Raw genomic sequence first — 57,671 nt, forward strand, 5'->3', positions numbered from 1 at the left:
GCCGCCAGCGTTCGTCCTGAGCCAGGATCAAACTCTCCATAAAAGTTGGAAAACTTGGTCTCTAGCTAAATAATAAAAAATCGAAATTGACATTACTGGTCGTTTTGTTCAGTTTTCAAGGTTCGAATGTTTTAGGGCATGATAATAATCATGGTGGGCCTGAGTGGACTTGAAGCACCGACCTCACGCTTATCAGGCGTGCGCTCTAACCAGCTGAGCTACAGGCCCCTAAATGGAGCGGGTGATGGGAATCGAACCCACGACATCAGCTTGGAAGGCTGAGGTTTTACCACTAAACTACACCCGCATATTATATCAATGGTCGGGAAGACAGGATTTGAACCTGCGACCCCTTGGTCCCAAACCAAGTGCTCTGCCAAGCTGAGCTACTTCCCGTTTTCTAGATAACCATTAGGTTTTCTAGTAAACAGATGGCGCGCCCGAGAGGAGTCGAACCCCTAACCTTTTGATCCGTAGTCAAACGCTCTATCCAATTGAGCTACGGGCGCTTTTCTTTGATGTCTTGTTTTTTAGCGACAAGATATATCATATCATGGCCAACATTTCATGTCAACACTTTTTTAGAAGTTTTTCATGCGGTCGAGAGGATTTGAACCTCCACGGGGTAAACCCCCACTAGGCCCTCAACCTAGCGCGTCTGCCATTCCGCCACGACCGCATTTAATAGAAGAAACAGCATTTTGAAAAAAATAAATTGCCGTGTATTCACAGCAATCTTAATGCGGGTGGAGGGAGTCGAACCCCCACGTCGAAAGACACTAGATCCTAAGTCTAGCGCGTCTGCCAATTCCGCCACACCCGCTAAAGTGTGATGAGCCATGGAGGATTCGAACCTCCGACCCTCTGATTAAAAGTCAGATGCTCTACCGACTGAGCTAATGGCTCATATAAAATGGCTGGGCCAGCTGGATTCGAACCAGCGCATCACGGGACCAAAACCCGTTGCCTTACCGCTTGGCTATGGCCCAACAATAAAATGGCGGTCCGGACGGGACTCGAACCCGCGACCTCCTGCGTGACAGGCAGGCATTCTAACCAACTGAACTACCGGACCTAAAAAGGGACTTTCTATTATTTAATTAAATAGTAGAAAACATAAAAAATGACCCGTACGGGATTCGAACCCGTGTTACCGCCGTGAAAGGGCGGTGTCTTAACCACTTGACCAACGGGCCATTGTAAAAATGGCGGAGAAGGAGGGATTTGAACCCTCGCGCCGCTCACGCGACCTACACCCTTAGCAGGGGCGCCCCTTCAGCCACTTGGGTACTTCTCCATATGGCTCCACCGGCAGGATTCGAACCTGCGACCAATCGGTTAACAGCCGATTGCTCTACCACTGAGCTACGGTGGAATATTGTTTAATCAAAACTGCGACGCTAAACATAATACAACATTGTGAAGCTGATGTCAAATCTTTTTTTGAAAGTTTTTGTTGATATGTTTATTTCGTCATCGGCTTATATAATTTAACATGATAGTACATTTTCGTCAACATTTTTTTATACCTTTTTTAATCTTCCTTTACATTTCCCGCATCCATACCTTCTTGTATTTACTTGACGCTTCCTACTATATATATGGCCACAAGAGATACATTGGTATCGAAGAGTATCGTTTTTCTTCATGGATGGTAGTGGACGACAAAATCTTGGTGAGTTCGTTTTCCGTAAGAGCTCCTTAAATTCCGGATCGCGGTGCTGATATCCTTTACCTTCCACGTGCAAGTGGTAGTGACAAAGTTCATGCTTGATGATCCCAATTACTTCGTCCATTCCGATTTCCTCTAAATATTTCGGGTTAATTTCTATTGTTCTTTCCTTCGGTATATAGCGCCCACCAGTCGTCCTCAATCGGCCATTAAAACGCGCATTGTCTGGAAATGGCTTCTCAAAATCTTGCAGGGAAACTGTTTTGACGAGCTGTAACAATTGTTCATTAGTCATATTTTTCTCCATCATAAAATACGTTATTTATTAACCATTTTATAAATCAATCCTGTTAAAAACAAGTATTTTATGTATGGACGCACTATTTTATCCTTTCCAAATGATGTGCTATTTAAAAGGTTAAATACAGGTAAACATATAAAAAACTCCCCAACTAAGGGGAGTAAAAGAACCTTTTTCATTTCCCGACATAAAATTAAAGTAAGTCAGAGAAAGATCTGGAGGGATTTTATGCCTCGTTGGTTAAAACGGCAAATTCAAATGGCTTTTCGATCCAAAAACTTATATCAAATTAGATTATTAAATCAATGTTGGTTCTTTTATCAAGAGCGGATCCCTAAAAATTCATCATGATGAACTACCTGGTTGAATCATCGTCAGTGCGATTCGCTCTCTTTTCACATCAACATCATCGACCCAGACTGTCACAATATCACCTACAGCAACTATGTCCAGCGGATGTTTTACATATTGATTAGACAACTTGGAAATATGGACAAGGCCATCTTGTTTTACGCCAATATCTACGAAGGCACCAAAGTCTACAACATTTCTCACAGTTCCTTGTAATTCCATTCCCTGCTGTAAATCTTCCATTGTTAAAACATCTTGCTTTAATAATGGTTTTGCTAATTCATCACGTGGATCCCGTTCTGGCTTTTCTAATGCTTCGACAATGTCTTTTAATGTAGGAATACCTACTTCAAATTCGTTCGCCAATTGTTCGACATTAATCCCTTTGAGCGCTTGAGTTAACGTACTTTCACCTAATTGTTTTGTCGTAAATCCTAATGCTTTCAGAAGGGCTTTCGTCTGTTTATAGCTTTCCGGATGGATTGGAGTTCGGTCTAACGGTTCTTTTCCATCTAAAATGCGAAGAAAACCAATAGCTTGTTCGTAAGTTTTTGCACCCAATCTCGGGACGTCCTTCAATTGAGATCGATTTTCAAATTTCCCGTTCTCATTTCGATACTTTACGATGTTTTGCGCAACTGTTTTATTAAGTCCTGATACGTATTGAAGCAAAGAAGTGGAGGCGGTGTTTACATTTACACCTACTTGGTTAACGGCTGTTTCTACAACAAACGTTAATGATTCACTTAACCTCTTCTGACTAACATCGTGCTGGTATTGTCCTACCCCTATAGACTTTGGGTCTATTTTTACTAATTCACTTAAAGGGTCTTGGACTCTTCTCGCAATGGAAACAGCGCTTCTTTCTTCTACTTGTAAATCCGGAAATTCTTCCCGGGCTAGTTTCGAAGCAGAATACACACTGGCTCCTGCCTCATTAACAATTAAATAAGCTACATCTAATTTGTGATTCTGAATTAACTCGGCGATAAATTGCTCTGTTTCCCTTGATGCTGTCCCATTTCCAATAGCTATAAGTTCAACGGAATATCGCTGAATGTATTCTAGCACCTGCTTCTCAGCTGCAGCTTTGTCATTCTTTGGCGGCGTTGGATAAATTACGTTTATAGCTTGTACTTTCCCTGTTTCGTCAACAACCGCTAATTTACAACCTGTTCGGTATGCCGGATCGACACCAAGTAACATCTTCCCTTTCAACGGTGGCTGTAACAGCAAATTGCGTAAGTTTTTTGAAAAGACATTTATGGCTTGTTCCTCAGCGCTCTCTGTTAATACATTTCGAATTTCTCGTTCTATTGACGGTTCGATTAAACGTTTATAACCGTCCTCAATAGCTTGTATGAGTATGTTTTCCTCTTCAGTTGAAGGGCTTTTTATAATTTCTCGTTTTAAATAGTTCGTTACGTCATCAGACGGAGGATTTACCGAAACCTTTAAGACATCATCTTTTTCGCCCCGATTCAAGGCTAAAACACGGTGAGCAACAACTTTTTTAACAGGCTCTTCATAGTCATAATACATTTCGTAAATGCCTTTTTCATCCTGCTCAACGTCCTTACCTTTCGACTGTATCGTTCCATTATTAAAGGTCATATCTCGGATGTTTTCCCGATATGTCGGATCATCAGAAACCCACTCGGCAATAATGTCATTTACACCTGTCAATACCTCTTCAATTGTTGTCAGTTCATGTTCCTCAGATAAAAACTCTTCTGCTTTACGGGAAATATCCTGTTGACTTTGTTCCCAAACAAGTTGAGCCAATGGTTCCAAACCTTTTTCCTTAGCAATCGTAGCTCTTGTCCTTCTTTTTTGTTTATAAGGACGATATAAGTCTTCAACTCTTTGCAGCTTTTCCGCCTTTACAATTTCCCCCTGCAATTCGTCGGTAAGCTTTCCCTGTTCATCTATTAAGCGAATTACTTCTTCTTTTCTTTTGCTTAGTTGCACGCCGTATTCATATGTATCTTCAATTTGCTTTATTTGCACTTCATCTAAACCACCCGTTTGTTCTTTTCGGTAGCGGGCGATGAAAGGGACTGTATTCCCTTCCTGCAACAAATGAATTACTTGTTTCACTATGTTCGGCTTCATGTTTGTTTCTTTACTTACAGATTGGATGATTTGTTGTTCGAAATTTGATTCAGCCAAATCTACTCCTCCTCATTCTTTCAATCAGTTAACGTAACCTTTATTTTAACATAACGGCAAAAAGAGCACGCCATTCGCAATAAAAAAGGACTCCTTTTATCCAGAAGCCCTCACATGTTACGCCCTATAATATTTCATCCCAATTAACGTAGCATCGTCTTGTATATCAGATTCTCCCCGATGTGCATATCGTTTTACAACCGATGAAATCGTATCATTTTCATCAACATTGTTTAACAAATGTCTCTCATTTACTCCATCTGAAAACATAAAAATTTTATCTTCTTCAGTAAGTGATTCTTTTACGACATTACATTTCCGGTTATTACCTGATAAATACCCTGCTGTCGGAATATGCTTTCTTCTCTTTCCGTTGGGCCCCATTACTACAATGCCCACGTTTCCAACTGACGTGAAAGCATAAGTACTATCTTCATAATCAACCTTTAAGAGCCCCAATACAACTCCTCTTTTATCGGTTAACGCCTCATTACATTTTTCGACTATTGTATTTATTGAGTGATGATAACAACGCTCTACTACTTCTATGACGGCTTGTGAGGATTCCTTAGCTAAACGACCACTTCCTAGACCATCTGCGAGGACACATACAAACTCACTATCTTGCTCCTTGTAATAGTAACTATCTCCACAACAAGCGTTTCCCGCTTTTGGTTTCTGAAAAACCGATACTTCCATATAGCCTTCCATTGTCCTCAAAATAAAACCTCCGTGTTATCTGTTTGAAGTGCTTCTCGAAGCTTGCGTAAGGCTCTACGTTGTAAACGTGATACATGCATCTGTGAAATACCGAGCTGCTCCCCTGTATCTTTTTGGCTTTTATTATCATAATAAATGCAGCGTAAAATTTGTTGCTCTCTTTCCGATAACATTGGCAAAAGTTTATCTAACATTAATTTATAATCCACTTGCTCATAACCGTTCTCCAATGACCCGACAAGGTCAAGTAACGTCACTGTACTTCCATCTGAATCCGCTTCAATACTGCGGTCAACAGAAAGAGCTTGATAACTTTTGCCCATTTCCATTGTCTCCAATATTTCCTCTTCTGAAACACATAAATATTCCGCAATTTCTTTGACAGATGGGGAATGTTGTAAAGATGAAGTTAATTCTTCAACAGCCTTTTTAATTTTAGGTCCGAGTTCTTTAATACGACGGGGGACATGAACACTCCATGTTTTATCTCGAATAAATCGTTTCATTTCACCAATAATTGTGGGGACAGCAAAAGATTCAAAGGATTTATCGAATGAAGCATCGTAACGCTTTACTGCAGCAATTAAACCAAGCATGCCGACTTGAATTAAATCTTCTAAAATCGCCGTGTTTTTCGCATATTTACTTGCGATAGATTTAACTAAATCTTCATACTTGGAAACAATTTTCTCTTGAATCCTTTCATCATATGGATGTTTTTGTAAGTGCTTAATCCACTTATAAACTTCATCCTCATAATTACTGTTACTGGGTGGTCGAGATTTGGTCGCCATTTTGCCCCACCTCGTTTTTATGCAGGTATTTTGTCATAACAACAATGACACCGTTACTATTATTAATCTCTACTTTATCCATGAGGGCATCAATTAAAAAAAGACCAAAACCACCTTCGCGTAGTTCTTCAACCGCCTCACCATTGGAGTAAGGTCCAATCTCTTCCTTGATCTTCTTAAGGTTAAAGCTATCTCCGCGATCAGCAACCATTACCTCTAGCCTGTTTACATATAAGCCGTAGCCAATTGTAATTTCGCCTTGCTCTCCTTCATCATAGGCATGTTGTACAGCATTGGTGATTGCCTCTGAAACGGCAACTTTTAAGTCTTCGATGTCATCGTAGGAGAATCCTACTCGATGCGCTATACCTGAAGTAGTCAAACGAGCCACACCTACATACTCTGGCTTAGCAGGTATTTTCATTTCCACAAAATCAAACGGCTCCTTCATTACTTTCCACCTCGGTTAAAATTTTCAATGCGTATAACCTCTTTCAAGCCCGTAATATCAAACAATCTATAAACTCGTTCTTGTAAATTTGTTAAAGCTAAATGTGAATCATGTTCTTTTGTGGATTTTAAAGCACTAATAAACACACCCAGGCCCGTACTATCCATATAAGTGACTTTAGCTAAATCAACTTTAATATTAGCTCCTTCTTTTCTTGTTAGTGGAATAATGGCCTCTTTCAATTTCGGTGCAGTGTAAGCATCAACTTCTCCTGACAAATAAATAGTTGATACCTGTTCACTGTTTTCTATATCAATATGTAAATTCATGACCGAAACTCCCCCTCGACAGTGATATATGTACTAAATATCTCTTTACCCTAAAATCCACTCTAGTAAACATTGTTTTTTAATGTTTTCGCCTTACAAGAATGAGCGTAAAATCATCCTTAAGATCAAAATCTTGAATTTGCTCAAAATGCTTATAAACTTTTTGCACGATTTCTTGTGCAGGAAGGTGTTTAAACTCCTGGATTTTATTTAGTACTTCTTTCCGGTCAATAAACTGATCACCACAACGACATTCAGTTACCCCATCTGTTAATAAAATTGCCATATCCCCTTTTTCAAGCTTTACAGAGTTACTTTCATATTTTGCAGGGGATTTAATCCCTAAGGCAATTCCCTTGGCATTGATTTCTGTAAATTGATTGGTCTCCTGAGAATATAAAAAACCAGGTTCATGTCCCGCCGAAGAATAATGAAACTTATTGTGATTCGTATCATAAAAGCCGTAAAACATTGTAATAAACATCTCTGAGCTGACATTTTGTTCTACAATACGGTTCAAAACGTCCAGAATTTCGCTAGGTTGACTTCTTTGGTCATGTAAGCTGTTTAGTGCATATTTAATCATCGACATACTCAGGGCAGCCGGCATACCTTTTCCTATTATGTCTGCAATCGTAACACTTAAGTTACCATTCCTATCCTTGAGAAATTGATAATAATCACCGTTCATCTGTCTGGAGGGAACAGAAATTGCCCCCACTTCTATCCCTTCTACTTCAGGTACTTTTGTATCCATTAATGATTTTTGTAAATTGGCCGCTACTTCGATTTCGGACTTAAGTTCCATTTGCTTTTCTCTTAGCGCCTGGAATTCTTTATGTGCTACTCCATAGGCAATCATTGTCTCTAATAAGAAATTAAAGGAGAGCATCACATGTTCAGGTAAATTTGGATATAAACTAGTTAGTGATTCTATATGTATCTGCACAATTTCATCCGGGGAAATGTTGTTTTGCAATGAATCTTTACTAAACCTATCAGCTTTATATAGTGCTGATTCATCCTTCGTCGTAATGTATTGTTTTAACAATCTTTTATATTTCTCCAAGTTAAAAGCCAACCTCCCTTATCGAAGCCACTTCATGACGACAATCTCTGTACCTTTTCCCTCTTCAGAATTAATGTGAAAGTCATCCATTAACCTTTTGATTCCAGGAAGACCTGCACCTAACCCACCCGAAGTTGAGTAACCATCTTCCATGGCTTTACCAATTTCCTTAATACCTGGCCCATCGTCTATCGCCGAAATTTTCAATCCAACTGTCCCTTCATTTTCGATTACTTCAAGATTGATTTGACCGCTATTTGCATACAAATATATGTTTCTGGCCATTTCCGATATGGCTGTAGCAATCCTCGCCTGGTCAACGGACCCGAAACCGATATCATTGGCAAGGTCCCGGCCACTTTGCCTAGCACCAACTATATCCCATTCCTTTTTAATTGTTATACAGGATTTAGAGTTCATTATTATTCCTCCAATTCCTGTCTAAGTTTAATCAATCCTTGTTCTAAATCTAAGGCAGTATGTACTCCTTGTAAGTGTATGCCTAAATCAATTAAAGTAATCGACACAGCTGGCTGTATACCCGTAAGGACCACTTTCGCCCCCATTAAATCTGACATAGACACTACATCCCCCAGGACTTTCGCAATAAAAGAATCAATAATTTCAACCGACGTTAAGTCGATCACGACTCCAGTGGCACCGGTCTCATGTATTTTCTTTAGCAGGTCTTCCTGAAACTGTATAGCTGTTTGATCATCAAGTTCAACTTGAATGGATATAAGCAGATAGTTTTGAAGTTTTAAGATAGGTATTCTCACACCGGTTTCACTCCTTCCCTAAGGAATCGATAATTTGTTCTACATCTAAGCTATCTCCTTGTGTATGTATAATTTTCCGGTTAGTAAATTCTAATGCTGACTGGAACCCTTTGCTTAACGAACTTTTTGTTGGGAACTTGCTTAAATCAATTCCTAAATTCACAATCGTTTGTGCGATTTCCGGTCTAATCCCTACTAGAATACATTTCGCACCAATTAATCTTACTGCTTCTGCAGCTTGGATGATGTGATGCGCAACCATAGTGTCTACTACAGGTACTCCAGTAATATCTATTAATACAACTTCAGCGCGATTTTCGATAACTCCATCCAATAAGTTTTCCATAATAAGCTTAGCACGGTCCGTGTCAATCGTTCCAATTAGGGGCATAACCGTAATCCCTTCCATGACAGGAATTAAGGGGGCTGACAATTCCTTTAAAGCTAATTTCTGCAGTGAAAATGTGTTTTCCCAACTACCCGAATATTCATTTACAAGGTAATTAATAATTGGGTCTATCCAGAGATCGACTTCTTGAACTATCTGCACAAAGTAACTTTTTTCCACCTGTTTATCTACATCTTTTAATAAAAAATTGACTGTAACGCGTCGGAATGACTGAATGCCTATGGTCAAATAACTTAACGGCCATCCTAATTTTATTAATCTCTCTGAAAACTCTTGCAACTCTTGGGTTGACCCTCTATTTTGTACACATAAAAAAATAACATCTACAAAATCTTTATTTGTACTATTGTATAGCTCAGTTGATATATTCGGAAGATCATCCGTTCTATGGGTTTTTTCAACTTCATTTAACCACTCAGACTTTATTTCATCGCTATTTTCTAGAACGATGTCTTGAATCCGTGTATCCATAATAATTCGCCCTCCTCTTACGAAAGTTCAAATAGACAAGTTAATTTTTCATAATAATGTTAACATTCTTATATTAATAGTTCTATAATATTGTACTATAAAAAAAGCCGCTCCTTTGAGCAGCTTTTAAAAATCAATTAGTCCGAGGCTTATTTGTAAAGCCTTATCGACACGCTTCATCAATTTTTCATCTAGATGTGTAATCTTGTCTGTTAATCGCTGCTTATCTATCGTCCGAATTTGCTCTAGCAAAATAACAGAGTCCCGCTCAAAGCCATACATTTCAGCGTCTATTTCTACGTGGGTAGGCAGTTTTGCTTTTTGTATTTGGGCGGTAATAGCAGCTATTATAACCGTTGGACTGAAGCGATTACCAATGTCGTTCTGTATTACTAATACAGGGCGAACGCCACCTTGCTCTGAACCAACAACTGGTGATAAGTCCGCAAAAAAGACGTCGCCTCTTTTAACAATCAAATCATTTACCCCCCGCTCACAAGGCGCTCTAGGGTGTTTTCTGCCTCCTCTTCAGCTTGAAAGGCTTCAGATGCGATGTCTAAATTGATGTTTGCCATTTCTACATAACCACGGCGCATCGATTCTCGAATATCACGTTTCTTCTTCTCACGTAAATACGATTGTACAGCTTGACAAATCAAATCGTTTCGGTTGAAACCATCATACTTCCCTATACGATCCATTTCCTTAACTAATTGTTGTGGCAATTTTACTAGTATCTCTTGTGAACACTCCGACACAACTTACACCTCCACCGTTAACCTGTCAAACACATAATCCAACCTTATAATATCATGCTAGGATAACCATTGCAAAGCGATTCCGATATAATAACCATATTACCATAATTTCATCTTTATACCTAAATTTTTCAATAAGTTGTCAGTTGATTAAACGTTTGTTTGATTTGTCCATTTTCAAGATACACTCGAGGCACGCGGCCATTTATCATGCATGGGACTTCGTAGCTAATTGTATCTAAATGTTGAGCAACTTCATCTACTGTTATTTCCTCTTTTTCTTGCCTTCCAATTAACGTTACTTTTGTTCCAACTGGGTAGAATCGATCCAACCTTACCATAAACTGATCCATACAAATACGGCCAACTATAGGCATCCGCTTACCATCAATTAATACATCTGCTTTATTTAATTTTCGTATCCAACCGTCGCCATACCCTAACGGAATGGTGCCAATCCATTCATTCCCTTTCGTCTCATATGTAGCCCCATAACTAATAAACTCTCCCTTCGGGAGTTGTTTTATATGGGATAGTGTACTGTGAAGTGAAAGGGCTGGTTGTAAAGGCATAGGATGTTCCCTTTTCACCTGTGAGGAGGGGTATAAACCATACATACTAATTCCAAACCGAACGGCATGAAACATTTGCTGTGGAAAACGCATACCGGCAGCGCTATTTCCCGTGTGCACAGTAACGGGTTCCACAACACTCTCTTGAAATATGGATAATAATCTTTGGAAGCGTGTCTGTTGTGTTTCGTAATAGGTTAAATCTTCTTCGTCAGCCGTTGCAAAATGTGTATATACACCTTCAACAAAGAATCTAGAATCAGTAAGTTGATTTATGAAGTCCTGCAACTCCTCTTCTGTTCTTATTCCTATCCTACCCATTCCTGTATCAAATTTTACATGAATCGCAACAGTTTTATGCAATAAATATTTTTTCGCTTCTTTTAGCCAGCCAGATTGAAAGGCTGTTAACGTAATATTGTGGTCAGCTGCAATTTGAACAAACTCCGGTTTAACATATCCCATTACTAGGATTGGCAGATGAACCCCATATTTTCGTAAACGAATCGCCTCATCTAATAGAGCAACGGCAAATCCATCAACACCGGCATCCATGGCAGCCTGTGCTACTTGAACATCGCCATGACCGTATGCATTCGCCTTTATCGCCGCGAAAACTTTCTTTTCACTTGTTAACAAGTTTTTTAGTTCTGTAATATTTGCTTTAATAGCATCAAGGTTTACTTCCATCCATGAATCCCGGTAAAATGGCGCATACGTTGACAATAGCACTTCCCCCCTACACCTTTTTCTACATTATTCACGCTATAAGGTGCAGATGTCAAATACTGTTTTATGCAAACGAAAAGCAGACTCCTAACTTATTATGTTGAGTCTGCTTAAATATATGTTCCTATTTCATACTTTTTCCTTCAAGTGATGAAGCAACTTCAATCATTTCTTCTTTCGTTAAATCTTCACTTGCTAAATAGTAGCGTACGTTGTTTTCGTTCCATTCTATTGTCTTGTCCGTGATTGCCCCAACTGTAAACCCTAGGTCAACCGGTTCTCCTTTAACAGAAACCGGAGAAGTCATGCTCGTTGGATAAGAAGTGTATAACTCTTGTACAATAGTAAAACTTTTCTCTCCACTGTAATTTAAGATAACCCGCTTTCCGTGTTCAAACTCAACTTCCTTCTGAGATGCAAGGGTAGTTCCTTCTGGCATCGTCAACGGATATAGTACAGTTAAAGAAGAATCATTTTCTCCAGCCATCGCTGGAACATCACCAACACTACTACTTAAGTTCTTGTTAGTATCAAAGTCATCCTCGGAGAAATTTGGATCAAACTCAAAAGACGTAAACTGAACTTCTACGAGTTCTTTGTAATCCTTATCAAACACCTTAACCATTGCTGGTTTTAACGAATCTTTATGGAAGTAAATTTCTTGATAAGGTAAGTTTTTATTGCTCTGATAGTTTGTCTTCGTATTAAAGACGTAATAATTCTCTGTTTGTTTAAACGACGCCTCAGTATCTTCTAATACATCGCTCACTAGAGAAGAATATAAATATGGTTGACTACTGTTGTGTGGCCAATCGCTTTGAAACTTGAAGCTTTTGTTTAATGCCGGTGTTAGAACAAACACCCCATCCTGATTACGCAAAATAATTTGACTGCCTTTGTCACTATCAGGATTTTCTAACTGAACCCGAAACAAGTTTTTCTTTTTGTGCCAAACATCAATCTGATAGCTCTGTACATCTTCACCTGTTTGTAAATTCATCTTCGCCTGGGCTTTATAACCACTCATGTCCTCAGCTTTATTATCGAGAGATTTAAGAATATCCTCTTTCGACTTTTCACCACAGGCAGATATGATGATGAGCATGAGTACGAAAAAGCTCCAGAGCAATTGTTTTTTTCCCATGATCACAACTCCTTTGCCTCATTTCAAAGGACAGAGGAACGTGTTGTCACTGATGAACCGCCCGTTTATGAAGGAATTATGATAGTAAAGTGTTTTATTATGTTTTCAACGATGAACGCAAGCATAACGTGCTTACTGTTATAAGGGGTTTCTATCCCACTACTTTATAAACACCTGGAAAAATCATACACAAACATTTGCCATCACCTGTTTCCTACCTCTTTCGTCTGTAAAATAGATGAATGGTCCGTCCACTTTTGTAACGAAAGGTGAGAAAAAAGTTTAAAGCAATTGTTTTTCATACAAAGGTGCCCTAGTATCTCACTTTTGATCAGTGTCACTTACATACCAACGAATGAACAATCCATTAAGTTTCGATAGCTCTATCCCCCCGTCTTTATGATGTTTAAGAAGGCTATTGACGTTAATATCCCCTCATACAACAGTGCGGTGACAATGTAGACATCGTTCCCTCCTACCCGCACTAAAATATATGAGACAAACTATTCGAATATGCAGACTAGCCTTCTTGAATAATTACTTCCGCAATCACAAACTGCTCACTATGGGAAATGGAAAGGAATGTATTTTTTTCTCTGTTACCTTTCACATAAACTACTGGTTTCCCTTTTTCGTCCGGAATCACTTCGATATCAAGAAAGGACAGGTCCTGTCCTAACCCTGTTCCCCGAGCCTTCGCATATGCTTCTTTTGCGGCAAATCGCCCGGCAGAAAATTCCATCTTTCGTTTTCGTGAGGAACATTGATTTAGTAAATCCAGCTCCCTTGTGGTTAAGATTCTTTTTACAAATCTTTCATTTCGCCTTACCTTTTCTTCAAGTCGGCTTATCTCAAGTAAATCAATTCCGATTCCTTTTATCATGTATTGTCCTTCTTTCAAATCATTTTTTTCGCATATCCATTATTTTCTATGGTTATATGTATAATAAGAGTTAACAATAATTAGTTTAGGAGTGTGCCCTATGTTTATTCGTACGGAGAGCTTTCAGGAGTTTACACGTTTATATCCAATTGTAACAGTTCTTGTTGGAATCCATCTCATATTATGGCTTTTCACAGACATAATACCTCTTCCCTTCCTCCTTACCTTAACAGAGTTAGGAATTGGCCAAAATTGGTACATTCAACATGAACAAGAATATTGGCGTTTAATAACTGCTATCTTTTTTCACTTCGGATTTGGACATATGTTATTTAACTCATTCTCTCTAATACTATTTGGTCCCGCCTTAGAACGACTGCTCGGAAAAGGGAAATTTATTACTGCCTATCTCATCGCTGGTTTCACTGGCAATATTGCCACTTTATGGCTAGGATCACCTTTTGTTACCCATGCCGGTGCATCTGGTGCCATTTTCGGTTTATTTGGAGTTTATTTATTTATTGTTCTTTATCGGAAATATTTGTTAGATTATCAAAATACACAGATCATCATAACTATTATGATTTTCGGTTTCATTATGACATTTATTCAAACAAACATAAATATTTACGCCCACCTTTTCGGCTTTATCGGCGGATTCTTAATTGCCCATGTTATTGTTGGAAAAAGTCGCACCGCGGAAGGATATGGTTATAATACAAGACCACGAATTCGGTTCAACCCTAATCGTTGGCGTAAACGAGCCTTTGGTCAAGTAACATTGGGAAAATTGCTTCTATGGGGGTTCTTTATTCTGCTAGTTCTGTTTGGTATAGTAGGTCGCTTCTTGTAATTCGGCGAATGTCCAACCCTTTTAAACCATGATAAAATGGAAACATTATATGTCCTACAGGAGGAAACACATTGAATAGTAAACGTGTTGCACCTTATATCGCTATTGTAATCGGGGTTTTATCTATTTCTACAGCAGCTGTTTTTGTAAAGTTAGCTCACGGTGTACCCGCCTCGATTATTGCTAACTACCGCCTACTCATCGCTGTCCTCATTATGTTGCCTTATATATTGATCAAAAATAGCGGTGAGTTTCGACACATAACTAGGAAAGAATGGCTATATTCTGCATTAGCCGGCATTTTTTTAGCCTTTCATTTTATTTTATGGTTTGAATCATTAAACTACACGTCGGTTGCGAGTTCTGTTGTGTTAGTGACCATGCAACCCATATTTGCATTTATCGGAACATATTTATTCTTTCAAGAACGCTTTCGTTTCAGTTCAGTTATGAGTATGATCATAGCCATTACCGGAAGTGTTATTATAAGTTGGGGTGACTTTCAAATTAGTGGCCTTGCCCTTCTCGGGGATATGTTAGCACTACTAGGGGCAGTTATGGTAACAGGGTATTTTTTAATTGGACAAAATATTCGAAAACGGATTTCTCTCATGACCTATACGTTCATTGTTTATGGCATAAGTACAGTTACATTACTTATTTACAATGTTCTCTTAGGAAAACCATTTCTCGGTTATGAAGCAAATCATTGGCTTCTTTTTCTTGCTCTAGCCATTATCCCGACCTTCTTTGGTCATACGATGTTTAACTGGGCTATTAAATGGGTCAGTACATCCGTTATTTCAATGGCTATCCTGTTTGAGCCGATAGGGGCTTCTATTCTTGCTTACTTCATCCTGGGAGAACAAGTTTCAGCAACCCAATTTCTAGGTGGAGCCGTCGTTATATTCGGCTTAATGTTATTTATATTGAATACATCTAAAAAAACGACTAAAAACAGTGTGGTAAATATAAATCAAAAAGAACATAAACAAAGAAGCGGGTAAAATCCCGCTTCTTTATTCTATGCTTGTATGTTTTGGCTTCGGAGATATAAGTACTAATAATCCTGCTGTTAAGGGTAGTAAAGTTGTGAGGAGTAACACTTCATCATATCTGCTAAACCAGTCGTAAAACAGAGCGAAAGGCAGCGGTCCTAAAGCGGAAGCAAAAACCATAACCGATTGTGAAACCCCTTTAATACTACCTAGGTGTTCTCTTCCAAAATAGTTCGGCCATATAATGCTAAGCACAACCCGTTCAAACCCGTGAGCTATACCCCAGATCCCACCGTAAATAAATGCACCTACTACACTATTTAATTGCCAGAGAACGAGTATCGCAACGATGTGAATAAAGAACGTCACAGCAAGAATATAATGCACTTTAAATTTATCAACTAAATATCCCGAAATGAAGGAAATAGGGAAACCGATGATTGCCATTAAGGCTAACATAGTTGCCGCTGTTCCAGGTGTTAATCCCTTCCCTTCAGCAATCGAAACGATATGAAATGTTATTCCTGTGTTTACTAGGGATGGCACGGATACACAAAACAGAATGATCCAAAACGCCCTCGTTTTCATTGCTTCATTTAATGTCCAACTCACTTCATTTACTTCTCCATGTAAATTCAACCTACGGTGGCTTTCCTGCTTTTCTAACCTTCTTAGTAATAAACGATAAAGGAATAGAAAGAGGACAGCTGAAACAGGAAACCATACATACCAATTAGAGAAAAAATAAACAAAAGCCAGACTGTTTACAACGATAAATATTGCTGCAATCATACCTTTAACCTGTGATCGATTTAGTCTATACCGGTCTCGGGGGTGACCGTCAATAACTTCATTTACCTGTTCAGGACGATTTCGAACGAAATACAATGTAGCAGGAACAAAGATCAATAAGATTAGGAGTCCCCAAAAGATCCAAGTCAGCCGCCAACCAATAAACCCAATCATAAACGTATTAACTGGTGGATAAATAGCGGCACTTATAAATCCGCCAACCGCCATGACACTTAATGCTCTTCCCCGTTTCTCCATAAACCATTGAGGAACTAAAGTATTGGGTAGTAGTGTCATTGAACCCTGCCCTAGAAGCCGCAAGAAGAAAAAGCCGATAAACATCATGATAGGGCCCGTTAATAGACTGTTCCAGAAGCAAGTAATGGCCAGCAATGTTCCAATTATCCCCATCGTTGCTCGTTGCCCGAAGCGATCAGCTAACCTACCTACAAATGCTAACAAAAATCCAGCACCGAGAGTAGCTATTGAGTATAGCCCAGATACAAAGGATCTCGAAAACTCGAAGTCTTGTATGTAGTAATCTATAAATATCGAAACAGAATACGTTTGCCCTGGCCCGGAAAAAAAGAGGCCTAGTGCCGAAACAACCACGACAACCCATCCATAATAAAAGGGGGTTTTCATTGGCGCTTCTGTTGCTGCTACACCTTGCTGTGCCAATAGAATACATCCTCTCCATTTCGTCAGTGATTATTATTTTATCAAACTAATAAAAAGTTTCAACGCAATTTGTCTATATCAACATTCTTAAAATACTTCAACATACAATAGGGGACCCCCGGATGGAAGCCCCTAAATGATACATATTTACATGTACCCCTTATTATACTTTAAAGCTTTTCGCCAAAGTGCTAAGCCCCTTAATAATTGGAGCAACTTGATGCGCGGTGTTCACGAGTTGACCAACAGTATTGAACACTTTATCAAAATCTACTTGCCCGTCTTGACCTTGAAAGTGCTGAATTAATGGATGATTAGGTTTTGGCATATAATGATGCTGATGGGGTTGATGATGCGCATAGTTTTCCATTGGAATTGGAGGCTTCATAAATTGTTCGTAAGGTGATTGATATTGTACATTGCCCTGATGTTGGGGGATTTGCGGCATCATCGTTTGTGAAAATGACTGATAAGGTTGCTGCATTGGCGTAGTCTGATATTGATGTAGTTGATTACCCCAATTGGTTCGAGGATGTAAGTTCATCCATCCCACCTCCTAAACGATAAACAATAATTCGTAACTCTTCATATTATATGTGCCACTAAACAGGAAGGTGTGCTCATACCTATTTTTCATAGAAAACTCCACGAAAAAAAGCCGGTTTTCACCGACTTATCGTTTATTTCTTTTCTTCTCGTAATTTATCTGCATGTTGGCCGAGCTTCTTTATCAATTCAATCGCTTGTTTCTTTTCATCATCATCTAACCCTGCCATAATCTGTTCTAACCCTTCCCAATGTTTAGGGAAGATCTGAGCTAATAATTCTTTTCCTTTATCAGAGATTGAGGCAAAAATCACTCTTCGGTCAGTTGGACAAGGTTTACGATATAAATAACCTTTTTGTTCAAGTTTATCCACAACATATGTAATACTTCCACTAGCTAATAATATGCGCTTTCCAATTTTCTGTAGCGGCTGATCACCACGATGATACAGAAGTTCCAGAACGGAAAATTCCGTTGGGTTTAGACCATAATTAATCATGTCCGATTGACTTAAATCTGAAACGGAACGAAAAGCTTTGGAAAGAACTACAAATAATTTTAATGAAGGGTCTTCTTTTCTGCGTTTATATTCACGTTCATTCATTAGCGACTCTCCCCAAAATTGGATTGAACATATTATAGGTCTTTTCTCACCCTCTTGTCAAAGCACCACAACAGTTCGACAATTTGTTATACTAATCATAATACATTCGAACAAAAAACGAAAGCGGTGTTAATATTGTTAGAAGATACCGGTGAACGAGTCATACCTGAATTGATGGATCCTATGAATAATTTATTGCTGGAACATATCTCCAGGTACCAATTCGCGATGTCCTACCTACATGGCAGAGTGTTAGACTTATCCTGCGGATCTGGTTATGGTACTCACCTAATGGTTAAAAAAAAGAAGCGTGAGGTTCAAGAGGTTGTCGGTGTCGATATCGATGCTGAAATCATTCATTATGCAAAGGGGAAATACTATCACCCCAAATCAAATTTTCTAGTGGCCGATGCAACGAGCGAAAGCTTAGTGAACGATTTAGGAACCTTTGATGTCATTGTTAGTTTTGAAACAATTGAACACATAGAAGATGAGGAGCGACTGTTAAATAACTACTATGAACTTCTAAAACCTAATGGGACTTTGATCGTTTCTACCCCGTTTGGCAAAGGACGTGGAGTACCTTGCGGCTCTCCATTTCACGTACATCAATTACGTCCTGATGAATTTTACGCCCTTTTCACACGATACTCAAATACTTCTTTCTTTTTACAAGACGGTGTCTTAATTGAACCATATCCCGGAAGAAAAGATGTATATTATCCGCTAGGTATAGCTGTTTGTCGTAAGTAATCACCCCTGAACATACCCTAAAGCTTGATATCGCACATGCTCTATCCAGGCGAACAACCTGGTTTGTTGGAATATATTTCATAATCAATAAAAAATTAAAAGTTCGCTATTGTGTTGGTCAAATTGAAAATAGGAATAAACCTTATGGCCATTCAACGCTAAATATACATCCCCTTCTAACGGCACATGAAAAAATAGGGGATGTACTTAATTCCTTTTAATAATGTGCAAATTACAATTCTAAAGTACAGAACGCTTTAAGTCTGCCACATGAACAAATGTTTTCTCCATTCCCTGATGTATCACCTTTCTTTCATTATGACATTCCTACCCTTCCATTGATTACTGGTCAATATCTCAATTTCACCTCTCTCTTGCAAAGCTCGAAACGAATTATCAGTATCCTCTTCGAAACTTGGAATACAGCTCATACAATCTTCTAAAACAGTTAGTTGCGGAGAGTTAATCTCCGGGCGTAAATGCTCTGCAATTTGTGCCACTGATTCTAACACACAATGAGAGGCAGCTTCCCCAACAATTACAATTTCATCGTACAATTTTAGTGTGTTAATTACCTCCGTTTGGATAAGGTTTTTCTCACTATATTCTGGTTGGATAATGCCGTACATTTCACTTAACGGTTCTAAACCTTTTACAATCGTTTGTAATTCATACTCTCTCTCAACGGAGTGTTGATATGCCTTTTTGGCGAACTGTTCCTCCAATGCAGCACCATATGTACCTTGTAAACAATGATAAGGCCAAATACATAATTGTTTTTTGCTGTTTCTTTCGAGCATCTGGACGTAACGAACACTGGCAATCTCATAATATTTCGGTTTCCACTTACCCTCTTTTACATCACGAGCCGTTATAATGGTAAAAGGATCTGGTTCTCTCCCCTGACCATCTTCCCACCAACATGGATGAAAGATTTGCTGTGGTTTATGAGTATCGAGGGAGACCATAATTTGTGTAATATCTTCGGAATGTTCTTCAATAAATGTAACGATCCGAGCCGTATCCTCTTTTGCACCAGGAACACCTAATGCTCCACCATCCATAAAGTCGTTTTGCACATCAATAGCTAATAATAGGACCTTTCTCCTGTAATCCTTCTCCAATCTCTCTTTCATTCCGATTCCCCTCTCCTAGTTTCTACCTTTACTTTACCATTAATTTGCTATTTTCTGAATATTTTGTAACCACTTTATCCAATATTTGACTAGGCTATATTCATGTGTATTGCAATATTCAATGATGTGGCCGCTTAGCCCAAGGTTCTATTTGACCTACAATTGTATGCTTTCGCCTATGTTGAATTACATCCTTCACTCCTTGACTGATTTCCTTATGAGTAAGCCACCTTGAGTGGTTGTTGATAATCTTAAATCCTAAAAATACTTCATAATAGTTACAACGTTTCGGAATGTTTAACGACATGTTGTCAAAATACGATGCACTTGATTTAATATGATAAAAGTGAAAATCGTTTCCTTGTGAATATATATTTTGTATATTCATTAATGTCGGGATGACATTTGATGCTGATGAATGTACCCAAGCAATGATATGGGAAAAGGGACCGTTACGCCTAATCGTTTCCTCTACTTTATTTTCGAATAAAATGTCATCATGGTAGTCCACAGCAATACTAAACATTCTTTTTGGCTCTTTCGCTTGTTTCACCATTTGGCGATATTTTTCTTTATGCCTGCCAATAACAACAACGGTGTATCCCTTTTTATTCAGCCATAAAGAAACTTCACTTAACATACCTGTCCCACCGACAACGAGGACATGTTCCCGATTCATAAAAACCCACTCCTGTCTAACGAATGTAATACATAAGGTAAACATACACTTTGGTAAAAATGAAGTTTTATATCAGTATTATTTAACAACGAATATCCCTTATCCTTCTCCAGAACATCAAGCTATATCGCAGAAAGAACCATGACGGAAAGGATGTAGATAATGTGAAGATCAAGCTTAGCATTTTAGATCAGTCTCCACATTTGCGTGGAATGACCGGAAAGGATGCACTAGAGCAAACTACTACATTAGCAAAATGGGCTGAAAGATTGGGTTATGAACGTTTTTGGGTGGCCGAACACCATAGCAACCGCAGTTTAGCTAGTTCATCTCCTGAAATTTTAGTTACTCATTTGGCATCCCATACGAAACGAATACGTGTTGGTACAGGTGGGGTTTTACTTCCCCACTACAGTCCGTTTAAAGTTGCCGAAATGTTTCGTGTCATCGAAGCTCTTTACCCGAATCGAACAGATCTCGGTCTCGGAAGAGCTCCTGGTGGTATGCCAGGAGTCAACTACGCCTTACACAACGGTAACTATCCCAATTACTCGGATTACCCCAAAAAGGTAAAGGAACTTATCGCGTATTTACACGGACAAGATCCGCACCAATATCATGTTCAAGCGACACCGTTGGGAAAAAGCTCACCACCGGTTTGGTTACTTGGGTCCAGTCATGCAAGCGCAAAACTGGCTGGACAATTAGGAATTGGTTATGCATATGCACAATTTATTAATGGAGAAGATGGGGAGACAGCTTTGCACGAATACCAAAATTATTTCCGACCTTCCAAGACTCTTCAATCACCAAAGAGTATTATTGCAGTTTATGTTATATGCGGAAAGACTAGTGAAGAGGCGGATTATCTTGCTGCAAGCCTCGACCTTGCCCTACTACAAACTGAAAAAGGGATTCAAAGAGGTCATTTCCCGGAACCAGAAGAGGCGATAAACTATAAATATTCATATATCGAGAAGGAAAAAGTCAAATTAAACCGAAATAGAATGATAGTGGGAACCCCTTATCAAGTAAAACAAAAGATCTATGAACTTGCAGATTATTACAACGTTGATGAATTCATGATCAATACAATCATTTCACCATTTGAAAAACGGCTTAAGTCTTACGAACTGTTGATTAATGCCTTTCAAACACATAAGGAGTGACATTATGTTAGCCTTTGACCATCTAGTCATAGCAACCCCTAAACCGGAAATTGCTGCAGCCAATGCAGCAAAGACAAAGAATATTGTTACACTTCAAGGTGGGGAGCATAAAAAGTGGGGAACATATAATTACTTGGCTTTTATGGAAAATAACAGTTACATAGAATGGATAGGAATTCATCAACCGAATAACGCAAGAAAAAGTGATAATCCATTAATTCAACTTCTTTTTAGAAAACAGCAAGAAAACAGAAACGGACCTATTCAATATGCACTACGAACCTATAATATGGATGGACTGGTGAAACATTTTCGGAAACATAATATCGATTATGCCGGGCCCTTTACCGGGAGTCGTAAAAAACCGGATGGTACGACACTACGCTGGCGAATGTTATTCCCACAACATGACAAATTCGTATTGCCTTTTTTAATTGAATGGGGAAATACATCAAATAGGCCAAAACAGAATCACCATATCAATAATGTTTCCTTTACATCAATTCAGTACGGCAATCAAACAATCAATTTTGAAGAAATGATTGATATTTTTCAAACTGTTTACCAACTCAAAACACCTGTTCTAACTAATGAAAAACAACAACCTATCGCTGAATGGCCATTAGAAAATGGAATACTCCAAGTTTCCACAAGGGATGGAATACATGCTACATTTGATCATTTAACATTTCGTTAAGTAATTAGGAGGAACAATGTTTATATTTCCCGTTAATCAAGATATACAGTTAAAGTTATTAGAGAGACAGGATGCTTCACAAATCTTTCATCTTGTTGATGATAACCGCCATTTTTTACGAAAGTGGCTCCCATGGGTGGATAACATGCGATCTGTGGAAGACTATTATCCTGTTATCGATATGTGGCTTAGTCAGTTTGCAAACCATAACGGATTCCAGGTAGCGATTTTATATAACGGGCATATGGCTGGAATGGTCGGTCTTCATCAAATTGACTGGAGACAAAAACAGACAACAATCGGTTATTGGTTAGGAGAGAACTATCAAGGAAAGGGTATCATGACGAAGACGGTGGAACATGTTGTCCGTTATATATTTCAAGAATTAAGACTAAACCGTGTGGAAATACGATGCGGTGTACACAATTATAAGAGTCGGGCGATCCCGGAGAGGCTAGGGTTTAGACAAGAAGGGATTATTCAAGATGGGGAACGGTTGTACAATTATTACCATGATATTGTCATTTACGGGACTGTAGCTCGGGATTGGTTAAATCAACATAAATTATGAAAAAAAGGTGCAAAATTGCACCTCTTTTTTCATGCATTAGGATAAGATTTTCTCATAGTAATAGAATGGCGACTCATAATCTCCCAAATGTAACGAATCTATATATGTATAACCCGCTTTTTGAAAAAGTTTTAATGCTGCCTTGTTTTTCGCATATGTATCAGTTCGAATTAATTCTATCCCTTTCATATGTGCTAATTGTTCCGCAAAGCTATAAAAAGCCGCCCCTATCCCACTTGATCGATAGTTCGGATCTACTGCTAATCGTTTAACACATAAATAAGGGACATTGTTTCGCTGCCACTTTATGTTATCGTAATCTTCATGTGCCTTTTCACTAATACATGCAACCCCTGTAATATACCCACTATTTTCAGAAACAAATAACGTACCGCTCGAAATATCTCCTTCATAATGATGATGGAGCGGATATGCTTCATTCCACTGTTCATTACCTTGTACTTTCATTTGTTGCTTACATCGGTCTACAATATCCATAATAGCATTCAAATCAAACATCGTTGCTCTTCTAATCATGTTGCTCCTCCTTCAGTTATCACATTGCTATTACTTATTTCTCAATACCATTTACACAGTACATTAACCAATTATTCATAGTAAGGAGGTCTAATATTAATAAATGGGTCATGGATTACTTATATTCAAACTTTCCTAATAAGGTAGCTGCAACCATGCCTAAGCCGAACGTTATAATACTATAGACCGCTGGCAAAATATTGCGCTCAAATCCAGGGAAAATAACGAAAATCGACCCGACAACTAATCCGATAATGACCGCATACGTACTTGTGTAATAATGTTCCAGAAAAAAGCGGACAATCTTACTACAGGCAACAATACCCGTTAGAACACCAACCCCAACAACACTAATCAAGAAAAGGTGTCGCTCTGACAGTACATGAATGATCGTTGGATACACACCGATTAGTAAAAGAATAAATGACCCACTTATTCCAGGTAAGATCATCGCCATACTCGCTAATATACCAGATAAAAATAGTATGAAAATGACCTTACTGCTTGTTATGTCCATCACTTGTGCTACCCCATTTTCATTTAAAAAAGCCATAGATGCAACAAGGAGAGTGGCAAAAAGAAATAGGATGTAATGTACAGATCGAAACGTATTCCTATAATCAGCCTTATGAATTAAATAAGGGATAATCCCTATAATTAATCCAAGAAAGAAAAACTGTGTTTGGTTTGGATAATGCTCCCACAATGTATCAATAAGGTTACTTAACAATAATACAGCCGTAATAACTCCTACACCCAAAGGGAGCAGGAAGCCTAGATGCTTTTTCCATTCACGACTAAAAAATCCATTAATCGCCTCAATGAGACGATCGTAAATCCCCAGTACAACCGCTATCGTTCCACCACTAACTCCAGGTACTAAGTCACTTGTACCCATTAACATGCCTCTAAATATATTTTTCCAATGGAACATCTTATACCGCTCCCTTACAATTAGTCCTTCACCATTTTACCAAAATTTTGGTTATATAGGGATAAAATTGACAGGAAATTTACGTCTGCAGGCTATTATGATGTTTACAATAACGAACAAATTGTTTTGCAATATTTTCGTTTGAAGCAAAATGAAGGTGTACATATGAAGCTATAACATTTTTGTATATGTAGCCTACCAGGCTATGGTCACTAGCAAAAAAGGCCGGCGGCAATGAATCTAACATGTCCATATTCGAATAATGAAACTCATGACCTTTAATATTATGTACATTTGATATCATATGATTATGAGGTGATGGTGACAGCTCTATATAACGAATAGCTTGTAATTGTTCGTTCATACGGGCAATAGCTGGTAATATTCCGACCATATCGAATTTGTTGCCTTGTCCATCAATTAATTCCTTCGCTAAAAACATAAAGCCACCACATTCTGCAATAACAGGTAGCCCAGCCTCCACTCTATCTTTAATATCAAGTTTTACTTTATTAGAAAATTGGCTAGCAAAATGTTCCGGAAAGCCACCGCCTATGTAGAGTCCATGACAATCCGAGGGAATGATCTCTCCTTTTAATGGTGAAAAATAGACACATTCAGCACCATGCTGTCTAAGAATCTCAAAGTTCTCTTCGTAATAAAAATGAAAAGCGGCGTCATAGGCTACAGCTATTTTTACTGTTGATTGTATCTCATAATTGGATTTAGCGGAAGGGATTGGAGGTGTATTCAAATAGTCATATATGCTTTGTATATCCACAGTCTGGACCAATGTCTTACTTATTTGATGAACAGTATCATCCCAATCGCTATCCCCTACAGCAGGTATAAGCCCTAAATGTCGTTCTGGTAATTTAAAACTGGAGTGAAACGGCAGATATCCAAACACTTTCGTGTTACAGACGGATTCAATGGCACCCTTCAGCAATTCATAATATGTAACACTGCTTACTTTACTAATAATTACGCCGAATATTTTCAAACGGGGATTCATCTGTTGAAAGCCAAGAACTTCCGCCGCTATACTTCGCGCCTTTTGCCCTGCTTCTACAATAAGGAGTATAGGGGTTTCAGTCACTTCACTAATATGTGCGGAACTTCCTTCATCCGACAAAAAAGAAACCCCGTCATATAGGCCCATCATTCCTTCTATTATGGAAAGGTCTACATCTTTACTATATTTTGAAACGATATTCCGTATCGTTTGTTCACGTAACATGTAGCTATCCAAGTTATGTGATTTCCTGCCTGTAACGACAGAGTGAAAGGTAGGATCAATAAAATCGGGTCCACATTTATACCCTTGAACAGTCAAACCCTTTTGTTTGAAGGCAGACATAAGCCCAGTCGTAATCGTGGTCTTACCAACACCTGTATGAGTACCAGCAACCATAAATCGTTTCATTTTATCAAACCCTTTTTTGTTAATAACACTTGCGGAACACGATGGATTGGGTGGGGAATAACTTCTGGTTTCGTCTCATATACCTTAAGGATATTTTTCTCCGTAATTACCTCTTCACTTTTCCCGATTACTTCAATTTGGCCATTGTTTAAAAGTAATAATTTATCACAAAATTGAGAAGCCAAATTTAAATCATGTAAAACGATAATAACTGTTATTCCTTCCTCACTCTTCCATTGTTGAATCATTTCCAGCAATGCTAATTGGTGATGTATATCTAAATAAGTTGTCGGTTCATCTAACAATAAAATATCGGGGTTTTGGGCCATTGCCTTTGCAATCGCTACTCGCTGTCTTTCACCACCACTTAATGTGTCCAATGTTTTATGTTGGAAATGTTCTACGTTTGTAGCTTTCATCACTTCAGATACCTTCGCGATATCATCCTCTTTTTCCCTCTCATACCATTTAAGGTGGGGATAACGTCCCATGGACACAGCGTCCACGACAGCCATCGGATAAGGATAGAGAGCTTCCTGAGACAAGACGGCCATTTTTCGTGCAAGCTTTTTTTGTGAAATGTGGCGAATATTTTTCCCTTCTAAATAAACCGTGCCTCGGGTCGGTTCAAGGTATCCTGATAGTATTTTTAACAACGTAGATTTACCAGACCCATTTGGTCCAATAATGCCAAAACAAGCTCCATGGTCCACTTGAAACGTTACATCATGTAAAACGGGGGTTTCATCTAATGTCATATGAATATTTTGTGCAGTAAGCATATAACCCCTCCTAAAAGTAACCCGTTCGTTTCTTTCTTAACAAATATGCAAAAAATGGTGCACCTAAAAAGGCTGTAATAATTCCAATTGGCAACTCACGTGGTGATAGAATGGTACGGGCTAAAGTATCTGCTAATACTAAAAAGATTGCCCCACCTATAATGGATAAAGGCAATATAATTCGGTTGTCAGAGCCGAACAAAAGTCGAATTATATGAGGAATGACTAATCCAACAAAACCAATAGTTCCAGAAACTGATACAGCTGCTCCTGTAATGAGTGACGCAATCACTAATAACGTGACTCTGACTTTAGGTACTGACACTCCTGTATAGTACGCCGTTTCTTCACCTAAAGATAGAATATTCAATTCCCTTGCCATAAACCAAGTTATGATTACCCCAACTAAGACAAACGGTAAAACAATCATGTGGTGACCCCAATTCGTTAATGTCAAACTCCCCATTAACCAAAACATAATGGTCTGCATGCGTTCATCTGCTAGAGCTAAAATTAAAGAAAGGGCGGCTGCAATAAAAGCTTGAACAACCACCCCAGATAAAATTAAGGTTTCTATATGAATACGTCGATTCACTTTAGCGAGGAAATATACAATAACTAATGTGATCATTCCACAACTAAACGCTACGACAGGTAAAGTCCAATTTCCGAGAAGGATAAACTTCCATCCGAATAAGAGGACTAAACAAGCCCCTAAAGCAGACCCCGATGATACACCTAATATAAATGGGTCTGCTAAAGGGTTGCGTAACACTGCTTGATAAATGGTACCCGCCGATGCTAACGCCGCTCCTACTAACACCCCTAGTAAAACACGAGGCATGCGAATATCGATAATAATCTTTTCCACTGTGGAACTCCACGTTTGATCAACAACACCCCCAACGAAGGGTATTTTAGATAGTAAAATAAGCCAAACGGTTTTTACATCAATATTCGCACTTCCAATAGAAACAGAAACAATAATCGTGAAAGTTAGTAGACCAAGAAGGATTGGTAGCCAAATAGCTAACGTTACCATCCACCTATTTCTTTGTTCCATATCATTACGTCCTAACTATTAAAATTGGTCTGGATAAAGGTACTCTGCCATTTCACGTAACCCTTCCACTACACGTGGTCCTGGGCGACTTACCAAGTCAGAAGTTAGTTCATAAACTTGTTCTTCTTGGATTGCTGTTATATTTTCCCAGTTTGCACGATTCAAGACACTTCCAACAGCATCATCCATATAAGCACCGTATGTAATAAATATAACATCAGGGTTTTCTTCTAAAACACTTTCTTCACTTGCTTGTAGCCAGCCTTCTTGATCAGCAAAAATGTTTTCACCGCCAGCTATTGACAGAAGATTTGCCATGAACGTACCACTACCAATTGAATAAAATCCTTCACCCGTTTCAATATAAACTGTTTTTCGTTCGTCAGCCGGAACACCTTCAATTGTTGCAACTACGTTGTCACGCGTTTCTTTCATATCACTTACGACAGCTTCTGCTTTCTCACTTGCTCCTGTCAGCTCACCGATTGAGGTAATATCTTCAAATACCTCTTCTAAATTATTTGATTCAATCGCAAATACGGTTAAACCCTGTTCTCTTAATTGTGTTATCGCGTCTCCATTTATAATATCTGCTAAGACTAAGTCCGGTTCTAGTTCCACAATTTTCTCAACATCTGCTTCCATGCCGATAACTTTTTCAATATCAGTTACTTCAGCAGGAAAGTTGTCAAATTCTGACACACCTACTACTTTATCCCCTAAACCTAATGCAAAGACCATTTCCGTTGTACTAGGAATTAGGGAGATAATACGATCAACATCACCTTCAATCGTCACTTCTGTACCAGTATCGTCTGTTAATGTAACGGAACTTGGCACCTCATCCTCGTGGTCATTGTTCTGAACGTTTTCGTTATCTGCTTCATTTCCACATGCCACTAATGCGAACATCATGATTGCAACTAATGACAAGAATAAAAACTTTAAATTTTTCATCATCTGTTACCTCCTATAGATATATAAAATAGAAAAAGCCTTAGTTTCCTTCTAGGAAACTAAGGCATGACTCACCCATCGCATAAATACACGCTCTGTGTGAACCAATTCCTTTTACCCCGAAGGAAATTAGTTCGCAGTATTAGGCAGGTCTCCTGGCTCATGATCATAGCTCCCTAAAGTCTTCCCGTTTTTCAACAGTGACTTTATTTTAGGTTGCTCCCATTTACAGTGGCGGGACCGCGCCGGATTTGCACCGGACTTCCCTTTTAAGTGGTAGTCATATTACCAACACCTAACACCAACAATATGTAATTATAACTTATATCTTAATTGGAAAATGTAAGGACGTCAACTTCTAAACAAACGAAGAAAAAACTTAAGACATAAGGAAATGTCTTAAGTTTTAATCAAGTTACGTATACATTTTTTCTTGGTGTTTACCGTAATTTAATTCGTATATGACCTTCTTTCCGTTTATAAAAACCTCCAAAATTGTAAGGATTAAGGAAAAGAATTTGTTCACCACAATCACTCCTTACAACGGTGCTGGAGCACTATTTTTCTATCGGCTCATTACACATCATATGCAGGTTTTTAAAATTTGCATCATCTATAAAACTATTCTATTACATCTATTTACACGATAATCTGACCGTGTCTGAACATTCAAAATTATTTCTTCGATTATGACCCCAAAATTGTGACAAACGGTATTGAGTTTCTTTGCCTCATTTTAAAGCCCTTGAAGAATTCTTCTCCAAGGGTCTTTTATCACTTATCTTTTGGCGGGGATTCTGTCAATGTGATCCCTTCATTTTGTTGAAGAAAGTAATTTAAGGAAAATTCATTTTTGAACAACAACACTTGTCGCTTTACGTAATCATGAACGAGCATACTTGTACTACTATAATATGCTTTTTCCGGTATTTCCCCTTCTTTTACCCAACGGGCTAATTGATAACTTAAACGTTCCATTTCAAGGTCAACACCGTATTCCGCCTTCATTCGGTAAATAAACACTTCAAATTGCAACTGGCCAACAGCGCCTAATATTGTATCTTCGAATTTCGGAGTTCGATATACTTGGATAGCCCCTTCTTGAGCTAACTGTTGAATTCCTTTCACATATTGCTTATGACGTAGTGCATTTTTAGGGCGAACTTTAGCAAAATGTTCAGGTGGAAATTGAGGCAAATCACCGAATTCAAACAATTCTTTCGTTCCACATATGGTATCCCCTATTTGATATACACCTGGGTCATATAAACCAACAATATCACCTGCATAAGCATGGTCAACCCCTTCACGACTATCAGCAAAAAACTGCTGAGGTTGGGCTAATTTCATCTGCTTTCCTGTTCTTTCTAACCAAGTAGACATTCCTTTTTCATACTGTCCCGAACAGATTCGTAAAAAGGCAATACGGTCCCGGTGTGAAGGGTCCATGTTCGCCTGAATTTTAAAAATGAAACCGGAAAAGACTTTGTCTGTCGGATTCACTTTCCCTGCGCTAGATTCTCTAGGGAAAGGAGAGGGAGCGATTTGTAAGAAGTGCTGCAAAAATGTCGGGACGCCAAAATTTGAAATAGCACTCCCAAAAAAGACAGGTGTCTGTTTCCCTTCTTTCACAGTATCAAGATGAAAGGGATTTCCCGCTTCATCTAATAACTGTAAATCTTCCATTAACTTTTCTATCGTTTCCTCATCAGCAGACTTTTCTAGCTGTTTGCGCAAATCAGTATAATTTTCCACACTGACGAAAGTTGACTCTTCCTCATCTTCACCATAATATTCAATCGTTTTCGTGAACCGGTCATATACACCTTTAAAAGTTGGTCCCATTCCTATTGGATAGTTAACTGGAGTGGATTCAATACCAAGCACTTCTTCAATTTCTTCAAATAACTCTAGAGGATCTTTTCCGTGCCGGTCCATCTTGTTAATAAATGTAAAAATCGGAATTCCCCTATCGCGACAAACTTTAAATAATTTTTTTGTTTGTGCTTCCACACCTTTTGCAACGTCGAGAATCATAACAACACTGTCAACTGCCATTAATGTACGATACGTATCCTCACTAAAATCTTCGTGTCCTGGCGTATCTAAAATATTAATTTTATACCCTTCATACTCAAACTGCATTACACTAGATGTAACGGAGATCCCCCTTTGCTTCTCCAATTCCATCCAATCTGATGTTGCGAACTTTTTGGATTTCCTCGCTTTTACAGAACCAGCAGAACGAATTGCGCCACCTAGTAACAACATTTTTTCTGTTAGAGTCGTTTTACCCGCATCTGGATGAGAAATGATTGCAAAAGTTTTACGTCTTGATACTTCTTCTTGTATTTTCGCCATGTTCAATTCCTTTCTAACAATGATTTTGCTGCGTTCATAATATATAGACTAATACCCTCCTAATATTTTGTCACCCAGTTCCTTGTTCAAACCCTTCATTCATCTATATGAATGAGGTGGTTAAAATTCTTATTACTATGAAGACCAACCTACTCCGTACATCTTATATGGGAAGATCTTACTGTTTCTATCATTACTTGTGCTACGAAAAATACTATGACGTCATTTAAAATAGTATCATATTTACCGTTCATTTTATCGTAAAAAATAAACTCCCGGTAGTAACCGAGAGTTTAAGACGGATGTTCTGAAACATATTAAGCAAAATATTTTTTCGGTAATGCTTTTAAAATGACAGGTAAAAGAATAATACAGAATAATATGGAAAACACCATATAAAAGCCGTTATAAACAAGTGAATAAATAGCGACCGGTTGGCCTTCTGGAGCATATTCCCCAAAGAAAACAATACCAGATACCCAATGGAAGAAGAATCTTAGCAAGCCACCTAAAAGGGTACCAATTACGATATAGGTCAACCATTTTCCGGGTTTGCCTTCCTTTATTCCACTTTTTACATGGGCTGCAAATAGCCCAGCAAAACCGACAGCAGTGAAGGCTAAGAAATAATCAATAAACGCTTGAACGGGATGGTAAATGCTTCCTGCAATAATCAAATCTAAAAGGCCAAAGATGAATCCAGTAAGTAGACCACCTTTCAACCCCCAACGGAATGCCATAATCAATATCGGTAACATGCCGATAGAAACGGAACCACCTTGTGGCCAAAACCTTCCTGTTAACGCTCCTGAAATAATATCTAACAAAATAGCTAATCCACTAAAAATAGCAATTTCTACTAAAAACAAATTTTTGGATGAAGTTGTCATTTTTTTCCCTCCTTTAAAATAGAAAAAGACAAAGCCGGCGCAAGGAGGCGCAGCTTTGCCTTTAAAAAGCAAAAATATCCTTACACCACAATCCCTACGCAAGCACTAACTTACAGGTTCAAAGGGTCAGAACATCCAAGGTTCAATCTCAGCCTATTAGGCGCCCCTTTGTGGTCACTTATCTATTCACTTATTATAAATATACTATTCTAATACCCATTTTACAACTATAACAGTAATTTAATTTATCTTTCATGGACCTTTTTCCATCTTTCTTTACATGATTTACTTATTGCTAAGAAAATGGTCAATAACGACACACACCACGTATGTCTGCAAAACGATTTTGTTCTTATCTTTGATACCAACTATGAATGTCCAGATACTAATAAATAATGGAACATTTCAAGATAACTCATAACGCAGTGTGATATACGGTGCTAATATTGCGCAAACCCTTTTGTAATAATTTTCCTGAAAATGATATTATTAAATCTGATGAAATGCTTAACTAAATATTGACATGTTATAATACTACTATTCTAAAACAAGAACGAAATAGGACTGATATTATGCACGGGAGTATTATTAAATACCATAGACGAAAGAAGAAACTAAAACAAGCTGAATTAGCTAAGGGGATTTGTTCAGTCTCCTACTTAAGTAAGCTTGAAAATGACAACATTGAACCGAACGAAGATATTTTGGCAATGCTATATAAAAGACTCGAGATCGACATGCATGACTTCTCAGTTGAAAATATAGACATAAAAGAAAAAATATTAGAATGGTATTCCCACATAACGGCTAAGGAATATGATGAATCATATAACATGTTTAACAATTTAACGAAAGCAATGAAATATAACAATGACCCAAATGCGGAACATTTGTTTGAAGTGGTACACTTATGCTACACAATCACATTTGAAACGAAGGAGAAAGCGAAGAAGGAATACAAACGCCTGCTAGATAAAGTTAACATGTTCAATGATGAAACAAAGTATTATTTCTACAAATTTGAATCACTCATCTTTTATTATGATGAGAAGATGAAAGATGCTTTAGCATCATTGAAAAAAGCTGAAAAACTTTACACTTATATTGGAATAAATGACAGTGCACTGTTTTATAATTTGTCCGTTTTTCATAAACGAACATATAATTTAAATAAATCAATTATCTATGCTATGAAAGCCTTAGATTTGTCCCAGGAATATTTAAATTTTGAAGTCATGGTTAGAAGTTATCTCTTAATTACAACGAATTACATTTCAATCGGTGAATATGAAATTGCCGAAGAATATCTTAACAAGATTAATCGTGTTGATGAACGCTATATTACCCGTGAAAACAAAGGAATCATTTATAGCTTAAAGGGGTATATCTACTATCAACGTAAGGAATTTGACCAAGCGCTAACATATTTACATAAAGCAAAGGGGTATCGGGATCAAAAAACATTGGTCAATACTATATATCTGTTCGCCTTAGTATACATAACAACTGAAGCCAATCATGAATTTAAGAACAAGTTAATCGAAGGGTATAACTTATGTGATAAATACGGGTCAGACTTCAATAGATATCGCTTTTATATTCTGGAAAATAAATGGAAACATACAATAAATGACTTAACCTTTATTACGAAAATGGAACAGGAAATCATCCCTTATTTTGAAAAAAGCGGAGCACAACGTGAATTGATCAGCAGTTTAAAATTGATGGGTGATATCTTTTATAATAAAAGACAATATAAAAAATCAGCGGAATATTACCGACGAATACAAGAGTTTTATAAGTACTCATTCCCTGTGGAGGATTATTTATAGTAAGGAAGCCAGTCATGGATTGGCTTCTTTTCATTTATTAAGACAGGAATATATTAAATTGACTAGAATAGAAATCATAGTAATATTTGTAAGCGCTTAATTGGAGGAGGAGATAGCCAAATGTTTGCAACGACGAGTTCAATTTTTGAACTAACCGTAAAAAACTTTCCGAAAAAAGAAGGATTAGTTGACGTTTCCAAAGGAGTCAGGTGGACATATGAGAAATGGGACGAAAAAGTCAATAAATTGGCCAATGCTTTTATCGCTTCAGGGGTTGAGAAAGGTGATGTCGTATCCACTTACTTATTTAATACTGCGGAATTAGCAACGACCTTTTTCGCGTGCGGAAAAATTGGTGCCATCCTAAATCCTATCAACTTTAGATTAAAGTCAGAGGAATTAACTTATATTTTTACAGATTCTTCCCCAAAAATTGTTTTATTTGAGAAAGCATTAAAATCTGAAATTGATAGCGTCTACAAAAAATTTCCGAACACCTCTTTTTGGTATGTAGATAAAGATACCCCTCACTATGCTGTACAATACTACGACAGAACAAGAAAGGCTTCAACAAGTAAACCTACCGCAAATGTTTCCGAAAATGATATTTATGCGATTATGTATACAAGTGGAACAACTGGAAGACCTAAAGGTGTTATGCACCGACATCGAGACATGGCTGAGCAAAGTTTAATCTGTTTATCGTACTTAAAGTTATCCGAATATGATCGGGGATTAGCTACGGCCCCAATGTTTCATTGTGCCGAGTTGCATTGTTGTTTTTTACCCCGTGTTCAAGCTGGTGCAACAAGCGTCATTGTACATCACTTTGATCCGAAACAAGTATTACAAATTATACAAGATGAAAAAGTTTCAGTTATGTTCGGCGCTCCAACAATGTGGAATATGATGCTTCAAGAGGAGTTAGATCAATATGACTTATCATCCATGCGATTAGGCCTTTACGGTGCTGCTCCAATGCCACCTGCTCTTGTAAGGGCATGTAAGGAAAAACTCGGGACCGAATTAATACAGGCTTATGGAATGACAGAGATGGGGCCAGCAATTACATTTCTAAATGAGCATGATCAAATTCGTAAAACAGGCTCGGTTGGACGCCCTTGTTTCAACCATGAGATTCGGGTTGTAAAAACGAAAGAAGACGGTCCATCAAATCCTAATGACTCTTTACCACCTAGAGAGATTGGAGAAATTATCGTAAAAGGACCTTGTATGATGATAGGTTACTATAATAGACCTGACGCTACAAAAGACTCCCTACACAAAGGTTGGTATCATTCTGGGGATTTAGGCTATTTTGATGAAGACGGATATTTGTATGTTTGTGACCGAGTGGATGATATGATCATCAGTGGCGGAGAAAATATTTACCCGAGAGAAGTAGAAGATGTATTATATGATCACGAAGGCATTTTAGATGTAGCTGTACTAGGGGAACCTGACCTTCAATGGGGTGAAAAGGTGGTTGCCTTTATCGTTAAAAAAGAGGAATCATTAACAGACGAAGAATTAGAGGAGTTTTGTAAATCTAGTAAACAATTAGCCAACTATAAAAGGCCGCGTAAATATGTTTTCGTTGATCAGTTACCGCGTAATGCCAGCGGAAAGATACAAAAATATATATTACGGAAAAAAGTACAAGAGCAAATGAAGTAAGTAGAAGATTGCAAATTTCCGTCAAGCATTAGGAGGAATGAGAATGAATAGAAGTTGCGTCATTGTAGAAGCTGTTCGAACTCCTGTGGGAAAAAAGGGAGGAGTTTTACACAACATCCACCCTGTACATTTAGGGGCCCGTGTATTACAGGAGGTCGTACGAAGGGCTAACGTTTCGAAAGAGGTAGTTGAAGATGTTGTCATGGGTTGTGCTACCCCCATTTATAGTCAAGGTTACAACATTGGTCGGCTGGCCGCGCTGGAAGCTGACTTTCCTGTTGAGGTGCCAGGTGTCCAAATTAATCGGATGTGCGGGTCTGGCCAACAGGCGATACACTTTGCGTCACAAGCCATTTTATCTGGGGATATGGATGTTGTCATTGCAAGCGGTGTAGAATCAATGAGTCATGTCCCAATATTAAGTGATGGTAGTGATCAAGAAACAATCCCAGAAACATTAAAGAGTAAATATGAGTTTATCCACCAAGGGCAATCAGCAGAACGGATTGCAAAACATTATGGTATTAACCGGGAAGATGCTGACCAATACGCTTACAATAGCCATCAACGTGCTTTAACTGCAATCGATGAAGGGAAATTTAACGATGAAATCGTGCCTGTTCAAGGAATAGATCAACACAATCAACCTTCTGTCGTTCATGTTGATGAAGGACCTAGAAGAGACACATCACTGGAAGCATTAGCCAATCTTAAACCAGTCTTTCAAAATGACGGTATTATTACTGCTGGAAACGCAAGCCAGATGAGTGATGGTGCAGCAGCTCTCTTATTAATGGAAGAGTCGAAGGCTAAAGAATTTGGATTAAAACCACGGGCAAAAATTATACACCGTACTGTAGTGGGCTCTGATCCCACATTTATGCTTGACGGTGTCATTCCAGCTACAAAAAGAGTACTGGACAAAGCAGGACTTACACTGCAGGATATGGACGTTGTAGAAATTAATGAGGCATTTGCACCAGTTGTGTTAGCCTGGCAAAAAGAATTAGAAGCTGATTTAAGTAAGGTGAATGTAAACGGCGGTGCTATTGCACTCGGTCATCCGTTAGGAGCAACTGGAACGAAGTTAATGACATCATTGCTTCATGAGCTGGAGCGTAAACAAGGTAAGTATGGTTTGCTAACCATTTGCATCGGACATGGGCAAGCAACATCAGCTATTATTGAACGATATTCGTAAATAGGAGGTGTGCAATATGACAGCTACTGTCTTATTATCTAACGATGAACATGTAGCGACAATCACGTTGAATCGTCCAGAACAAATGAATGCCATGAACTTGAACATGATCGAACAATTGTTAAGCAAACTTGAAGAGGTTCAACAAAGTAACGCCAATATTTTAGTTATTACAGGGAGAGGAAAGGCATTTTCAGCGGGCGGGGACATTAAAACGATGTTACAGGATACAACCGATGAAGAATTTTCTTCAGTAATGGATAAACTTAAACAGATTGCGATCATGTTACATACAATGCCAGTAATTACAGTTAGCGCTGTTAATGGAGCAGCCGCCGGATTAGGGTTTAGTTTAGCAATTGGAACAGATTATGTTCTCGCAGATACCCGGGCAAAATTAGCCATGAATTTTATAGGTATTGGTTTAATACCTGACGGTGGAGGCCACTTCTTTTTAGAGAGGCGAATTGGATCTTCCAAAGCAAAACAACTGATTTGGGGAGGAGAAAAGTTAACAGCTTCTGAAGCCCAAAAAATGGGGATTGTTGATCATATAAATGAAGAGGGTTTTGATTTTCATACGTTTACAGAGCAGTTTATTGTTAAGCTTCGTAGGAAACCACTTCAAGCGATGATTGAAACGAAAAAGATATACTCAGATTCCAGTCAATCACAACTTTTATATGTATTAGAGAGAGAAACCATTGGACAACAGAGCATGAGAACTACAAAAGATCATCTAGAAGGAATTCATGCTTTTTTAGAGAAACGACAACCTCGATTTAATGAAACATCATAACAGGTACTACACCTGCTTATGATGTTCTTTTATTTCAGCAATTCCCATTTCACCACAGTTCGGACAGCTTAACATATGTAATTCATCCTCATGTATTTTATCCATTTCCTCTCCATTACAAAACCGACATGTATGTACATAGGATGTTCCTTTACTATTATCACTTATATCACCACAAGTTTGGCATTGAGTAAGATACTGGATGTCATCATTTTGTTCATCTAAACTTAACATAAAAGATCGGGAATAAAAACAATGTTCACAATCTATAAATATTGTTTTCTCCATTTTTTCACTCCTAACATGATAGATATAAACAGTTTCTCTATCAGTACAATCTTTTATACCCTATCACATGAAAATTAAACTTAAATCTATCAAGTTAGGCAAATGCTTAATATCATTACAAAAAAACAAGGATATGCCCATATCGGTCATATCCTTAAGAATTATACTTTCTTCTTTTTTGCTGCTTTCTCTCGTTCGTTTTTATTTAAAAGCTGTTTTCTCAATCGGATGGATTCTGGTGTTACTTCACAGTATTCATCATCATCTAAATATTCAATTGCTTCTTCTAAGCTCATTTTACGAACACTTTTAATCGTTGTTGTTTGGTCTTTTGTTGCCGAACGAACGTTAGTTAAATGCTTCTCTTTCGTAATGTTAACCGTTAAATCATTTTCACGGTTATGCTCGCCAACAATCATTCCAGCATAAACGTCTGTACCAGGTTCAACAAATATCGTACCCCTGTCCTCAAGTCCCATTATACTGTATGTTGTAGCTTTTCCGTTTTCCAATGAAACAAGAACTCCTTGGCGGCGACCACCAACTTGTCCTTCTACAACAGGTTCATATCCGTCAAACGTGTGGTTCAATATACCATACCCTCTTGTTTGGGACATGAATTCAGTAGCGTACCCGATTAGTCCACGTGAAGGTACCTTAAACTCCAAACGAACTTGTCCGTTACCTTGGTTTACCATGTCCAGCATTTCACCTTTACGGGCACCCATCGCTTCTATCACTGTTCCAGTATATTCCTCAGGAACATCGGCTTGTACCCTTTCTACAGGTTCACACATAACACCATCTACTTCACGTAGGATAACTTGAGGTTTTGAAATTTGCAACTCATATCCTTCTCGACGCATATTTTCAATCAAAATCGACAGGTGTAGCTCTCCACGTCCGGATACTCTCCAAGCATCAGGTGAGTTTGTATGTTCAACGCGTAAACTTACATCTGTTTCTAGTTGAGTCAATAACCTTTCCTCAATCTTTCTTGCTGTAACGAATTTCCCTTCTTTACCTGCAAATGGGCTATTGTTTACAAGGAACGTCATTTGTAATGTGGGTTCATCGATTCGTAAAGTCGGTAGGGGATCAACATGGTCTGGTGGGCATACGGTGTCACCTACATTGATGTCTTCCATTCCAGCAATTGCTACAATGTCTCCTGCTTTAGCTTCTTCAATCTCAATACGTTTTAGACCGATAAAACCGAATAACTTCGAGATCCTAAAGGATTTTTCTTCTCCTTCTTGATTCACTAATGTTACTTGTTGACCAGTCTGCACTTTTCCTCTAAATACTCGTCCAACACCAATTCTTCCAACATACTCGTTGTAATCTAACAATGTAACTTGGAACTGTAATGGTTCTTCCCCATTATCAATAGGAGCAGGTATATGTTCCATTATGGTCGTAAAGATCGGATCCATTGTTTCGTTTTGCTCATCGGCTTCAAAACCAGATGTACCTTGTAATGCAGAAGCATATACAACAGGGAACTCCAATTGTTCGTCGTCCGCTCCTAATTCAATGAATAAGTCAAGAACTTCATCAACAACCTCGGATGGACGTGCATTTGGGCGGTCAATTTTGTTTAAGACAACAACTGGTGTTAATTTTTGTTCAAGTGCTTTTTTTAATACAAAGCGTGTTTGTGGCATACATCCTTCATAAGCATCTACAACTAATAAAACACCATCAACCATTTTCATAATACGTTCCACTTCGCCACCGAAATCAGCGTGGCCTGGTGTATCAAGAATATTAATTCTTGAATCATTATAGTTAATGGCTGTATTTTTAGCTAAAATGGTAATACCGCGTTCTTTTTCTAAATCATTTGAGTCCATTGCTCTTTCATCCACTTGTTCATTATCACGGAATGTGCCTGAATAGCGTAACATTTGATCGACTAGGGTCGTTTTTCCGTGGTCAACGTGAGCGATAATAGCAATATTTCTTAATTCGTCTCTTCGTTGCATTCCAATACTCTCCTCTAACGATTATTCGCATTGCATAACTTGATAATTATAACACATATTGACATAAAACGTACAAACGTCATCTAGAACTGCATTTATTACCTTTAGTATGAAACATGTCATGTTATCGATTCAATTAAATAACAAACTGCACCTCCAAATATTAGTTCTATGTCTAACATTTGGGGTGCAGTTCAATCTAACCTTTATACATCTTCTTTTTGCACGTTTCGACTCATCTCTAAATAATGTCCAAACACTCGGGCAAGTTCTTTTAAACGATTTTGTACATCTTCATCAATTAACTCATTTTGAGTCGAGAAGTGACTGCTGTGTGTATAAACATAGTTTGGTGTTACAAAACTACGGAAGTAGTCTAAAATTGGTCTTAGTTGGTTTTGAGCCACAAGGTGATGTTGGAAAGACCCTCCATTTGCGACAATCGCCACTGGCTTATAACGCATTGCATTCGGTGAAATCAAATCAAACATGTTTTTTAATGTTCCAGGAATTGAGCTCTGAAATACTGGAGTTGCAATAATATACCCATCTGCTGAACTAATTTCATCAATTAATTTTCGTGTATCCTCGTTATATTGTTCTGGTGGTCTTCCATCGACAAATTGTAGGTCATAATCTTCTAAATATACATGTTTTGTTTCAATATTAGAGTGATACTTATTTAAGTATTGATCGGTCTCCTGCAACAATACTTTTGTTTTGCTTCCTACAACTGTTCCATTAATAAAAAGTACTTTCATCATGTCGCCCCTTTCAGCCTGTTAACATTGCTCCGATTTTTCTCTACATATGCTATTTTAATCCATGGACACGGGATAAAGTCAAATAGTAGGCATTCTAAGTATGATTAAACTTGCTCCGTAATCTCATCAATAACAGAAGTTGTTAATTCATGTAAATCTTTTTCGTTATTAAGTAAATAGCAATACTTCGCTAATTCGTAATAATCTTGAGCTAGTTTATATTCCCCCATTTTGTTATAACAACGAGCCATTTGGAAATATAAATCACCTTGTAAATATAACAACTCTTTACTTTTGGCATAATTTATCCCTTTTTCAGCCGTACGTATCCCTTGGTCAAACAGCCCCATCTCTACTAACAGTCTTGCATAATTATAGTAAATACGAATATTTATTTTCATATCTGATATGTAAATATTTCTAGTTAAAGATAGCAGTAACTCATCAAAGATTTTTTTACTTTCCTCAAACCGACCAGACTGTTGCAATATAATTGCCTTACTCTGTAAGATTTCTATGTCTCGTTCGGATAAACTTTTATTTGTAGTCATACTACAATCTAATGCCTCTTCCAAATAAAACAATGCTTTATCTATGCCCTTCTGTAAGTGATAGGCACATATTCCTTTATGCCATAATAAAAACTGTTTCATCTCCAAGTGACTTCTAAACAGAGGATTTTTTAATTCTAAAGAAACCATTTCATCAGCACGTTCATAGTCTCTTTTGCGGACGGATTTTCGAATTTCTTCTATTGTCATTGTTATATAATCTGATCTTGGTGAATTATAGTGGTTGAAGAAAAAAGGTAACTCTACCCCCAACCTCTTTGATATTAGATACAGAAGGTCAGCAGATATGTTAATTTCCCCTTTTTCAAGTCGACTAATATAAGCTTGAGAGCATATTCCTTCACATAACTCCTTTTGTGAAATTCCATAATACTCTCTTATTTCTTTTATTTTTTCTCCGATATTTTCACTAATTAACATACATACACCTACCTGGGATAAATTTCCTCAAAATATTACTATGTTAATATGTTTATCTTATTTTCCTATGTATTTCCATTAAATTGGGTGAAATTCGACATTCATCGCTTTAATTGGAAAATTCAAACTTCTAACAAACATGGTATAACTATAATAGAACTTATTTAGAAAGGATGGTGATGGTATGAAACGTTTGTTTTTCACATGCCTTATTGCAATCACCTTCATTTTCACTATTGCCGATTACACTAGTCAAAAAGATTTCACAGAAGAGGCTGGCTTAAATATTACTTATGCTGATCCAGAGCCGGGCCCAGTGCATTAATGGAAACGAAATAATGCAAGGCATTGTATTTGAAATGGCTTTACAAATTAAAGGTATCCCCTCTAAAATTTTTTAGAGTTTCCATTATTAAAGTTTTACATTCCTTTCCCTGGTGCTTAAACCAGGGTTTTTTTTGTCTGATTTTATATTATATTATTATAGTTTTACCTTGCTGTATACCGATTTCATTATACTTTTGCAAACATTTGTCGCTAGATTGTTGTCTCGTTGTAACATTGACGTCATATAAAGTTGTTATAATGCCTCCATGTATAAGGAGGACGATATCATGAATCATCTAAACATACTTTTGCTTACAATGCTTTTTATTTTTTCTATAAACGAACAGTTTCTATCTCAAATAGATCTGACCGATACAATAATGGCGGTCGAAACCGAACAAATAGAGGGACATGCAAAAAGAGAAACGATAATTGAACGTAAACAAGTTCTCAAGATAGAAAAACAAAAATACGAACACGCCCACGTGCATACTTCTGCGTCAACACAAAAAATTATGATGAAAGTTGAAGCTACAGCATACACCGCAAATTGTGACGGCTGCAGTGGAATCACCGCTACTGGCATTAATCTAAAAGCGGATCCAAATGCAAAAGTTATTGCTGTAGATCCGAACGTTATCCCGTTGGGTACAAAAGTTTATGTAGAAGGCTATGGAGAAGCTATAGCTGGTGATATTGGTGGGGCAATTAAAGGAAATAAAATTGATGTATTTTTTCCCTCAAAAGAAAAAGCTGTAAATTGGGGAGTAAAAACAATTAATATTACCATTATAAAATAAATTAACATGCCCATCTGTTTAAGATGGGCACTTTTTTATTTATTCTCCTTTTTGGATGATACTGCCTTATTTAACTTTTCAAAATCTTGGTTTGCTTTTAATGTTGCGTTAAACGGATTTTTGTAACCTTCTTCCTCAAACGCACCATCTGTAGAAACACCCATTTCTACTCCTTCTGAATCTTGATAAACCCCTTCCTTTTCTCCATCAAAATGTGGCGAGATGTCTCTCACATCTGTTCTTCTTTTCAAAGTATCGCCTCCAATAGAACCATTATGCATAGAGTTGTTCATCGAGCGTAAAATATGTATACAAAAATCATGAGGAGGATGGATATGGGTGCGATTCAACAAGATGGTCATATCTTTGAAATTGAATATAGTGTCAGTCTACAGAAAGGAGCTGTTCATGTTTATAAGGATGGGAATTTCCTAAAGGAAATTACCTTTCAATTTGAAGGAGAGAAGCCTGATGAAGAAAAAATTGAAAACCTCATTAATCATTACCTCGAGGGCAAACAATTACATTAAAATAACGACATTACCATTTGTACTTGTTCTATTGTATTTTTAACCCTATATTTGTTAAATAATGGGGCATTTCTTTATGTTGGTAGGCATCCTTCAAGGGCTCGAAGAAAAGTGGACTGCAATAAGTGACGTAACACCTATTGTATTCGACTCTCTTCATAAATGCCTACAAATCTGGTGTAATTCAATTACACATACATACTTTGACAATCTCCATTCACCTTTCCTACACAATTCCTAAAAATCGTTAATGGTTCAGATCGATTTTATATTGGAAAACATGAGTAGCACAATTATTTGAATATTCAACTCATACCCTCGAAACACTTCATTCCATTGCTCAAGGCGTCGTGTAGTGACAACACTGCATCGATTTTATTTGCGTTTTTTTTAATCTATATTTTATATTTAATTTCAAAAGGAGGGGTATCTCCTGCACATTGACAGATAACGAAAAACATTCCGTAATAAAATGTATTAATTACATTTCGATCATGACTTTTAGGGGGAGTGAAAATGAAAAACGTATGTGTTTTTGCCGGCTCAAACTACGGTGCTCGTCCTTCATTCAAACAAGGGGCAAATCAACTTGGTTCTTTATTAGCCACTAAGGGAATTGAATTAATATATGGGGGTTCGAATACTGGTTTAATGGGAGAAGTTGCAAATGAAGCATTAGCACAAAATGGGGATGTTACTGGAGTGATGCCGAAAGGCCTTTTTAAAGGTGAGATTGTCCACGAGCATTTGACTCAATTAATAGAAGTTCAGGACATGCATGAGCGAAAAGCAAAAATGAATAATTTATCCGATGGATTTATCGCTTTACCAGGTGGTCTTGGAACATTTGAGGAGCTTTTCGAAGTGTTGAGCTGGTCCCAAATCGGTATTCATCAAAAACCAATTGGTATTTTGAATATCGAAAATTACTATACACCATTATTAGACTTAATCGAACATGCTACTACAGAGCAATTTATGTACAAATCACACCAAGAGTTAATTTTATCTGCGGAAGACCCAGAAGATTTATTAGAAATGATGATAAATTTTCAACCACCTACTTATGATAAGAAATGGTCCACATAAACATCATAAAAATGAGTGTAGAATTTCTCTACACTCATTCATATTATGTACTAGGAAATAATTGAATACCATATGCTTCAAGCACATATCTCGGTACGAAGAATCGAGCTGTTTTTAAAGGATCAACAACTTGGCTTACTTGTACCTGACCCACAGCACTCATTAACATCGTTAACTGTCCTAAAGACAAATTTGTATATGGTTTAAGCGTTTGAATCATTTCTTCAACCGCAACATCCACCGCTTCATCTAAAGTTTCCTTTGAAACAAGGAAAGCCACTCCGTCATTGTTTTCTACGATTGGATGTTGTAATTGCTTTTCTTTCAATACTTCTAAGGTAACGGTTACTTCTCCAGGAATTTCCACACCTGAAACACCAATCTCACCGTCCCCCATCGCAGCATGTAAATCTCCTAAAGCAAATAGGGCTCCCTGATGAAAAACAGGAAAGTAAAGCGTTGCCCCTTTCGCAATAAGTTTCGTATCCATGTTTCCTCCGTGTGCACCAGGAGTGCCATTAGAAACAGCCTCTTTCTCAGGAGCTACCCCAATAACACCAATCATCGGATTTAAAGGAATTTGTAACTGGTCATCAAATGCCACATGGCCATCCTGTACCGGCAAAACCTTGACTTCAAAATTCTCCAGTTGATGACCCATCACCCCTAAATTTGGACCAGTAGACATGACACCGCGGTTGCCTAATTTGATTTCATCAATGGATACCTTCAATACGTCCCCTGGTTGTGCTTCTTCCACATATACAGGCCCGGTTGCAGGGTTAATTCGATTCCAATCAACCGTCTGAAAAGTTGTCTGTTCACTTGTTATTTGATCCTCAAAACAGTCATATGTATCTATTACAACTTGATCACCGGAATTCACACGTAAAGCTGGAGCGTGTTCTTTTGACATCGAGTATATAAAGGACGTTCTGTCGAGCTTTTTTTGTTCCATTTTCTTTCCACCTTTCAAAACAAGAATTGAGTAAAAATAAGATTAATAACATTATACAGATAGATGATCCGTATGAATAGTGGCGAAAAATGACGTCGGGTTTACTTGAACCTAGCGGAACAAAATTAAGATAAAATGTCCTCTTTATGTAATATCATATCTATGTGCAATATACCGTCATACATATATGGTTCTGAAACCGTTTGAAACCCTACAGATTGGTAAAATTCTTCTAGGTATAACTGGGCTTGAATTTTAATGGAGGTTTCGCCCCAATCTTTTAATAAAATAAGAATGGCATTTTTCAACATGGTCCGAGCATATCCGTTACCACGAAAATCTCTATTGACAATAACTCTTCCTACAGATGCTTCTTCAAATTTCGTTCCACTTGGGATTAATCGACAATACGCTGCAATCCGCTCCCCGATTTGCAAATAGTAATGTATCGCATCTTGATCAACGTTATCGATTTCAGGATAAGGGCATTCTTGCTCTACTACGAACACATCAACCCTCTCCTTTAGGATTGCGTATAATTCATTATTCGACAATTGCTGAAATGATTTTTTCATCCATTGCATAACTATTCTCCTTCATGTAGTATGTTATGGTTTGTTTCTAGCCAAAAAAGAAATCTAAAATGTTTTCTGTATGAGAACTTTCCTGATTATAAAACTGAGAATAACCGCAATTGGTACATGAAACAACAGTAAATTGATAATTTTGAATATCAAACATCTTTGACACTTGTACCTGTCATAAACACTGCTTTATTTCGGCATTTGTACTTCCACACTTAATAAAACATTTTTCTTCAGAGATGAGACCCTCACCCTTTTATTAAACCTTTTTTAATATAAAAACCCACATAAATGTGAGGGCTTGTTTTAATTCTTCAGGTAAGTGTTTCGTATGTGATGATGTAACTCCTTCTTTATATACACCTAATCCGTCAATGACATTAAAACCTATGTTCTCAGCTAACTTACGAAATTCCCATGGCATCATCGTATTACATATAACATCTTCACCGTATAACCTTTGAAAACTATTTCCCCTTGGGGTAGCAGTTGGTCCTAATATTCCGACACATAAATGCCCTCCAGGTTTCACTATTCTCCTGATTTCCTTGACTGCCTTTACCGGCAGTGCCGTCCATTCAAGAGAGTTTATTGCCATAACAGCATCAAATGAGTTCGATGCTAATGGTAAATCAATAATATCACCAACTTCAAATGTTAACGGGATACCTGATTTTCTTTGGTTTGCCCGCTTAATCATTTCTGCTGAAATATCAATTCCTGTTACTTTGTATTGCAACTGACTTAACTTATATGAACCATAACCATCTCCACAGCCAATGTCTGCGACCTTACTACCTATACCAACAAATTTTCGGAAGAAAGGTATAATATCTTTCCGGCTCCCTTTCTCCCACATATTTTCACTACTTTGGTGCCAAAATTCAGCCTTTTCATCCCACTGTTGTTGAGCACTTTTATGCCAAAACGATTCTTTTTTCATAAGATCTCACCTTTCATCTATAACGATTTCGCTTTTATGTGATGAAATCCTTCCTTCCATAGATACAAAAAAAGCGTATTCCGAAATATCGGAATACGCTTTTGTTAATGATTTATAGTTTTACAACGTTTGCAGCCTGTGGACCGCGGTCGCCTTCAACGATTTCAAATTCAACATCTTGACCTTCTTCAAGAGTTTTGAAACCATCAGCTTGGATAGCTGAGAAGTGTACGAATACGTCGTCTCCATCTTCGCGCTCGATAAAACCAAAACCTTTTTCTGCATTAAACCATTTTACTTTTCCAGTCATCTTCATGACCTCCTATTAAAAAAAATTACACAAAAGATTTGAATCCTAGCATACTTCTTACCTACTTCTTTTAATAAAGAGGTCATAAAGTATTACTTTCACTTTCAAAATCAATTGCCTCCATTTACTTTACTCTTTTTGAGGAAAAAAAGCAAGTGTATTTCAAGAAATCTTCATTATTTTTTTGCATAGTAATGTAAAACCATCAATATTTTCCCATTTCTTATTCATTGTACCCTTTTCGAGGTATATCTTCAGCTTTTCCATTTGGGCGTTCAATTTTTCCATCAATTGTACCTTCAGTTAAAGTATCACTTGTTTGTTCATGGGTTTCTGCGATACCTGATGAAAGTTGGTCGTTTCGCTTATAATCTTCAGGTTCATAATATTTATCTGCTACACTTTTGTTATTCTTATGTTTATGTGCCATAAATGACCTCCCAACATTTTTTCTTTATCATTCCACTGTGTCGTTAGAAATATGTAATAAAAGTGATTAATAAAAAAACAACCTCACTTCATGAAAGTGAGGCCGTAAACCGATAGCTACATGGAAAGAGCTTGCTTAGCTAATTTCAAGTCATTCTCAAATAATTTGTTAATATCGTATGAAGGGTATAGTCCTTTTTTATACATGAAACGATACACTTGATCATGTAATTGAATGCAGCTATTCAACTGCTTTATTAATACCTCTTTCAATTTTGGAGTAGCAGTTTCTGTTATCGCAATCGCATAATTGCGAACTCCGGTTTTCATGAATGCGAGTAAATCTCCTACCATGAAGTTTTCCATAGCATTACGTTCCATTAATTCATCTTCTCTCGTTTGTGGAACATTTTGGTAAAATTTCATTAACTCTTTTAATTCTGATTCTATTACCTGAATCGCTTTCTGAAACAATTCCCGTGTTTCTTTATCCTTTAACATTTTTACACTCGTTTTCATCTTCACTAAACCAACGGATTTAAACACCACTAGCTCATGTAACTCTAATGATTCGTGCCATGCCAACGTCTTTTGTTGTTCCATAATACATCCAATCCTCCCAGTAGGTATTTTCGTTAGTATTGTATGCAGGACGACAACCTACGGGACATCAGTTGGGAAAAATAGGCACTAATCTAAAAAAGAGAGAGCTTCAAAGCTCTCCCCTTATCTTTATTCAAACTCTTTAACAAGCTGTGCCATCTCAATCGCTGAAACTGCCGCTTCTGCACCTTTATTACCCGCTTTAGTTCCCGCACGTTCAATTGCTTGTTCAATCGTATCCGTTGTTAATACACCAAAAATGACTGGTTTGCCTGTTTTTAGTGAAGCAGCTGATACACCTTTTGCGGCTTCATTACATACGTAATCAAAGTGGGGAGTAGAACCTCGAATAACAGCACCTAGCGTTATGACAGCATCGTAATTACCGGATTCAGCCATCTTTTGTGCAATTAATGGGATTTCAAATGCTCCCGGAACCCATGCAACATCAACGTGTTCCTCATTTACTCCGTGCCGTTTTAAAGCCCCAGTTGCACCCTCTAATAATTTTCCTGTAATAAAGTCATTAAATCTACCTGCTACGATTCCTACACGTAGTCCTGTTCCTACTAGGCTTCCTTCAAATTGTTTACCCATTGTATTTCCTCCTAATTGTCTTGTTTTGTATGGAACTGAAGCATATGCCCCAACTTCTTATATTTCGTTTTAATGTAATTTTCGTTTTCATCTCGATATGGGAGCTGTAAAGAAACACGGTCAACTACCTCTAAGTTATATCCTTTCAACCCTGCAATTTTACGAGGGTTATTCGTTAGAAGACGCATTTTCTCAACACCTAAATCACGTAAAATTTGTGCACCTATACCATAGTCACGCAAATCCGGTGCAAAGCCAAGCTTTTCGTTCGCTTCCACCGTGTCGTAGCCTTGTTCTTGCAGCTTATAAGCTTTTAATTTATTGATAAGTCCAATTCCACGGCCTTCTTGCCTCATATAAAGTAATATGCCGTTTCCTTCATCCTCGATTTGTGAAAGGGCTGTATGCAATTGTGGGCCACAGTCACATCGATATGAACCGAATACATCACCAGTTAAACACTCGGAATGAACACGAACTAATACGGGCTTTGACGTATCGATTTCACCTTTTACTAAAGCTACATGTTCTTTATAATCAACTATGTTTGTATACCCAATCGCACGAAACTCCCCAAATTCGGTTGGCAGTTTCACTTCAACTTCTCTATTAACAAGCTTCTCTTTTCTGTTTCTATACTCAATTAAGTCTTTAATCGTAATAATCTTTAAACTAAATTGTTTAGCAATTTCAGTTAAGTCAGGAACACGGGCCATCGTTCCATCATCTTTAATAATTTCGCAAATAACACCTGATGGGTGTGCACCGCTTAATTTTGCTAGATCAACGGAGGCTTCTGTATGACCTGCCCTTCTAAGTACACCGCCATTCTTTGCTACAATCGGAAATACGTGACCTGGTCGCTTAAAGTCTGTCGGGATGGAGTTTGGGTTTAAAATTTCTTGAATTGTCTTCGCCCGTTCTGCTGCACTAATACCTGTAGTCGTTTCTTTATGATCTACACTTACGGTAAATGCTGTACCATATGGGTCAGTGTTCGTATTTACCATTGGTCCTAATTTTAGTTTTTCAGCTGTTTCTTCTGTAATTGTCGTACAGACAAGACCTCTTCCGTGTGTAATCATAAAGTTTATCGTTTCCGGAGTTACTTTATCAGCAAGGGCTACGAAATCACCCTCATTTTCGCGGTCTTCATCATCCACAACAATGACAACTTTCCCGCGATTTAAATCCTCTATTGCCTCATCTATTGTGTTAAACAATCCAATCACATCCTTATCTCCGTTGATTTTAAGCGAACCCATTTTCCTCTAGCATCGTTTTATTAATGTTTGACGGATTTTGTAGCTCCTGTTTTCTTGTTAACATGTTTTCTACATATTTCGCTAACATGTCACACTCAATATTTACGGTGTCACCCTTACCTTTTGACCCTAACACTGTTTCATCATACGTATGTGGAATCAATGAAATCGTAAATACGTTGCCCTCTACCCCGAAGATGGTTAAACTTGTTCCATCTACTGCAATTGAACCCTTTAAGAGTAAAAATTTTGCCAACGATTCGGGCACCTTAATTTTATAATATACTGCATTGGCAACTTCTTCTTTACCAATAATTTCCCCGACACCATCTACATGTCCGGAGACGAAATGGCCACCAAAACGACCGTTGGCTGCCATTGATCTTTCTAAGTTCACCTTTGACCCAGTTGACAATTCCTTTAATGAAGTAGCTTTTACCGTTTCGGGCATGACATCCACTTCAAAGGAACCTTTTGTATATTTCGTTACAGTTAAACAAACACCATTTATAGAAATACTGTCACCAATATTTACGTCTTCTAAGACTTTTGTAGCCCCGATTTCCATAACAATGGATTGTGGAGATTTTTTCATATTCTGTATTGTTCCGACTTCCTCAATAATCCCTGTAAACATCTTTTACTCCCCTTTATAATCTTCGCTATTTCTCCGTTCAGCAACTACCCTTACATCTTCACCAATTCTGTCCACACTCTTTATACTCATATTGAGAGACTCATCCATTGTGATGAAGCCCGGTCCACCAAATGAAGTCGGCGCATCACGACCACCTACAAGTTTAGGGGCGATATACGTAATTAATTGTTGAAAGGCGTTACTCTTTAGGAAACTTCCATTAACTTCAGCGCCACCTTCAACAAAAAGTTTCATAATGCCCCTTTCCCCAAGCGCTTTTAACAATTGTGGGATTTTAATATCTTCTTGGTTTAATTGAATAATATCCACGTTTTTATATTGTAAGTATTGATTCATCTTTTTCTTCTCAACCTTATTCCCGATAATAATCCAGGTGTCGACTTTTCCATCAGTAATGACATTAGACTCCAATGGTGTACGTAAATTTGTATCTAGTACTATTCTGACTGGATTTTTGCCGCCGTTCGGTAATCGAGTCGTTAAAGAAGGGTTGTCGGCAATTACCGTCCCTACACCAACTAAAATGGCGTCATGTTTATGTCTATACTCGTGAACATCTCTTCGTGATTCTTCCCCTGTCACCCATTGGCTATGTTTCGTTACCGTTGCCGTTTTTCCATCCATTGTTATGGCAGATTTTATCGTTACATAAGGTGTTTTATATTTTATATAATGAAAAAACGGTTTATATATTTGTTCCGCTTCCTCTTTCAATATACCTACATCCACCTCTATCCCGGCAGAGCGCAGTTTTTCAATTCCTTTTCCCGAAACCCGGGAATCTTCATCCGTTGTGGCTACAACAACCCGTTTAACACCCTTATTAATTAATAAATCGGCACAGGGTGGTGTCTTGCCGTAGTGGCTGCAAGGCTCTAACGTAACATAAACGGTGGACCCATGTGCTGAGTCGCCAGCCATGTTCATCGCATGAACTTCTGCATGAGGTTCCCCTGCTCTTAAATGGGCACCCATACCAATGATACGACCTTCTTTAACAGCCACCGATCCTACCGGTGGGTTCGGTGATGTCTGACCTGATACAGATTTTGCTAATGATAATGCAAGTTCCATATAACTATGATCATTCATATTAATCTCTCTCCTTATACAAGAAAAACCCCTGAAAACAGGGGTCATGGTAGGATCTTTAACGGGATTCAAGCATAAAAGTATACTGAAGCAAACGTTTGTTCGTACAAAAACCAAACGCGCGCTAATCACCGAAAATTTCCTTCTCCCATCCAGACTTTACTGTCGGCTTCGGATTCTCACCGAAATCCACCGTTTGACTATTATCAAACGGGTCACGGGCTTGTAAATCATTCTGATTTCATCACCGCCGGTTGGGAATTTCACCCGACCCCGAAGGAATAAGCTATACAATTATTTGTATTATACCATTATTTTTTTATTAAGTTCAAAGAGAAGGCTCAAAAAAAAACACCCCGTATAAAAACCGGGGTGTCCCTATTCAAGATTCAATTTCGTCAAAGTAAACATCCAGTAATTTATCCTCTTTTGGATTTACCAAGACATATACGTTCACATCTTTTTTCTGTTGCTCATTAGCTTGAACAGATAATCGGAAATTGTATTGCTGTCGCTCATCGGAAATGACAACTTTCCCCTGATAAGCATAATCAGTTACTTTATGCGTTGGATATTGCTTTTTCGTTTCGGCTACTGCTATTTTACCCCATTTGGCATATTCAGGTTGAGCATAAGTTGTTACAGTTGGTAACAATATGACAACTAACGAAAGCAAAAGAAGAAGTTTGCCCCACTTTACTTGTTTCAAATTTATGTACCTCCTTTCTTACTTAACTTTCCTTAGTTTTTTTCATTCTATTAAAAGCTATTCATCACTATAAAAGTATTAACGACTACGAAAAAACAATGGATCCGTCAAACTTTCCTTTGCCTGCCAATTAGACTACGCTTTCGACAAATCCCGTATGTAGCTAAGACCAATGCACTAGCAACAATTAGTACTAACGCTATATTGTACACGTCTAATAATTGTTAGAAAATATAAATGATTCGAAAATTTTGGGAGGGAAACTATGAAAAAGTTATTTTCAAGTATATTAATAGCCGTTTTACTTTTAAGTCTTGTTTCTCCATTTCAATCCACTTCATCAGGTGAAACAAATTTAGAGGTGGATAAACAATTAACAGAGATCCTATCAACTGTATCCGATAGTTCAATTGTTGAGGCCGTTGTCTCATATGATCACGATCCGACAACAGAGGATTTGAACTTGCTAAAATCTCTAGGTTTAGACATAAAGACATTTAGCCAACTTCCTATCGTAGGGGTAAAAGGGACAAGTGCTCAAGTTCAGAAACTGTTAGACAGTGATGTAAATGCCTTATCTGTTTATGCCAACAAAAAGTTAGACTATTTCATGCGAGATAGCCGCGAACTTATTGGTGCGGAAAGAGTATGGTCTGACCTAGGCTATACTGGTAAAGGAACTACAGTTGCTGTAATTGATAGTGGGATTGACGCAACACACCCTGACCTACCTTATGGCACAAAAGTTATACAAAACGTTAAATTATTAGTTGGGGAAAGCATTTTTGGTGATGAAGATACTTACTTGGAAGGTGTATTAAATACTGATACTTCATCTGGTCATGGTACACATGTTGCCGGTACAATTGCTGGTAACGGTACCGCAAGTGATGGCCTTTATAAAGGTATTGCTCCTGATGCACAGTTAGTTGGAATTGGTGCTGGTGAAGGTTTACACATACTTTGGGCACTTGAAGGATTTAACTACGTGCTAGAAAAACACGAAGAATATGGTATTGATGTAATTAGTAATAGCTGGGGTACGAGTGGTGAATATTCGCCAAATAACCCAATCAATATTGCAAGTAAAGAAGCGCATGACGAAGGAATGGTTGTCGTTTTTGCAGCCGGAAATGCTGGACCAGATGACAATACATTAAACCCATACTCTGCAGCACCATGGGTCATTTCAGTAGCAGCCGGTACGAAAGATAAAGAGTTAGCAAACTTTTCATCTCGCGGTGTTGCTGGTGATGAATTCCTTCATCCTGATATTACAGCACCAGGGGTAGACATCGTTTCAACGAAGTCATCTACTGGAGTTGTTATGAATTCGTTAGGTACTGTAAAAGATTCAACATACATTGCACCAGAGCACCTGCCATACTACACTACTGCTAGTGGAACGAGTATGGCGACACCTCACATTTCTGGAGTTGTTGCATTAATGCGTGAAGCAACACCTGATATGCATCCTGCTATTGTATTAGATGTTTTACAGAAAACTGCCGACGAAATGGCTAGTTACGAATTTCATGAGGTTGGCGCTGGTTATGTTAACGCATATGAAGCTGTGAAAAAAGCCGAAAAAACAAAAGCATTCATCGGTAAATATAAAGAGAAAGAAACTGGAAAAACGTATGACACTTATTTTGAGGAATATACTTGGGAAGGTACAGTAGGACCTGGCTCTTCTACATTAGAAGTTGAATCCCATGACTATTACGACATCGAAATTGGGAAAGATTCAGTAAGTTTAAAAGTTAGTATTTCTTGGTTGTCCGCCACAAATGATTTAGACTTATTTGTTCGAGATGCAAATGGTGAGTTGGTTGGTTCATCTGCAAACGGGTTTACCACGACAGAAGAAACAACTGTTCCAGACGTAGCTGAAGGGACATATGAGGTTGACGTAGAGGGTTGGTTAAATACAATTGAAAACTATGAAGGCACATATGTCGTAGAAAAGATTTTAAAGTAACATAAAGTTAGGGATAGCCTATAAAAGGCTATCCCTTTTTCTTTATATAATCATCTTTTAAAATCGAATATAGCTTTAAATTTTGATGCATCCCTTTTACGAGCATCCCCTTACGAATTGTACCTTCATACGTCATCCCTACCTTTTCCATTACACGAGCAGAGCCTATATTTTGTTCAAAACACCGTGCTTGGATACGGACTAACCCTAATTCCTCAAAACCGAACTTAACTACCTCATTTACCACCTCTGTCATGAGTCCCTTCTTCCAATAAGGACGAGCAAGCACGTAACCTATTTCTCCCACTTTATGTTTTTTACTATAAGAAACGTAGTCAATTGTTCCAATCAACTTGTTTTGATCCTTATCTATAATCCCTCAAAAGAATTTATCATCTAATGCCAAAATACTATCAATAAATTTTTTTGTGTCTTGTTCCGTTTTATGGCGATCCCATGACACATACATTGCTACTTCACTATCGGAACCATATTCAAACATATCATTCACATCTTGGGGACGAATTTCTCTTAACATGAGCCTCTTCGTATGTAAGGTTGGAACATATCTTTTTTCATTCTCCACTATAATCCCTCACTTTTTGAATATACCACCATTTTACCAAACATTAACAAAATACGGGATATAGTCTCCCTATGTAGCAACAATGAAATCTAATAGACAACAAATCGATAGAGCTAACTGTACTTAAAAACCTAGTGTAACTAATACACTAGGTTTGTTCAGTAGTATCTATATAGTTAAAAAATCTTGGGGAGATCATTAACTTATACCTTTTTTATTTATTGTTTTTTAAATATTTAATTGTTGCAGAGGCTAAAGTTTTTGCTCCAATCACGAGTGCATCTTCATCGATATCAAACTTCGGATGATGGTACGGGTAGATTAAGCCTTTTTCTTCATTAGCAGACCCAGTAAAGAAATATGTCCCTGGTACCTTTTGAAGGAAGTAGGAAAAATCTTCCCCTCCCATATTTGGAGGGATAGATACAATATCTTCTTTATTCACTACTGATTTTGCTGCATCTATTAGTAATTCAGTTGGCTCGGGATGGTTCCACGTTGCCGGAAACCCTCGGTCGTATTCGAATTTATAATCTGCTCCAGAAGCTTTACAAGTATATGCGACGATATCTTCCATCTGCTTTTCAATTTGGTTACGAATCTCTTCATCAAAAGTACGAACTGTTCCCTTAATAATTGCATTATGTGCAATAACATTAGGAGCTTCACCACTATGAAAAGCTCCAACCGTTAATACAGCTGATTTTAACGGGTCAACGCGACGACTAATGATTTGTTGTAAATTCCCAACAATTTGTGATCCAATTACTACCGAATCCTTCGTATCCTGTGGAAATGCACCGTGTCCTCCTACACCTTTCACTTCAATCTCAAAGCGGTCAGAGGCTGCAAGTATATACCCGTTACTATAAATCACTTTTCCTACAGGGAAATAGTTTTCCATATGCGTCGCGAAGATCACATCTACACCATCAAGACAGCCATCCTCAATCATACCAATAGCTCCGCCCGGGTTTTGTTCCTCAGCGTGTTGATGGATAAAAACAATATTTCCTTCCAATTGATCCTTATTTTCCGAAAATACTTTTGCTAATCCAAGTGCAATAGCTGTATGTGCATCGTGTCCACAAGCATGCATGACGCCTTCATTTTTAGACTTATAAGGTACATCATTTTGTTCATAAATCGGTAAAGCATCGAAGTCAGCACGAATAGCGACAGTTTTACCCGGTCTTTCTCCATGTAAGGTAGCGACGACTCCTCTACCTCCTACTTCCGTTTGCACATCAAGTCCCAGTCGCCGTTGGTATTCAGCTATCACCTGTGGTGTTCGAACCTCTTGAAAGGATAGCTCTGGATGCATGTGTAAATCTCTTCTTATATCAATCATTTCTTGATGAATTTCATCTAAACGTGCAAAGATTGCCTCTAACATATTTTCACCTTTCTATCTCTCATGACATGTTAAAAAATAAGCCCCTACGTAAGCAGGGGCGTTAAGCTAGTCATTTTACGTTGTTTTTTTTGTCATACGCTTCTGCATTTTTCCAAGTACTAAATCAGCAATGATTGCTAACAAAGCTGCTGGAATAGCACCAGCGTAAATCTTAATATTGTCACGACCATTTATTCCACTAACGATTTCTCTACCAAGACCATCTCCACCGATGTAAGGTGCAATGGATGCTACACCAACCGCGATAACAGCCGCTACACGAAGTCCTGCCATCATAAACGGTAGTGATAAAGGGATTTGAATTTTTGCTAATAACTGCATTGGTGTCATTCCAATACCAGTACCGGCCTCTAATATATGATTGTCTACTTCTTTTAAGCCTACGTATGTGTTCCGGATAATCGGTAGTAAGGAATATAAGAACAACCCTACGACTACTGTAGTAAATCCTAAACCGAAGTAAAGCATTAAAATAGCAAGCAAGGCTAAACTTGGAATGATTTGAAGAATATTTGCAACTGCCAAAATGACAGAAGCTAACTTTTCACTCTTAACACATAAAATCCCTAATGGAATCCCGACTACAACTGCAAGGGCGACTCCATAAACAACCATTAATATATGGTCAATTGTTAATTCTATTAGATGACTCCAGTTATTTCCCATATAAATAAAGATCTCAATCATTTGGTTAAAAAATTCCATGGTTTCACACCTTTAAAAGGTCATTATTGTAATAGACCGATTTCTTTTAGAAACTCTACCGCAACTTCTTGCTCATCACGTTTGTTAATATCTACTTCATAGATCAATTGAGTCATTGTTTGCTCGTCGATTTGACCAGTTAAAGAATCAATAGCTTCAGCAACTTCTGGTACTTCTTCTAGTACATCATTTCTTGCAACAAGTGATGCCGTATATGGTGGGAAGAAGTTCTTATCGTCTTCTAGTACTTTTAATCCTAGTTCTAAAATTTGTGGATCAACAGAATAAGCTGTAATAACATCTAATTCATTATTTTCTACACCTTCATACATTAACTCGATTTGTAGTCCACGTGCATCTTTAAATTCAAAACCATAATGTTCTTTAAATGCACGGTATCCGTCGTTTGGACGCTCTAACCATGATCCATCTGTTCCAAAACGTAATTGGTCAGCATGAGGAACTAAATCAGAAATCTTTTCGATGTTATTTGCAGCAGCAAATTCCCCATCA

62 protein-coding genes, 12 tRNA genes, 3 pseudogenes and 3 riboswitches (1 of these 80 running past the window's edge) are annotated in these 57,671 nt (G+C 37.8%); of the genes and pseudogenes, 16 read left to right on the forward strand and 61 right to left on the reverse strand.

The genetic code is table 11. The features are described from left to right. Nucleotides 1-151: 151 nt before the first annotated feature. From NLW78_RS14670 to NLW78_RS14730, 13 genes are all read right to left on the reverse strand, one after another. A tRNA-Ile gene (locus NLW78_RS14670) sits at nt 152-228 on the reverse strand. A gap of 5 nt (nt 229-233) precedes the next feature. Then, nucleotides 234-307 (reverse strand) — tRNA-Gly (locus tag NLW78_RS14675). Nucleotides 308-319: 12 nt separating this feature from the next. Beyond that, nucleotides 320-396: transfer RNA gene (locus NLW78_RS14680), tRNA-Pro, on the reverse strand. Nucleotides 397-432: 36 nt separating this feature from the next. Continuing rightward, nucleotides 433-509, reverse strand: a tRNA-Arg gene (locus tag NLW78_RS14685). 86 nt (nt 510-595) lie between these two features. Beyond that, nucleotides 596-679 (reverse strand) — tRNA-Leu (locus NLW78_RS14690). Between the two features lie 62 nt (nt 680-741). Next, nucleotides 742-823: transfer RNA gene (locus tag NLW78_RS14695), tRNA-Leu, on the reverse strand. Between the two features lie 10 nt (nt 824-833). Next, a tRNA-Lys gene (locus NLW78_RS14700) sits at nt 834-906 on the reverse strand. Nucleotides 907-914: 8 nt separating this feature from the next. Further along, nucleotides 915-989, reverse strand: a tRNA-Gln gene (locus NLW78_RS14705). 9 nt (nt 990-998) lie between these two features. Next, nucleotides 999-1,075, reverse strand: a tRNA-Asp gene (locus NLW78_RS14710). A gap of 49 nt (nt 1,076-1,124) precedes the next feature. Next, nucleotides 1,125-1,196: transfer RNA gene (locus NLW78_RS14715), tRNA-Glu, on the reverse strand. Nucleotides 1,197-1,206: 10 nt separating this feature from the next. Next, nucleotides 1,207-1,297, reverse strand: a tRNA-Ser gene (locus NLW78_RS14720). 3 nt (nt 1,298-1,300) lie between these two features. Further along, nucleotides 1,301-1,375: transfer RNA gene (locus NLW78_RS14725), tRNA-Asn, on the reverse strand. A 148-nt stretch (nt 1,376-1,523) separates the two neighbouring features. Then, complete coding sequence (locus NLW78_RS14730; RefSeq protein ID WP_254497914.1) at nt 1,524-1,967, reverse strand: SprT family protein; 444 nt, start codon at nt 1,965-1,967, stop codon at nt 1,524-1,526. Nucleotides 1,968-2,201: 234 nt separating this feature from the next. Between NLW78_RS14730 and cmpA the strand changes: the two genes are divergently transcribed. Then, nucleotides 2,202-2,324, forward strand: coding sequence for a cortex morphogenetic protein CmpA (gene cmpA, locus NLW78_RS14735; protein WP_254497915.1), 123 nt, complete (start codon nt 2,202-2,204; stop codon nt 2,322-2,324). Here the strand turns inward: cmpA and NLW78_RS14740 are convergent. From NLW78_RS14740 to acpS, 14 genes are all read right to left on the reverse strand, one after another. Continuing rightward, nucleotides 2,319-4,439, reverse strand: a complete 2,121-nt coding sequence (locus NLW78_RS14740) for a Tex family protein (protein WP_254497979.1) — start codon at nt 4,437-4,439, stop codon at nt 2,319-2,321. The two genes, cmpA and NLW78_RS14740, sit on opposite strands and share 6 nt — an antisense overlap. 174 nt (nt 4,440-4,613) lie before the next feature. Then, nucleotides 4,614-5,207, reverse strand: coding sequence for a SpoIIE family protein phosphatase (locus tag NLW78_RS14745; protein ID WP_254497980.1), 594 nt, complete (start codon nt 5,205-5,207; stop codon nt 4,614-4,616). Nucleotides 5,208-5,212: 5 nt separating this feature from the next. Then, on the reverse strand, nt 5,213-6,010 hold the full coding sequence (sigB, locus tag NLW78_RS14750; RefSeq protein WP_254497916.1) for an RNA polymerase sigma factor SigB: 798 nt from the start codon (nt 6,008-6,010) through the stop codon (nt 5,213-5,215). Continuing rightward, the gene (gene rsbW, locus NLW78_RS14755; protein ID WP_254497917.1) at nt 5,982-6,461 is read right to left on the reverse strand and encodes an anti-sigma B factor RsbW; all 480 of its coding nucleotides are present in this window, start codon (nt 6,459-6,461) and stop codon (nt 5,982-5,984) included. Before rsbW ends, sigB begins: the two co-directional genes overlap by 29 nt. Beyond that, on the reverse strand, nt 6,461-6,790 hold the full coding sequence (locus NLW78_RS14760) for an STAS domain-containing protein (RefSeq protein ID WP_254497918.1): 330 nt from the start codon (nt 6,788-6,790) through the stop codon (nt 6,461-6,463). Before NLW78_RS14760 ends, rsbW begins: the two co-directional genes overlap by 1 nt. Nucleotides 6,791-6,869: 79 nt before the next feature. Continuing rightward, complete coding sequence (locus tag NLW78_RS14765; RefSeq protein ID WP_254497919.1) at nt 6,870-7,859, reverse strand: PP2C family protein-serine/threonine phosphatase; 990 nt, start codon at nt 7,857-7,859, stop codon at nt 6,870-6,872. Nucleotides 7,860-7,877: 18 nt separating this feature from the next. Beyond that, nucleotides 7,878-8,279 (reverse strand): anti-sigma regulatory factor, encoded by a 402-nt coding sequence (locus NLW78_RS14770; protein ID WP_254497920.1) that lies wholly within the window; start codon nt 8,277-8,279, stop codon nt 7,878-7,880. Between the two features lie 2 nt (nt 8,280-8,281). Beyond that, nucleotides 8,282-8,638, reverse strand: coding sequence for an STAS domain-containing protein (locus tag NLW78_RS14775; RefSeq protein ID WP_254497921.1), 357 nt, complete (start codon nt 8,636-8,638; stop codon nt 8,282-8,284). 7 nt (nt 8,639-8,645) lie between these two features. Next, entirely contained in the window at nt 8,646-9,518 is an 873-nt protein-coding gene (gene rsbRA / locus NLW78_RS14780; RefSeq protein ID WP_254497922.1) for an RsbT co-antagonist protein RsbRA, read from the reverse strand. A 126-nt stretch (nt 9,519-9,644) separates the two neighbouring features. Beyond that, a complete protein-coding gene (locus NLW78_RS14785; RefSeq protein ID WP_254497923.1) occupies nt 9,645-9,995 on the reverse strand; it encodes a type II toxin-antitoxin system PemK/MazF family toxin in 351 nt (116 codons plus the stop codon). A gap of 5 nt (nt 9,996-10,000) precedes the next feature. Continuing rightward, nucleotides 10,001-10,219 (reverse strand): antitoxin, encoded by a 219-nt coding sequence (locus NLW78_RS14790; protein WP_302328588.1) that lies wholly within the window; start codon nt 10,217-10,219, stop codon nt 10,001-10,003. A 188-nt stretch (nt 10,220-10,407) separates the two neighbouring features. After that, nucleotides 10,408-11,574 carry an alanine racemase gene (gene alr / locus NLW78_RS14795; RefSeq protein ID WP_367617692.1) on the reverse strand — a complete coding sequence of 389 codons (1,167 nt, stop codon included), beginning with the start codon at nt 11,572-11,574 and terminating at the stop codon, nt 10,408-10,410. A gap of 127 nt (nt 11,575-11,701) precedes the next feature. Then, the gene (locus NLW78_RS14800) at nt 11,702-12,721 is read right to left on the reverse strand and encodes a LolA family protein (RefSeq protein ID WP_254497925.1); all 1,020 of its coding nucleotides are present in this window, start codon (nt 12,719-12,721) and stop codon (nt 11,702-11,704) included. A gap of 520 nt (nt 12,722-13,241) precedes the next feature. Continuing rightward, nucleotides 13,242-13,604, reverse strand: coding sequence for a holo-ACP synthase (gene acpS, locus NLW78_RS14805; protein ID WP_254497926.1), 363 nt, complete (start codon nt 13,602-13,604; stop codon nt 13,242-13,244). Nucleotides 13,605-13,704: 100 nt separating this feature from the next. Between acpS and NLW78_RS14810 the strand changes: the two genes are divergently transcribed. Continuing rightward, nucleotides 13,705-14,457 carry a rhomboid family intramembrane serine protease gene (locus tag NLW78_RS14810; RefSeq protein ID WP_254497927.1) on the forward strand — a complete coding sequence of 251 codons (753 nt, stop codon included), beginning with the start codon at nt 13,705-13,707 and terminating at the stop codon, nt 14,455-14,457. 71 nt (nt 14,458-14,528) lie between these two features. Next, the gene (locus NLW78_RS14815; protein ID WP_254497928.1) at nt 14,529-15,464 is read left to right on the forward strand and encodes a DMT family transporter; all 936 of its coding nucleotides are present in this window, start codon (nt 14,529-14,531) and stop codon (nt 15,462-15,464) included. A gap of 12 nt (nt 15,465-15,476) precedes the next feature. Here the strand turns inward: NLW78_RS14815 and NLW78_RS14820 are convergent, their stop codons facing one another. The 3 genes from NLW78_RS14820 to NLW78_RS14830 all read right to left on the reverse strand — a co-directional run bounded on the left by NLW78_RS14820 (nt 15,477) and on the right by NLW78_RS14830 (nt 18,079). Further along, a complete protein-coding gene (locus tag NLW78_RS14820) occupies nt 15,477-16,928 on the reverse strand; it encodes an MFS transporter (RefSeq protein ID WP_254497929.1) in 1,452 nt (483 codons plus the stop codon). Nucleotides 16,929-17,091: 163 nt separating this feature from the next. Beyond that, complete coding sequence (locus NLW78_RS14825; RefSeq protein ID WP_254497930.1) at nt 17,092-17,472, reverse strand: YppG family protein; 381 nt, start codon at nt 17,470-17,472, stop codon at nt 17,092-17,094. A gap of 136 nt (nt 17,473-17,608) precedes the next feature. Next, nucleotides 17,609-18,079, reverse strand: a complete 471-nt coding sequence (locus tag NLW78_RS14830; RefSeq protein WP_254497931.1) for a MarR family winged helix-turn-helix transcriptional regulator — start codon at nt 18,077-18,079, stop codon at nt 17,609-17,611. Nucleotides 18,080-18,214: 135 nt separating this feature from the next. On the opposite strand from NLW78_RS14830, the gene NLW78_RS14835 reads away from it, so the two are divergent. Next, nucleotides 18,215-18,832 carry a class I SAM-dependent methyltransferase gene (locus NLW78_RS14835; RefSeq protein ID WP_254497932.1) on the forward strand — a complete coding sequence of 206 codons (618 nt, stop codon included), beginning with the start codon at nt 18,215-18,217 and terminating at the stop codon, nt 18,830-18,832. Between the two features lie 302 nt (nt 18,833-19,134). On the opposite strand, the gene NLW78_RS14840 is transcribed toward NLW78_RS14835, so the two are convergent. Both NLW78_RS14840 and NLW78_RS14845 read right to left on the reverse strand, forming a co-directional pair. Next, entirely contained in the window at nt 19,135-19,968 is an 834-nt protein-coding gene (locus NLW78_RS14840; protein ID WP_254497933.1) for a cysteine hydrolase family protein, read from the reverse strand. 118 nt (nt 19,969-20,086) lie between these two features. Beyond that, complete coding sequence (locus tag NLW78_RS14845; protein WP_254497934.1) at nt 20,087-20,647, reverse strand: Rossmann-fold NAD(P)-binding domain-containing protein; 561 nt, start codon at nt 20,645-20,647, stop codon at nt 20,087-20,089. Nucleotides 20,648-20,817: 170 nt separating this feature from the next. Between NLW78_RS14845 and NLW78_RS14850 the strand changes: the two genes are divergently transcribed. Genes NLW78_RS14850 through NLW78_RS14860 form a run of 3 tightly spaced genes read left to right on the forward strand, consistent with a single transcriptional unit; the run spans nt 20,818 to nt 23,084 of the window. Beyond that, on the forward strand, nt 20,818-21,816 hold the full coding sequence (locus NLW78_RS14850) for an LLM class flavin-dependent oxidoreductase (RefSeq protein ID WP_367617694.1): 999 nt from the start codon (nt 20,818-20,820) through the stop codon (nt 21,814-21,816). A 4-nt stretch (nt 21,817-21,820) separates the two neighbouring features. After that, nucleotides 21,821-22,513 carry a VOC family protein gene (locus NLW78_RS14855; RefSeq protein WP_254497935.1) on the forward strand — a complete coding sequence of 231 codons (693 nt, stop codon included), beginning with the start codon at nt 21,821-21,823 and terminating at the stop codon, nt 22,511-22,513. Nucleotides 22,514-22,529: 16 nt separating this feature from the next. Next, nucleotides 22,530-23,084: a GNAT family N-acetyltransferase gene (locus NLW78_RS14860; protein ID WP_254497936.1), complete on the forward strand. Its 555-nt coding sequence runs from the start codon at nt 22,530-22,532 to the stop codon at nt 23,082-23,084. Between the two features lie 36 nt (nt 23,085-23,120). On the opposite strand, the gene NLW78_RS14865 is transcribed toward NLW78_RS14860, so the two are convergent. From NLW78_RS14865 to thiT, 8 genes are all read right to left on the reverse strand, one after another. Further along, on the reverse strand, nt 23,121-23,621 hold the full coding sequence (locus tag NLW78_RS14865) for a GNAT family N-acetyltransferase (protein ID WP_254497937.1): 501 nt from the start codon (nt 23,619-23,621) through the stop codon (nt 23,121-23,123). A gap of 115 nt (nt 23,622-23,736) precedes the next feature. Beyond that, nucleotides 23,737-24,519, reverse strand: coding sequence for a DUF368 domain-containing protein (locus NLW78_RS14870; protein WP_254497938.1), 783 nt, complete (start codon nt 24,517-24,519; stop codon nt 23,737-23,739). A 115-nt stretch (nt 24,520-24,634) separates the two neighbouring features. After that, the gene (locus tag NLW78_RS14875; protein WP_254497939.1) at nt 24,635-25,981 is read right to left on the reverse strand and encodes a cobyrinic acid a,c-diamide synthase CobB; all 1,347 of its coding nucleotides are present in this window, start codon (nt 25,979-25,981) and stop codon (nt 24,635-24,637) included. Then, nucleotides 25,978-26,763 carry a heme ABC transporter ATP-binding protein gene (locus NLW78_RS14880; protein WP_254497940.1) on the reverse strand — a complete coding sequence of 262 codons (786 nt, stop codon included), beginning with the start codon at nt 26,761-26,763 and terminating at the stop codon, nt 25,978-25,980. Before NLW78_RS14880 ends, NLW78_RS14875 begins: the two co-directional genes overlap by 4 nt. A 10-nt stretch (nt 26,764-26,773) precedes the next feature. Further along, complete coding sequence (locus NLW78_RS14885) at nt 26,774-27,826, reverse strand: FecCD family ABC transporter permease (protein WP_254497941.1); 1,053 nt, start codon at nt 27,824-27,826, stop codon at nt 26,774-26,776. Nucleotides 27,827-27,844: 18 nt separating this feature from the next. Then, nucleotides 27,845-28,786 carry an ABC transporter substrate-binding protein gene (locus NLW78_RS14890; RefSeq protein ID WP_254497942.1) on the reverse strand — a complete coding sequence of 314 codons (942 nt, stop codon included), beginning with the start codon at nt 28,784-28,786 and terminating at the stop codon, nt 27,845-27,847. Between the two features lie 125 nt (nt 28,787-28,911). Beyond that, nucleotides 28,912-29,097: riboswitch (cobalamin riboswitch) on the reverse strand. 460 nt (nt 29,098-29,557) lie between these two features. After that, entirely contained in the window at nt 29,558-31,144 is a 1,587-nt protein-coding gene (locus NLW78_RS14895) for a peptide chain release factor 3 (protein WP_254497943.1), read from the reverse strand. Between the two features lie 317 nt (nt 31,145-31,461). After that, nucleotides 31,462-32,034 carry an energy-coupled thiamine transporter ThiT gene (thiT, locus tag NLW78_RS14900; RefSeq protein ID WP_254497944.1) on the reverse strand — a complete coding sequence of 191 codons (573 nt, stop codon included), beginning with the start codon at nt 32,032-32,034 and terminating at the stop codon, nt 31,462-31,464. A 74-nt stretch (nt 32,035-32,108) separates the two neighbouring features. Continuing rightward, a riboswitch (TPP riboswitch) is annotated at nt 32,109-32,212 on the reverse strand. Between the two features lie 394 nt (nt 32,213-32,606). On the opposite strand from thiT, the gene NLW78_RS14905 reads away from it, so the two are divergent. From NLW78_RS14905 to NLW78_RS14920, 4 genes are all read left to right on the forward strand, one after another. Further along, a complete protein-coding gene (locus NLW78_RS14905; RefSeq protein WP_254497945.1) occupies nt 32,607-33,866 on the forward strand; it encodes a helix-turn-helix domain-containing protein in 1,260 nt (419 codons plus the stop codon). Between the two features lie 120 nt (nt 33,867-33,986). Next, nucleotides 33,987-35,543, forward strand: a complete 1,557-nt coding sequence (locus NLW78_RS14910; protein WP_254497946.1) for a fatty acid--CoA ligase — start codon at nt 33,987-33,989, stop codon at nt 35,541-35,543. 43 nt (nt 35,544-35,586) lie between these two features. Then, the gene (locus NLW78_RS14915; RefSeq protein ID WP_254497947.1) at nt 35,587-36,744 is read left to right on the forward strand and encodes a thiolase family protein; all 1,158 of its coding nucleotides are present in this window, start codon (nt 35,587-35,589) and stop codon (nt 36,742-36,744) included. Nucleotides 36,745-36,760: 16 nt separating this feature from the next. After that, a complete protein-coding gene (locus NLW78_RS14920; RefSeq protein ID WP_254497948.1) occupies nt 36,761-37,543 on the forward strand; it encodes an enoyl-CoA hydratase in 783 nt (260 codons plus the stop codon). 6 nt (nt 37,544-37,549) lie between these two features. On the opposite strand, the gene NLW78_RS14925 is transcribed toward NLW78_RS14920, so the two are convergent. The 4 genes from NLW78_RS14925 to NLW78_RS14940 form a co-directional block, all read right to left on the reverse strand. Further along, nucleotides 37,550-37,831, reverse strand: coding sequence for a hypothetical protein (locus NLW78_RS14925; RefSeq protein WP_254497949.1), 282 nt, complete (start codon nt 37,829-37,831; stop codon nt 37,550-37,552). A 161-nt stretch (nt 37,832-37,992) separates the two neighbouring features. Beyond that, entirely contained in the window at nt 37,993-39,819 is a 1,827-nt protein-coding gene (typA, locus tag NLW78_RS14930) for a translational GTPase TypA (RefSeq protein WP_254497950.1), read from the reverse strand. A 206-nt stretch (nt 39,820-40,025) separates the two neighbouring features. Next, complete coding sequence (locus NLW78_RS14935; RefSeq protein ID WP_254497951.1) at nt 40,026-40,580, reverse strand: NADPH-dependent FMN reductase; 555 nt, start codon at nt 40,578-40,580, stop codon at nt 40,026-40,028. 107 nt (nt 40,581-40,687) lie between these two features. Then, nucleotides 40,688-41,575: an RNPP family C-terminal domain-containing protein gene (locus NLW78_RS14940; protein WP_254497952.1), complete on the reverse strand. Its 888-nt coding sequence runs from the start codon at nt 41,573-41,575 to the stop codon at nt 40,688-40,690. 184 nt (nt 41,576-41,759) lie between these two features. On the opposite strand from NLW78_RS14940, the gene NLW78_RS14945 reads away from it, so the two are divergent. After that, nucleotides 41,760-41,900, forward strand: a complete 141-nt coding sequence (locus NLW78_RS14945; protein ID WP_254497953.1) for a hypothetical protein — start codon at nt 41,760-41,762, stop codon at nt 41,898-41,900. A gap of 526 nt (nt 41,901-42,426) precedes the next feature. Continuing rightward, nucleotides 42,427-42,702 (forward strand): annotated as a pseudogene (locus NLW78_RS14950) (3D domain-containing protein); the annotation flags it as partial. Between the two features lie 35 nt (nt 42,703-42,737). On the opposite strand, the gene NLW78_RS14955 reads toward NLW78_RS14950, so the two are convergent. Next, nucleotides 42,738-42,953 carry a hypothetical protein gene (locus tag NLW78_RS14955; protein WP_254497954.1) on the reverse strand — a complete coding sequence of 72 codons (216 nt, stop codon included), beginning with the start codon at nt 42,951-42,953 and terminating at the stop codon, nt 42,738-42,740. 84 nt (nt 42,954-43,037) lie between these two features. On the opposite strand from NLW78_RS14955, the gene NLW78_RS14960 reads away from it, so the two are divergent. Next, entirely contained in the window at nt 43,038-43,232 is a 195-nt protein-coding gene (locus tag NLW78_RS14960) for a DUF5370 family protein (RefSeq protein WP_254497955.1), read from the forward strand. Nucleotides 43,233-43,748: 516 nt separating this feature from the next. Then, a complete protein-coding gene (locus tag NLW78_RS14965; protein WP_254497956.1) occupies nt 43,749-44,321 on the forward strand; it encodes an LOG family protein in 573 nt (190 codons plus the stop codon). A gap of 43 nt (nt 44,322-44,364) precedes the next feature. Here NLW78_RS14965 and NLW78_RS14970 read toward each other — a convergent pair whose 3' ends face one another. From NLW78_RS14970 to NLW78_RS15025, 12 genes and pseudogenes are all read right to left on the reverse strand, one after another. Continuing rightward, complete coding sequence (locus NLW78_RS14970; protein WP_254497957.1) at nt 44,365-45,279, reverse strand: acetamidase/formamidase family protein; 915 nt, start codon at nt 45,277-45,279, stop codon at nt 44,365-44,367. Nucleotides 45,280-45,404: 125 nt separating this feature from the next. Further along, complete coding sequence (locus NLW78_RS14975) at nt 45,405-45,863, reverse strand: GNAT family N-acetyltransferase (protein WP_254497958.1); 459 nt, start codon at nt 45,861-45,863, stop codon at nt 45,405-45,407. 37 nt (nt 45,864-45,900) lie between these two features. Further along, nucleotides 45,901-46,104, reverse strand: a pseudogene (locus NLW78_RS15720) (zinc ribbon domain-containing protein). Nucleotides 46,105-46,122: 18 nt separating this feature from the next. Continuing rightward, nucleotides 46,123-46,806, reverse strand: coding sequence for a class I SAM-dependent methyltransferase (locus NLW78_RS14985; protein ID WP_254497959.1), 684 nt, complete (start codon nt 46,804-46,806; stop codon nt 46,123-46,125). 112 nt (nt 46,807-46,918) lie between these two features. Further along, complete coding sequence (cspD, locus tag NLW78_RS14990; protein ID WP_254497960.1) at nt 46,919-47,116, reverse strand: cold-shock protein CspD; 198 nt, start codon at nt 47,114-47,116, stop codon at nt 46,919-46,921. 223 nt (nt 47,117-47,339) lie between these two features. Then, a complete protein-coding gene (locus tag NLW78_RS14995) occupies nt 47,340-47,546 on the reverse strand; it encodes a YozQ family protein (protein WP_254497961.1) in 207 nt (68 codons plus the stop codon). Nucleotides 47,547-47,662: 116 nt separating this feature from the next. Then, nucleotides 47,663-48,148, reverse strand: a complete 486-nt coding sequence (locus NLW78_RS15000) for a spore coat protein (RefSeq protein WP_254497962.1) — start codon at nt 48,146-48,148, stop codon at nt 47,663-47,665. A gap of 129 nt (nt 48,149-48,277) precedes the next feature. After that, entirely contained in the window at nt 48,278-48,745 is a 468-nt protein-coding gene (gene ribH / locus NLW78_RS15005) for a 6,7-dimethyl-8-ribityllumazine synthase (protein ID WP_254497963.1), read from the reverse strand. 11 nt (nt 48,746-48,756) lie between these two features. Next, the gene (locus NLW78_RS15010; RefSeq protein WP_254497983.1) at nt 48,757-49,968 is read right to left on the reverse strand and encodes a bifunctional 3,4-dihydroxy-2-butanone-4-phosphate synthase/GTP cyclohydrolase II; all 1,212 of its coding nucleotides are present in this window, start codon (nt 49,966-49,968) and stop codon (nt 48,757-48,759) included. 28 nt (nt 49,969-49,996) lie between these two features. After that, nucleotides 49,997-50,647, reverse strand: a complete 651-nt coding sequence (gene ribE, locus NLW78_RS15015) for a riboflavin synthase (RefSeq protein ID WP_254497964.1) — start codon at nt 50,645-50,647, stop codon at nt 49,997-49,999. Nucleotides 50,648-50,650: 3 nt separating this feature from the next. Then, entirely contained in the window at nt 50,651-51,760 is a 1,110-nt protein-coding gene (gene ribD / locus NLW78_RS15020; protein ID WP_254497965.1) for a bifunctional diaminohydroxyphosphoribosylaminopyrimidine deaminase/5-amino-6-(5-phosphoribosylamino)uracil reductase RibD, read from the reverse strand. 136 nt (nt 51,761-51,896) lie between these two features. Continuing rightward, nucleotides 51,897-52,045: riboswitch (FMN riboswitch) on the reverse strand. A gap of 97 nt (nt 52,046-52,142) precedes the next feature. Next, nucleotides 52,143-52,469, reverse strand: a complete 327-nt coding sequence (locus NLW78_RS15025; RefSeq protein WP_254497966.1) for a DUF3889 domain-containing protein — start codon at nt 52,467-52,469, stop codon at nt 52,143-52,145. A gap of 265 nt (nt 52,470-52,734) precedes the next feature. On the opposite strand from NLW78_RS15025, the gene NLW78_RS15030 reads away from it, so the two are divergent. Then, a complete protein-coding gene (locus NLW78_RS15030) occupies nt 52,735-54,450 on the forward strand; it encodes a S8 family serine peptidase (protein WP_254497967.1) in 1,716 nt (571 codons plus the stop codon). Between the two features lie 28 nt (nt 54,451-54,478). Here the strand turns inward: NLW78_RS15030 and NLW78_RS15035 are convergent. The 4 genes and pseudogenes from NLW78_RS15035 to NLW78_RS15050 all read right to left on the reverse strand — a co-directional run. Further along, nucleotides 54,479-54,988: pseudogene (locus tag NLW78_RS15035) on the reverse strand (GNAT family N-acetyltransferase). 262 nt (nt 54,989-55,250) lie between these two features. Further along, nucleotides 55,251-56,432, reverse strand: coding sequence for a M20 metallopeptidase family protein (locus NLW78_RS15040; protein ID WP_254497968.1), 1,182 nt, complete (start codon nt 56,430-56,432; stop codon nt 55,251-55,253). A 75-nt stretch (nt 56,433-56,507) separates the two neighbouring features. Further along, nucleotides 56,508-57,158: an ABC transporter permease gene (locus NLW78_RS15045; protein ID WP_254497969.1), complete on the reverse strand. Its 651-nt coding sequence runs from the start codon at nt 57,156-57,158 to the stop codon at nt 56,508-56,510. A 23-nt stretch (nt 57,159-57,181) separates the two neighbouring features. Continuing rightward, nucleotides 57,182-57,671, reverse strand: the 3' portion of a protein-coding gene (locus tag NLW78_RS15050; protein ID WP_254497970.1) for a glycine betaine ABC transporter substrate-binding protein. 419 nt of this gene lie beyond the right edge of the window; the window shows 490 of its 909 coding nt (coding positions 420-909); its start codon lies beyond the right edge, outside the window — the gene reads right to left on this strand; the stop codon is at nt 57,182-57,184.

The sequence above is a fragment of the Salirhabdus salicampi genome, from assembly GCF_024259515.1.
Lineage (GTDB): Bacteria > Bacillota > Bacilli > Bacillales > Alkalibacillaceae > Salirhabdus_A > Salirhabdus_A salicampi.

Coding starts and splice junctions, on each gene's coding strand:
- thiT (WP_254497944.1), bottom strand. CDS start 32,034: ATGACAACTTCATCCAAAAATTTGTTTTTAGTAGAAATTGCTATTTTT.
- NLW78_RS14830 (WP_254497931.1), bottom strand. CDS start 18,079: ATGAATGAACGTGAATATAAACGCAGAAAAGAAGACCCTTCATTAAAA.
- NLW78_RS14920 (WP_254497948.1), top strand. CDS start 36,761: ATGACAGCTACTGTCTTATTATCTAACGATGAACATGTAGCGACAATC.
- NLW78_RS14975 (WP_254497958.1), bottom strand. CDS start 45,863: ATGCAATGGATGAAAAAATCATTTCAGCAATTGTCGAATAATGAATTA.
- typA (WP_254497950.1), bottom strand. CDS start 39,819: ATGCAACGAAGAGACGAATTAAGAAATATTGCTATTATCGCTCACGTT.
- NLW78_RS14840 (WP_254497933.1), bottom strand. CDS start 19,968: ATGAAAGAGAGATTGGAGAAGGATTACAGGAGAAAGGTCCTATTATTA.
- cspD (WP_254497960.1), bottom strand. CDS start 47,116: ATGACTGGAAAAGTAAAATGGTTTAATGCAGAAAAAGGTTTTGGTTTT.
- NLW78_RS14770 (WP_254497920.1), bottom strand. CDS start 8,279: ATGAACTCTAAATCCTGTATAACAATTAAAAAGGAATGGGATATAGTT.
- NLW78_RS14885 (WP_254497941.1), bottom strand. CDS start 27,826: ATGGAACAAAGAAATAGGTGGATGGTAACGTTAGCTATTTGGCTACCA.
- rsbW (WP_254497917.1), bottom strand. CDS start 6,461: ATGAAGGAGCCGTTTGATTTTGTGGAAATGAAAATACCTGCTAAGCCA.
- NLW78_RS14970 (WP_254497957.1), bottom strand. CDS start 45,279: ATGGAACAAAAAAAGCTCGACAGAACGTCCTTTATATACTCGATGTCA.
- NLW78_RS14790 (WP_302328588.1), bottom strand. CDS start 10,219: ATGGATCGTATAGGGAAGTATGATGGTTTCAACCGAAACGATTTGATT.
- NLW78_RS14965 (WP_254497956.1), top strand. CDS start 43,749: ATGAAAAACGTATGTGTTTTTGCCGGCTCAAACTACGGTGCTCGTCCT.
- NLW78_RS14960 (WP_254497955.1), top strand. CDS start 43,038: ATGGGTGCGATTCAACAAGATGGTCATATCTTTGAAATTGAATATAGT.
- NLW78_RS14860 (WP_254497936.1), top strand. CDS start 22,530: ATGTTTATATTTCCCGTTAATCAAGATATACAGTTAAAGTTATTAGAG.
- NLW78_RS14740 (WP_254497979.1), bottom strand. CDS start 4,439: ATGAAGCCGAACATAGTGAAACAAGTAATTCATTTGTTGCAGGAAGGG.
- NLW78_RS14890 (WP_254497942.1), bottom strand. CDS start 28,786: ATGATGAAAAATTTAAAGTTTTTATTCTTGTCATTAGTTGCAATCATG.
- NLW78_RS14825 (WP_254497930.1), bottom strand. CDS start 17,472: ATGAACTTACATCCTCGAACCAATTGGGGTAATCAACTACATCAATAT.
- NLW78_RS14800 (WP_254497925.1), bottom strand. CDS start 12,721: ATGGGAAAAAAACAATTGCTCTGGAGCTTTTTCGTACTCATGCTCATC.
- NLW78_RS14810 (WP_254497927.1), top strand. CDS start 13,705: ATGTTTATTCGTACGGAGAGCTTTCAGGAGTTTACACGTTTATATCCA.
- NLW78_RS15000 (WP_254497962.1), bottom strand. CDS start 48,148: ATGGAACAACAAAAGACGTTGGCATGGCACGAATCATTAGAGTTACAT.
- sigB (WP_254497916.1), bottom strand. CDS start 6,010: ATGGCGACCAAATCTCGACCACCCAGTAACAGTAATTATGAGGATGAA.
- NLW78_RS14875 (WP_254497939.1), bottom strand. CDS start 25,981: ATGAAACGATTTATGGTTGCTGGTACTCATACAGGTGTTGGTAAGACC.
- NLW78_RS14760 (WP_254497918.1), bottom strand. CDS start 6,790: ATGAATTTACATATTGATATAGAAAACAGTGAACAGGTATCAACTATT.
- cmpA (WP_254497915.1), top strand. CDS start 2,202: ATGCCTCGTTGGTTAAAACGGCAAATTCAAATGGCTTTTCGATCCAAA.
- NLW78_RS15030 (WP_254497967.1), top strand. CDS start 52,735: ATGAAAAAGTTATTTTCAAGTATATTAATAGCCGTTTTACTTTTAAGT.
- NLW78_RS14745 (WP_254497980.1), bottom strand. CDS start 5,207: ATGGAAGGCTATATGGAAGTATCGGTTTTTCAGAAACCAAAAGCGGGA.
- ribH (WP_254497963.1), bottom strand. CDS start 48,745: ATGGGTAAACAATTTGAAGGAAGCCTAGTAGGAACAGGACTACGTGTA.
- NLW78_RS14870 (WP_254497938.1), bottom strand. CDS start 24,519: ATGGGTACAAGTGACTTAGTACCTGGAGTTAGTGGTGGAACGATAGCG.
- NLW78_RS14910 (WP_254497946.1), top strand. CDS start 33,987: ATGTTTGCAACGACGAGTTCAATTTTTGAACTAACCGTAAAAAACTTT.
- NLW78_RS14855 (WP_254497935.1), top strand. CDS start 21,821: ATGTTAGCCTTTGACCATCTAGTCATAGCAACCCCTAAACCGGAAATT.
- rsbRA (WP_254497922.1), bottom strand. CDS start 9,518: ATGGATACACGGATTCAAGACATCGTTCTAGAAAATAGCGATGAAATA.
- NLW78_RS14935 (WP_254497951.1), bottom strand. CDS start 40,580: ATGAAAGTACTTTTTATTAATGGAACAGTTGTAGGAAGCAAAACAAAA.
- NLW78_RS14925 (WP_254497949.1), bottom strand. CDS start 37,831: ATGGAGAAAACAATATTTATAGATTGTGAACATTGTTTTTATTCCCGA.
- NLW78_RS14940 (WP_254497952.1), bottom strand. CDS start 41,575: ATGTTAATTAGTGAAAATATCGGAGAAAAAATAAAAGAAATAAGAGAG.
- NLW78_RS14730 (WP_254497914.1), bottom strand. CDS start 1,967: ATGACTAATGAACAATTGTTACAGCTCGTCAAAACAGTTTCCCTGCAA.
- NLW78_RS14880 (WP_254497940.1), bottom strand. CDS start 26,763: ATGCTTACTGCACAAAATATTCATATGACATTAGATGAAACCCCCGTT.
- NLW78_RS14945 (WP_254497953.1), top strand. CDS start 41,760: ATGAAACGTTTGTTTTTCACATGCCTTATTGCAATCACCTTCATTTTC.
- NLW78_RS14895 (WP_254497943.1), bottom strand. CDS start 31,144: ATGGCGAAAATACAAGAAGAAGTATCAAGACGTAAAACTTTTGCAATC.
- ribE (WP_254497964.1), bottom strand. CDS start 50,647: ATGTTTACAGGGATTATTGAGGAAGTCGGAACAATACAGAATATGAAA.
- NLW78_RS14985 (WP_254497959.1), bottom strand. CDS start 46,806: ATGAAAAAAGAATCGTTTTGGCATAAAAGTGCTCAACAACAGTGGGAT.
- acpS (WP_254497926.1), bottom strand. CDS start 13,604: ATGATAAAAGGAATCGGAATTGATTTACTTGAGATAAGCCGACTTGAA.
- NLW78_RS14845 (WP_254497934.1), bottom strand. CDS start 20,647: ATGAATCGGGAACATGTCCTCGTTGTCGGTGGGACAGGTATGTTAAGT.
- NLW78_RS15045 (WP_254497969.1), bottom strand. CDS start 57,158: ATGGAATTTTTTAACCAAATGATTGAGATCTTTATTTATATGGGAAAT.
- NLW78_RS15040 (WP_254497968.1), bottom strand. CDS start 56,432: ATGTTAGAGGCAATCTTTGCACGTTTAGATGAAATTCATCAAGAAATG.
- NLW78_RS14995 (WP_254497961.1), bottom strand. CDS start 47,546: ATGGCACATAAACATAAGAATAACAAAAGTGTAGCAGATAAATATTAT.
- NLW78_RS14915 (WP_254497947.1), top strand. CDS start 35,587: ATGAATAGAAGTTGCGTCATTGTAGAAGCTGTTCGAACTCCTGTGGGA.
- ribD (WP_254497965.1), bottom strand. CDS start 51,760: ATGAATGATCATAGTTATATGGAACTTGCATTATCATTAGCAAAATCT.
- NLW78_RS14865 (WP_254497937.1), bottom strand. CDS start 23,621: ATGATTAGAAGAGCAACGATGTTTGATTTGAATGCTATTATGGATATT.
- NLW78_RS14905 (WP_254497945.1), top strand. CDS start 32,607: ATGCACGGGAGTATTATTAAATACCATAGACGAAAGAAGAAACTAAAA.